The sequence below is a fragment of the Bacillus sp. A260 genome (assembly GCF_009861435.1).
GTDB lineage: Bacteria > Bacillota > Bacilli > Bacillales > Bacillaceae_G > Bacillus_A > Bacillus_A cereus.
Window position 1 is genome coordinate 1,882,209 of the sequence record NZ_CP046398.1, and the last position, 57,671, is coordinate 1,939,879.

The window sequence follows — 57,671 nt, forward strand, 5'->3', positions numbered from 1 at the left end:
TTGTACATATTCTATCACAAGGAGGAAACGCAAATGAACAAATGGGTTAAATCATTAACTGCTATGGCACTTGCAAGTTCTTTATTAATGGTAGGTTGTAGTAAAGGTGAGGACAAGAAGAAAGAAGACGACACAACAACACAACAAGAGGACAAAAAGGATAAAGAAACAAGCGGAACCGAGAAGTCTACTGATTCTAAAGAAAAGAAATAAAGTAATAATAAAGCTTCCTCTTATATATGAGGAAGCTTTTTTGTTGTAAATTGACTGAGATTATTGAAAAATAGAAAGAGAATGAAAGAGGGGGAAAACAAATGAAAGTATGTATATTGGGAGCAACAGGACGAGTAGGTTCAAACATAATTAATTTAGCATTAAAGGATTCAGCTGAAGTGACTGCATTAGCGCGTGATTTAAATAGAATAGAAATACAACATGAAAGGTTAAGAGTGATAGAAGGGAATGTATTGAACGAAAATGATATAAAGAAAGCGATAGAAGGAAGTGATATAGTAATTAGTGCACTTGGAACGGATCAAAATGGAACATTAGCGAAGAGTATGCCACAAATTATAAAGAAAATGGAAGAAGATGGGGTTCGTAGGATCATAACAATAGGAACAGCTGGTATTTTACAAGCAAGAACAGATCTAAATTTATATCGTTTTCAATCAACGGAATCAAAAAGGAAAACGACAACGGCAGCGGAAGATCATTTGGCTGCATATAAGGTACTAAGTAATAGTAATAATTTATGTTGGACAGTTGTTTGTCCGACACATTTAATAGATGGTGAGGCGACAGAGGTATATCGAACTGAAAAAGATATATTGCCAGAGGGTGGATCAAAAATTACAGTGGGTGATACAGCACACTTTGCATGGGATCTATGTAAGAAAAATATATATGAAAATAGTCGAGTAGGTATTGCATATTAAAAAACCATCCCGAAGTCGGGATGGTTAAAAGATGATATAACACAAGAAGATGATAATCATAATGATTTGGAGAATTGCTTTCGCTACTGTACTGCTTAAAAAACCAACTACAGTAGCGACTCCAACTAGAAAAGCATCTTTTGGCGATTTTTTATGTACTAGTTCTGTTATAAATACTGATAAGAACGGTATGATAATAAGTCCGAATGGTGGGAAGAAGAACGAGCCGACAATGATAGAAATCATTCCGACACGTTCACCCCATTTAGAACTACCGTATTTTTTTAAGAAATATCCATTTGCAATAAAATCAGCAACGAAAATGAAAAGAGTGAAAATGACTTGAATAATCCAAAAAGAAGTTGTTAATTCGCCTCCATTTATACCGAAATGGTAAATCAAATATCCAGCCCAGACAGCTAGTATGCCAGGGATAATTGGATAAATAAAGGCGAGAAATGAAACAACGAAACAGGCAATGATACAAATTGTTAATAAAACAGTCACTTTATAGCTCCTTTTTAATATCTAGTTTATGTACAGCAACTTTTTTGACTTGATGTCCATCAAGTTCTAATACTTTAAATTGAAAACCAGCATATTCAATGGAATAGCCAGCTTCAATATTTAAGTCAACTGCTTGAGAGAGAAGCCATCCTCCGATTGTATCTAAATCACTATCATCAATATGTAGGCCAAACATATCATTTACTTCAGAAATAAGCACCTTTCCATCTAAAACAGTAAGCTTAGGTGTACGCTTTTCAATCATAGGTGATTCATCAGCATCGAATTCATCTTGAATTTCTCCAATGATTTCTTCAAGAATATCTTCCATCGTTAAAAGTCCGGCAGTACCACCATATTCATCCATAACGATTGCCATCTGAACGCGATTTTTTTGAAGGTGGACTAACGTTTTACGAATTGGAACTGTTTCAAATACAGTTAGAACAGGATGTATATAAGATTCAAGTGGTTTATAAATACCTTTCGTTTGATCATGGAATACTTCTTTCGTATTGATCATCCCAATGATATCATCTTTATCTTTTTCAATGATTGGATAGCGTGTATATTTTTCAGTAGCGACGATATCCATATTTTCTTCTAACGTATTTTCAGTAGACAAGCAAATCATTTCGGTACGAGGAACCATAATTTCTTTCGCAACTCGATCATCAAATTCAAAAATGTTATTTACATATTTATATTCGGTTTGGTTTATTTCACCGCTTTTAAAACTTTCACCTAAAATGAGTCGCAATTCCTCTTCAGAATGAGCAAGTTCACTTTCCTTCGCAGGTTCTAATCCGAGTAGTTTTGTGAAAAATATAGCTGTACTATTGAGTAGCCAAATGAATGGATACATAATTTTATCAAATAAAATAAGCGGTCTTGCAAATTTGAGTGTGATTGCTTCTGCTTTTTGAATTGCGAAAGACTTTGGAACTAATTCACCTAATACAACGTGGAAAAATGTAATAACACTAAAAGCAATAACAAAAGATAAAGTGTTAGCCATTGTTCCAGTAATATTAATTTTTTCAAAGAGCGGTCGTAGTATATGTTCCACAGTCGGTTCACCAAGCCAACCAAGCCCTAAAGAAGTGATTGTAATTCCGAGCTGACAAGCTGATAAATAAACATCTAAATTAGATAGGACGCTTCTTGCAGCTAAAGCTTGTTTATTACCTTCATTTGCAAGTTGGTCAATTCGACTTTTTCGTACTTTTACAACAGCGAATTCTGATGCAACGAAAAAACCAGAAATAAGAATAAGTACAAAGATGAGAAAAATATTTAATATGTCCAAGCGTGTTCTCCATTCCAAGGTCTGGAATAAAGATGTCACCTCCTGCAATTATGTTATACTTTTATAATAAATCCAAATGAAAAGAATAGTCAAAGGAAAAGGGTAAATATTGGTATGTTTCTGTAATAGTTTTTGAATTTGCTGTTATTTTGTCCGCTATACAAAAGGAATAACCCCCTACTTTTAGATTATAGAGGGTTATTTTAAATTAAGGTTTTGGAACACTTCTCGTTAAAGTGTATGACTGTTGCTTGGAGTAGTTTGTGGTCCATAGTGTTTGAAGGAAAGAAAGTATGCTATATGGGATATAGAGTAGTAATAAGCCGATTGTAACAATTATAGGTGAATTTCCGCCAAATTGAACGATAAATTGTAACAGTCCATTTGCATGAAAAACGCATTCCATAAAAACGAATGAAAGAATAATGGAACCTAAAATTGATTTATGATTTGAAGTAAGCGCTAAAAACAATGTGTCTACAAGAAAAGAATCATGTTTTATTTCATATTCATTTGTGTTTTTTAAGAAAGGAATCCATTTTTTTACTGCTTGCATAACGATAATCATGGAAGTACTACATACGATGATAAATGATGAGTAGTAAGGAAGGTTTATAAATTGTGCGATGTATAGAAGTAGTAATAAGACTGAACATTGTAATACTACAGTGCAAAAAGAGTAAGGTATCCATTTCAATACAGTAGTAAACTTTTTAAACGAGTTAGGTACTTTGAAAAATAAATGGCCGATACCCAAACTTATGAAAAATCCGATCGCAAGGGTAAAAGTAAAACGAACAATCGATATAAAATATATTTCCCATATGTAAGGGAATAATGGTGTTGAATGATTAGAAGTATGTATCATTTGGTTTGCTGAGAAAAAGATAGATTCATGCATCCAATCAACCTTTGGAATTGATATAGAAGAAAGCTGTGCGAAGTTTTGAAAAATGCTAATAAATCCATTTTGATAGGAGTAATTGTGTGTAATAAAAAGAGCTGGAATAGGACTTATGGCAAAAATAAAAATAACACCAATTATAAATTTACATATATGTGAGCGTAATAAGGACATATAACCACCTACTCTTAGAATATTCAGAAAATTCTTATTCTTATTTTAGCTTTTTTTGAAAGAAGTTACAATATATTTTTCATTTAGTAATTCAGAGAGAAGATTTGATAGCAAAAATATACAAGTGAAGGATTCATGAATAAATTATGACAAGAAAATGAATAATTTTCAGAAAAATAAAATAAATCATTTATTTTTTTCTGAAAATATAATATAGTTATGGCACAGAAAGTATTTTAACATAAGGAGGCTTTTTATGAGGATTAAAGGGAATTACGTGCCGAAAAGGGAAGTTTTACTGTGCTCAAGTTCGATTACGATTGGGGAAGCGTTAGAGCATTTAAATAAAACGGGGTATCGTTGTGTACCAGTTTTAGATGAAAAAAAAGAGAAATTTTTAGGGAATATATATAAAGTAGATATTTTAGAATATAAAGGATCACTTGATGAGAGTGTAATACAATTATTAAACGATAAAGAAGGATTTGTGAGAGAAGATTCATCTTTCTTTAAAGTATTTTTTACAATAAAAAAATTGCCTTATTTATCAGTAGTTGATGAAAAAGGGGTTTTCCTTGGAATTTTAACGCATAAAAAAGTTTTTGAGTTATTAGAGGATGCATGGGGCGTTCACTCTAGTAAATACTCTGTCATGATTGGAACGCAAGACTATAATGGAGCAATCCAAAAATTATCGACAGTTTTAAAGAAATACACTGGTATTCAAAGTTTGATGACTTTTGATAATGATGCCTTATTAGTTCGTAGAATTATGTTTACATTAGGAGAAGAGTTTAACGACGGTGAATTAGAGACATTATTGAAAGATTTAGAAGATCACGGATTTAGAGTTGTGTATGTGGAAGAGATGAAAAATCCACGTGAAGTTGAAACCATAGAGTAACATACAAAAGCCATCTAATTATATATTAGATGGCTTTTGTATGTTACGTGTATAAAGTTATTTGAAAATAACAATCGAATAATAGGTGAGATTGTAACAATATTTGTGTAAGAGAATAAAAAATGTAGATAATTTCGATTTTCAAAAAAATCAATTTGAAAATATGTTTTTATTTTGCAACTAAATATGTTACTATATGTGTGATAAAAACAAAGAGGTCTGACATCTACACTCCACGTAATAACACTCTAATGATTTGAAAATTCAAAAAAATCAAAATTAAAAATAATAATTGTATTAATGATTAGAGTAAAAATAAGGGGAATGGAGAAATTATGGAGAAAGACACTGCTTTGTAAGGGGCATATTTTATCATCTTGAGCAGAGAGGAGGATGCATAGCATATTGTAAAATATAGAGATAAACAGTGAAAAAGTGCTATGCAAATGAAGAGCATGAAGGGACGTTTAAGGCCAGGTGATACGGTAGCAATTGGTTTAATGCTATTTGCATTATTTTTAGGAGCAGGAAATTTAATTTTTCCGCCAGTTTTAGGTCAACAAGCAGGAGAGAATGTTTGGATTGCTACAATAGGATTCCTTGTAACGGGAGTCGGATTACCCCTACTAGCTGTAACAGCTGTCGCGTTTGTAGAGGGGGACTTGAAAGCGCTATCTTCTAGAGTTCACCCTATATTTGCGTTTATTTTCCCATTGATTAGTTATTTAGCAATTGGACCATTTTTCGCGATTCCTCGTACTGGAGCTGTTTCGTTTGAAATGGGTATGAAGCCGTTTTTATCAGAGGCAATGGTTTCAGAGTGGTACATGCTATTTCTTTTCACGATAGTTTTCTTCGGAATAACGTGGTATTTATCATTAAATCCATCTAAATTAGTGGATTGGTTCGGAAAGTTTCTTACACCATTATTAGTATTAATTGTCGCTGTTATTGTCGGAAAGGCAATTATTGATCCAATTGGAGAGCCAGCTGCGCCGTTAGCTGCTTACAAAGAAAATGCTTTCTTTGGTGGATTTATTCAAGGATATTTAACGATGGATGCAATTAGCGCGCTCGTATTCGGAATTGTCGTTGTACAAGTTATCCGCTCTAAAGGGATAAAAGAGAGTAGTCAAATTGCAAAAATAACAGTAGTATCAGGTATTATTGCTGTACTTGGTTTAACGTTAATTTATTTATCACTTGCTTATCTTGGTTCAACAAGTACATCACTTGGTATCTCAGAAAACGGTGGCCTTATTTTAACGAATGTTGTAAATGAGCTATATGGGACGAGTGGTAAAATTTTATTAGGGCTTGTTATTATACTCGCTTGTTTAACAACTTCTGTTGGGTTAACATCTGCGTGTGCAGGTTTCTTTACAAACTTATTCCCAAAACTTTCGCATAAAACGATTGTAACAATGGTATGTGTATTTAGTTTAATTGTATCTAACCTAGGTTTAACACAATTAATCGCAGTAACATTACCTGTGTTAATGATCATTTATCCAGTTGCAATTGTATTAATCGTACTTTCGTATTTCCATAAGTGGATTGGGAAGCGTAATACAATTTATATTGGAGCTATTTTAGGTGCATTGTTAATTAGTTTCTTTAACGGTTTAGAAAGTGCGAAAATTAAAATTGACGCGATTTCTAATGTACTACAAATGTTACCGTTATATAACGAAGGAATCGGATGGTTAATTCCATCATGTATTGGCGGGATTCTTGGTTTCTTCTTCTATAAATCAAATGAATCAAGTGAATTACAAAAGAAAGGTGCTTAGGCACCTTTCTTTTTTTGAAGGGGATTTTTGTATTTTGTCTAAGTAATAATTGGGGGGAATGATAAATGGCTAATTTTGAAGATTTTTTAAATTTGGATTTGAGAATTGGAACTGTAATACATGCAGAGGAATTTAAAGAAGCGAGAGTACCAGCGATTAAACTAGCAATAGATTTTGGAGAAATCGGGATAAAGCAGTCAAGTGCTCAAATTACGAAAAGGTATATTCCAGAAGATTTAATCGGTCAACAAATCGTTGCTGTTGTAAACTTTCCACCAAAGCGTGTAGCTGGATTCAAATCAGAAGTGCTTGTGCTTGGTGGTGTTCCTGAAGCTGATGATGTTGTGTTACTTCAGCCTAATATGGAATTGCCAAATGGAACAAAAATTAGCTAGGGTGAAGGTAGGGGCTAATATGGATATCGGACGTGAATATTTGCAATGTGCGATTTCGAACTTTAAAGCAACAAAGAAACAAGGGGAACGGGCACTTTCTCAATTATCATATGAACAAATACAATGGTCTTCTCATGAAGAAACAAATAGTATAGCGATTATTATTAAGCATCTGCACGGTAATATGCGTTCTAGATGGACGGATTTTTTAACGTCTGATGGTGAAAAAACAGATCGTAATCGAGATGGTGAATTTGAAGGATGCTATCATTCAAAAGAAGAAACCCTTATAGCTTGGCAAGAAGGATGGAAATATGTTTTTAATACGATGAATACTTTAACGCCGGAACACTTATTGAAGACGGTATACATTCGCGGTGAAGCACATACTGTCATGCAAGCAATTGAAAGGCAAATTTCTCATTATGCATTGCATATTGGTCAGATTATTTACATTGGGAAGATGTTAAAAGAAAATGAGTGGGAATGTTTAAGTATTCCGAGAGGTCAGTCTGCGCGTTATGTAGAGAAAAAACGTTCAACATAATAATAAGAAAGAAACCGATAAAAAATAGGAAAAAAGAAAGTCAGCCAAATAATAGATGGTTCTGTAATCATAAGAATACTGCCAAAAATAAGTCCATATATAATAAGAAAGAAATTGAAAAGTGTATTCACAGGGAGAAATCGTGAGATAAACACTTGCTGTCGTTTAAAACAATCACTGTGAAATAAATAAAAGCGGAAGTACCATGTGGCTGTAATAAGGTCTTTCTTTCTCACAATTCTTTTTTTGCATGTATGACAGATAAATGGTGGTTGCATTTCATTACGCTCCATTTTTTATTTTCATAATAATGTGAGACAAAAGTAGGTACAAAGTGTATGTTCCTATATACGCTCCTGCAATAAGGAAAAATGGATTCAGTAAAATTCCATGAATGCTCGTCATGAAAACTAAATCTTGTATTAAAACATCGTATATATTAATGGAAATAATTGTACCAAGTACATATAGTGCCAAGTACGCAGAAATATGTAGCACAATAGAGATTTTTGGTTGCTTAGCGGACAAATAAAAAATGAATGATAGAGCGATTGGTAATATTCCTATTAATAGCTTCAATTCATTTCACCTCATTAACAATATAGCCGAAATTTTAACGGTCTATTCTCTAGGGCTTGTACATAACTTGAAATAGAGAGGTGATAGTATGAATCGGGGCTTTTTTTTTATGAAGTTTACAAATATGCGTAAGTTAGTTTTATTTGTTATTACTACAGTGCTAGCGACTTTTTTTCTTATTAGTCTGATGGTAACCTCTATGAAAGAGACAAAGTCAACGTATTTATATAATTGGTTAAATGAGTTATCGATGAATGGTTACATGTATGTACTTGGAAAAGAGAATCATTATTTTACACAGGAGTATCGAAATTTGAATCAAGATTTTTCAATTTCTTCTTTTCTCTTTTCTATGGCTACAAATATTCGCTTTAATGATGTACGCAGTTTTGTCGGGAAAGAGCTCCCGGGATTTGGTAAGTACGATACAGAAATTGTTATTGCGGGTGAGGGTACAAATTATTCTAACTTACCGATAGAGTCGAGTGTTCCTCTTGAAGAAGTAGTGAAGGAACGGACTAGTGGAACTGGACAAGCACCTAAACAAGATACGAATAAAGAGAAAAAACAGCCGTCCCAAACGACTGGGAAGAGACAAGTTGCGTTTATTTATCATACACATAGCTGGGAATCTTATTTACCTTTACTTAACTTAACGAATGACCCGAATCCGAATAAAGCAACGAGTTCTGTGTCGAATATTTCTATATTAGGAGATCGTTTCCGTGAACAACTAGAAGGTGAAGGGATTGGAGCTACTAACGATAAGAGTGATGTTGGTCAAAAGTTAATAAGTAAAGGTTTAAACAGTAATAGTTCGTATAAAATGTCACGAGAAATTGTGCAGCAAGCTATGGCTGGAAATAAAGATCTTCAATACTTTTTTGATTTGCATCGTGATAGTGCCCGAAAGAATGTAACGACAAAAACAATTGGAGATAAATCATATGCAAAGCTTGCATTTGTAGTAGGGAAAGGAAATAAAAACTATGAAAAAAACTTACAATTAGCGACAGCTTTACATGAGGCGATTAATAAGAAATATCCAGGAGTGAGCCGTGGGGTCATTCAAAAAGGGTTCCAGACAGGAAATGGAATCTATAATCAAGACCTATCAGGACAAGCGATATTAATAGAAGTTGGTGGTGTAGATAATACAGAGGAAGAATTGAATCGATCAATTGATGCACTTGCTAAAGCATTTGGTGAATATTTTTGGCAGGCAGAAAAAGTGAATGGATAAAGTGAAATTTAAATTGGTGAGAGACCTCACCTGATGAGGAGGAATTCACAGTATTTTTGAAAAAACGTAAGTGTAATGCTTGCGTTTTTTCTTTGTAATGATGAGACGTCACAGAATAGACATAATTTGTCGTTGTTATAGTAATATCGAAATTTGTCAATTTATAGCAGGAGATTTACAAAGGGATTTTCAGGAAAGTAGAGAAAATCTTTTTATAAGGAAAACTTTTTATTATGAAACTGGTAGGGTGATTGAAGTGATTAGGGAGATCGAAATAGAAGATGCATCATCATTTTTGCAATTAAGTAAGCAATTAGATGAAGAAACGAAGTTTATGTTATATGAACCAGGAGAAAGAAAAACTACAGCTGAGCAACAAGAAAAAATGATCCATCGCTTTATAGAAAATGAATATGCAACAATATTTGTAGCAGTTGAAGATGAGAGGATAGTAGGTTTTATATTAGTGAATGGAAATAACATTCAAAGAAAGAGGCATGTGGCAACCATTGTAATTGGTATTTTGCAAGAGTATAACGGGCGAGGTATTGGGACGAGATTGTTTAAAGAGGTTGAGAAGTGGGCAAAATTACATGATGTATGGCGTTTAGAATTAACAGTAATGGCCCACAATACAAGAGCTCAGGCACTATATAAAAAAGCTGGATTTGAGAAAGAAGGTGTCAAAAAAGCTGCTCTTATTATCGATGGAAAGGGCATCGATGAGTATGAAATGGCCAAATTATTAAAATAAGAGGTCGTTATATGAAAAAAAGATGGGCACTACTTGGTATTGTAGCTGCAATAATTATTATTGGAGTAGCAGGAATCAATTATAAAATGTATAAGGATAAGCAGGCGCGGGAAGTAAGTGTAAATAGCATATTTCCGAAAGCGAAAGAAACGATTGCTAATATGGATGGGGATATTGCGGTAATTAATAATCCGAATTCAATGCTTGTACTTGTAAATAAAAGTAGGCGTTTACCAGATGGGTATAGACCGCCAGATTTAGTTATTCCGAAAGTGCGCTACTCTAGTGAAGGTGATCACGAAAAGAAAAAGATGAGAAAAGAGGCAGCGAGGGCGCTTGAGGATATGTTTCAGCAGGCTGACAACGAGCGTATTTTTCTTTTTGCAGTTTCTGGATTTAGATCTTTTGATCGACAAAAAGCATTAAATACGATGTATAAAAAACAAGACGGGGAAGCAAAAACAGCAATGTCTAGCGCGGTTCCTGGCACAAGTGAGCATCAAACTGGACTAGCTATGGATATTACGTCTCAATCTGCTAAATTTCAGTTAGAGACAGTTTTTGGGGAAACGAAAGAAGGTCAGTGGCTTTCTGAAAATGCCCATAAATTTGGTTTTGTGGTTCGATACACAAAAGCGAAAGAAACGATTACGGGCTATCGGTATGAACCATGGCACGTAAGGTATGTGGGAAATCCACAAGCTACATATTTGTATGATAATCAACTGACGCTTGAAGAAGTAACAGAGTGAACAATTGAGGGGAGAGATGTACAATGACGATGTTATATAAGAAAAAAGTACATGCATATATTACAAGAGAACAAGAGGGGGTTATGCAATTACTTGTTTTTAAACATCGTGATATACATGAAGCTGGTATTCAAGTGCCAGGGGGAACGGTTGATGAAGGTGAAACGTTAGAAGCTGCTATATTGCGTGAAGTACAGGAAGAATCCGGATTGCGTCATTTATGCATAGAGCGGTTTTTAGCAGATTACATTATACATATGAAAGAAAAACAGGAGTATGAAAAACGCCACTTTTTCCATGTAACTTTACTAACAGATGTAAAGGATACTTGGGAACATATTGTAAGTGCTGGTGAGGAAGATAAAGGATTAGTATTTTGCTATGAATGGGTTGATATTGCAAAATGCCCTGAATTAGCTGGGAAACAAGGTGAGTTTTTACATTTATTAGATGAAGTATACGCACAGTAATGTAAGAGTCTGAAGCGAAGGTTAATCCGTTTCAGACTTTTTTTATTTTTCGGGAAATTAAAGGTGTTTAAATAAGAGTATTGAATTTCTTTAAAGGGATATTAATTTAGGATGTGTTGAGATGAAAAATTGAAAAAGTAAGGGGTATATGTTAAAAAAGTTCATATAAGGGAGAATATAAATGGAAATTCAGTTTAATTCAATCTTAAAAAAGGAATTAACAATTCAAGATATTCAAAATGAAATGGAATCTGGAAAGCTAACTTCAAAAGAGCTAGTGATGTATTATCTCTATAGAATCGCAAAGTATGATCAAGACGGGCCGAAAATCAATTCAATTTTAGAAATCAATCCAGATGCTATTTTTATTGCAGAAGCGTTAGATTATGAAAGAAAGACAAACGGCGTAAGGGGACCATTGCATGGAATACCTGTTTTGCTTAAGGATAATATTGAAACGAATGACTTCATGCATACAAGTGCAGGTACAATAGCTCTAGAACAAAATATAAGCAGTGAAGATGCATTTCTCGTTACTAAACTGCGAGAAGCAGGGGCAGTGATAATAGGAAAAACGAATATGACAGAATTAGCAAATGCAATGTCTTTTGAAATGTGGGCTGGATATAGTGCAAGAGGTGGTCAAACAATCAATCCATATGGAACGGGCAAGGATCATATGTTTGTTGGCGGATCTAGTACAGGATCTGCAATAGCAGTTGCTGCTAACTTTACAGTAGTATCTGTTGGGACAGAAACCGATGCTTCTATTTTGAGCCCTGCTGTTCAAAATTCTGTAGTAGGTATTAAACCGACTGTCGGTTTAATTAGTCGTAGAGGAATTATTCCATTTACTTATTCGCAAGATACAGCTGGACCATTTGCTAGAACGGTAACCGATGCTACTATTTTGCTAGGGAGTTTAACTGGAGTGGATGAGAAAGATGTAGTTACTCACAAAAGTGACGGTAGGGCATATCGGGATTATACATCTTACCTTGATGCAAATGGTTTAAATGGAGCGAAGATTGGTGTGTTTAACGATGCACCAAAAGATTATTACGAAAATGGTGAGTATGATGAAATCTTGTTTAAGGAAACGATCCAAGTATTACGTAATGAAGGAGCGACAGTAGTAGAAAATATTGATATTCCTTCTTTTCATAGAGAATGGAGCTGGGGAGTTCCGCTTTATGAGCTGAAGCATAGTTTAGATAACTATCTTTCTAAATTACCTTCTACTATCCCGGTACATTCTATTTCGGAGTTAATGGAGTTTAATAAAAACATAGCAGAAAGAGCTTTAAAATATGGACAAACTAAGTTAGAGGGAAGAAAAGATTTTCCTAATACGTTACGAAATCCAGAATATTTAAATGCGAGATTAGAAGATATATATTTTTCTCAAGAACAAGGCATTGATTTTGCATTGGAAAAATATAATCTTGATGCGATACTGTTTCCTTCCTATATAGGTTCTACTATATGTGCGAAAGCGGGTTATCCGTCTATAGCAATACCGGCAGGGTATATGGAAAGCGGGAGGCCTTTTGGAATTACCATTGCAAGCACTGCATTTAGTGAAGGGATATTAATTAAATTAGCTTATGCTTTTGAACAAGCGACAAAGCATAGAAAAATCCCCAACTTATCATGAATAGAATAAACAAAGAGGACAGGGATCCCTGTCCTCTTTGTTTTAGTGATTAAAGTGAAATATCGTTCTGCTCTGTCTTATGATATTTTAATAAACTAAAAGATAAACAAGCGGAACATAAAATAAGAATAGAAGCGATGATATAAATTGTACGAACACCGAACATATCAGTAATAATGCCAATGCTAAGCATAGATAGTCCAGAGGCTGTTGAAAGAAGTGCGCCATGTGCTGTATACATTTTTGATAATAAAGCAGGGGCAACACTTGATTGTAAAACAGTCGTTTGGGAAATATCTCTAATTTGATAACATGGTCCCATTAGAACACATAGAAAAAGCGCAATAAATCCACTGCTCGTCATACCATATAAAAATGTAAGAATGCTAAATATAAGAGAGCTAATCGACATAGATCGTATTAAATTGTTTTGAATATAGGAACTCATTTTCCATGCTAATAGACCACCGATTAACGTGCCAACATAATAACTTGTATTAATATATCCCCACCATTCTTCGCCCTTATGAAGGATAGTCGTAACGTATGCCATCGTAATAGCACCAATCCATATTGTCCCTGCGAAAGTTTCGATTAAGTCCATATATGTAACGGTACGGAGAGAAGGATTTTGAAATAGGAGTTTCCAACCTTCCAATAAAACAGTAATTTTGGAAGAGGGAGAATCTGCTATTCTTTCAGTATGTATGGAACGTAATGAAAAATGTAATGCAATGCATCCGAAAATCATTAAAATGTTATTAATCATGAGTGTAGAAGTAGCGCCAATGAGAAGAACGACAATACTCGTAAATGAATAAGCAACGGCTTGCACAATTTGTGTTGAAAAGGAAAAGATACTATTTACTTTTACTAATTTTTCTTTCGGTGTAAGGCGCGGAAGAATACCGTATAATAATGGAGCACTCCACCCGCTACATAATGAAATGACAAAAATAAAAGTTAATAGAGCTATAATGTTTGTGGATAAGACCGGGAACAAAATCATTAATAATAGTAAAAAGACTGTTTTCAACCATTGGAGCGTATATAACAGCGTATAAGATGGAAAACGATTTATCATAAGTGGTGCAGAGATGTTAGCAATTAGATTTGTGATAACTTGTAATAATGGAAAAAGAGCAGTAATAGTAGCTGATTTAGTTGCTATATAAATATGAGTTGTAATAATCATTACATATACGATGTCAGCGAGAGTAATGCATATTTTGGAACCTAAATAGTAGATTAGTGACAGGTTTCTCAATAAGAATATCACCTCTATAAAAAAAGTATTTAGTAATTGTAATAATTGTAATTTAAAAATTAAAATTTTTAAAGAATTTAATTTTTTGTCACTTTTTGAAAGGGATTTTCATGTATAATGAAGAATATATTGATATAGTATTATATTAATGATCATTGTAACAGTGAATATGTACAATAGCTTGTAGCAAACGCCCAAGTGTAAGAAAGGGCGGATAAACCATTCTTTTCTTCATATACATATAGAAAATGAGAAAGAAAGTGAGGGTTGCATATGGCTGCTTGGGTAATTTGGTTTATAATAGCTGGTATTTTATTTATCGCGGAAATGTTGTCGATTACATTTTACATGCTTTGGCTTGGAATTGGAGCTGTTGTCGGAGGTCTTATTGCTTTGTTTGCTCCTGATGCACTACTGTTACAAGTTACTGTTGGTGCAATTGTAAGTTTAACTTTGACATTCTTTACGAAAAGAATTTCAAAAAACTTTCGAGAAGCAAAAGGTTTTACTGATACAGTAGATATGCTTGTTGGTAAAAGAGGGATTGTTATGCAAGCGATTACAAATGAAGCGAATGGTATTGTGAAGGTGGATGGAGATACTTGGACAGCTATTGCAGATTCTTCAATTGATGCTGGAGAAAAAGTCGTTGTTATAAAGAGGCATAGTACTATATTACAAGTGAAAAAGGAGAGTGAATAAATATGGTAGCATTAACGTTAACGATTATATTCGCACTAATTGTAGTTACATTTATCGCATTAACAATTAAAATTATTCCTCAGCAAAAAGTTGGGGTTGTTGAAAGATTTGGTAAGTTTCAACGTATAATGCACCCAGGGTTAAATATTTTAATACCAATTGTAGATCGTGTTCGTGTATATCATGACTTACGCATTCAACAAACGAATGTACCACCGCAAAAGGTAATTACGAAAGATAATGTTCAAGTAGAAATTGATACAATTATTTTCTATCAAATTGTTGAACCAGAACTTGCGACATATGGTATTTCAAACTATGAATATGGTGTTCGTAATATTACGTCAGCAACGATGCGTCAAATCATCGGTAAAATGGAACTGGATGAAACGTTATCTGGTCGTGAAAAGATTTCAACAGAAATCCGCTTAGCGCTTGATGAAGCAACAGAAAAATGGGGCGTACGTATTGAACGTGTCGAAGTTGTTGATATTAACCCGCCAAAAGATGTGCAAGCATCAATGGAAAAACAAATGAAGGCTGAGCGTAATAAACGTGCGATTATTTTAGAAGCTGAAGCAGCAAAACAAGATAAAGTCCTTCGCGCTGAAGGAGAAAAGCAAAGTAAAATCTTGATGGCTGAAGGGGATAAAGAAGCGCGTATTCGCGAAGCTGAAGGTATAAAAGAAGCAAAAGAATTAGAAGCACAAGGGGAAGCACGAGCAATTGAAGAAATTGCAAAAGCAGAACAAAATCGTATTGAATTGCTTCGTGAAGCGAATTTGGATGAGCGTATACTTGCTTACAAATCATTTGAGTCATTAGCTGAAGTTGCAAAAGGACCAGCAAATAAAGTCTTTATTCCGTCTAATGCAATTGAAACACTTGGTACTCTTGGGGCAATTGGAGAAATATTTAAAGAAAAACAAGCGAAGAAACTACCTTCAAATGATACAGGAAAAGAACAATAAAAGTGAGGAAGAGAAATGGTATACCATTTCTCTTTTTTTGTGCGTATATTCTGAAAAGCTTGTACATATCCATGTATAAAGAAGGTGATGCAGTGAAAAAGTATGCAACTCGAATACATGGGAAGAAGCTGATTTCGTTACTCCTTTTATATGCGCTAATAGTAATTATGATAGCGTCGATTTTGACGTCATTTTTACATACAATGAAATCGAATTATGCAAATCAATGGTTTGGAAAAGTATCGATGCAAGGTTTTGTTCAAATGATAGAAAGTGAGAATCGCTATTACGGATTTGATTATTTTAAGAAGAATAAAAGAGAGTCAGTTGGGAATTTAATGTTCTCTATCGCGACAGATTTGAAAATTAAAGATTTAAGAACATTCGTCGGTAAAGAAGTACCTGGTATGTCAAAGTATTATTCTAATATTATCGTAGCTGGGGAAGGGACAAACTTGACAAATATCCCAAATGAATCTAGTGTACCGATTGAAGAAGTAACGAAAGAACGGGAAATAGCAAAAGATAAAGTTACAGAAGCGGAAAAGAATAATCCGGTTCAGAAAAAGAACGGAGCGAAAAAAGGTGAAAGTGCAGTATATATTTATCATACACATAGCTGGGAATCCTTCTTTCCATTATTACCAGGGGCAACTGATCCATCTAGCCCAGATGTAAATGTGTCTTTACTAGGAAAACGTATGAAAGAGCAACTTGAAGGACAAGGAATTCCGGTAGTTCATGATAAAACGAATATGGGTGATTTATTAGCGAGTAAAAAGTGGGTATGGTATCAGTCATATAAAGCGTCTCATGAATATGTAAAAGAAGCATTAGCACAAAATAATAAAATTGCGTTTCCGATTGATATACACCGTGACGATCAGCGTAAGAAAGTAACAACAAAAGTAATTAACGGAAAATCGTATGCAAGATTATATTTTATAATTGGGATGGAAAATGAAGGCCGTGCTGAAAATGAAAAAATTGCAAGAGCGATCAATAGTTATTTAGATGAAAACTATTACGGATTAAGTAGAGGGATTTTTCCAAAGTATAAAAAAGATGGAAATGGCGTTTATAACCAAGATTTATCGAAAAATGCGATGTTAATTGAAGTTGGTGGTGTTGATAATACGTTAGATGAATTATATAACACAATTGATGTGTTAACAGAAGCGTTTAGTAAATATTATTGGAATGATGCGGAAAAAGTGAATGGATGAGGGACGGGAGACCGTTCCTTTTTTATTTTGGAATCTTAAAATGTGATATAATGGAATTTTATGAATGTTAAATAAAGGGAGAGAGAAACATGCAAATACTACTAATACGCCACGGAGAATCAGAAGCTGATATTTTACATGTGCATGAAGGTCGAGCTGATTTTGAGTTAACTGACAAAGGGAGACAACAAGTACAAAGACTTGTACAGAAAGTGAAGAAAGATTTTGCACCAGATTTCATTTGGGCAAGCACATTAAAACGCGCTCGTGAAACGGGTGAAACATTAGCAGAAGCAATTGGTTGTCCAATTCAATTAGAAGAGGAATTAATGGAGTTTAATAATGGAGTGCAAGCAGGCTTATCATTTGAAGAAGCAAAGAAATATCCAGAGCCAAAGTTTCTTCATGATCGTTTTGAAAACGGGGAATCGTTTATTGAGTTTCGAATGAGAATAGAAGGAATCTTTTCTAAAATCTTGACAGAGAATACATATGACCGAATTGCAATTGTTGCCCATGGGGGCGTAATTAATAGTCTATTACGTGCATTTTTCAAAATGCCAATTTCAATGGACTACTATTTCAAAATGGGAGATACGGGAATAAGTTTAATTGAAATTGAGGGTGAACAAAAAACGGTGCATTTCATTAATGATACGAATCATTTGGACGGGATGTAAAGACTTATGTACAAAGTTGTATTTTTCGATGTTGACGGTACGTTATTAAGTGAGATTGATAGAAGCATGCACGAAAGTACAAAAGAAGCGGTACAAAGATTAATAGATAAAGGAATTCACGTAGTTGTTACAACTGGAAGACCATATAGTTTATGCTCACAATTTAAGGAACTAGGTATAAATACGTTTATTTCAGCAAATGGTGCACATATAAAATGTGGGAAAGAAGTTATACATAAATCAGTACTTTCAAGCGAAATCGTTCATGATATTTCAAATTTTGCTGAATTACATGGTCACAGTGTTTCTTACTTTACAGAAGAATTTGCAATGAATAATATTGCTTCCACAGATGAACGTGTCATGCGAGCGTTAAATGAAACCTTAAATTTAGAGCAGTATCCTGACAAAGTTAGAAACTTATCAGATGAGATTTATTGCATATGTCTGTATGCTGATGATACAGAAGCTCAAAAATTCATTGAAAGATATCCAGCACTTACGTTTGAGCGTTTTCATGGTTACGTTATAAATGTATTGGAAGATAGTAAAGTATCGAAGCTAACTGCAATTCAAAAAGTATTGGAACATTTAAACATTAGTAAATTAGAAGCCATTGCTTTTGGCGATGGTGGAAATGATATTGAGATGTTGCAGTATGTAGGATTAGGAGTTGCGATGGGAAATGGTGGAGAGGAGTTGAAGAGAAGGGCTGATTTCGTTACAACGAAGGCGAGTGAAGGCGGAATTTCTTATGCCTTAAAGAAGTTGCGCATTATTTAAAACTAATAGTTAGTGAGTGTGAAAAATCCTGTTTTAATAATAGGATTTTTTGTTTAACAATGTGCTTGCAATAAAAGGAAAAATATGAGTATAATGAGAAAGTGATTAGGTAAGCTAATTAATTAGTGGGAAAGGAGAGTGAAGATGAATGGATTCAAGAAAAGACTCTCTTCCTTTAGGGATTGAGCCGTACGCAGAGTTAATCAAAAAGACAGCATCAGCGGATACGGATCAAATTGCAGCAAAACTTGGTTTGTTAATGTTATGGACGTCTGATAATGTTCTTGATGCTGTTGACGTAGATTTAGCTCCGCTTGGTATTTCAGAGAGTAAATTAGATTTTTTACTATTGTTTATTTTGCGTGAAATGGAAGCGAATGGGGAAGAGGTGAACATGAGTCCTTCGGATATTGCGAGTCGATTAGGGATTACACGTGCTTCTGTCACTGGCTTATTAGATTGGATGGAGAAACGAGAGTTAATCGTAAGATTCCACCATTCTGAAGATCGAAGAAGATTAAAGGTGAAAATTACTCCGAAAGGAAAAGAACTAGTTACACATTCTTTACCAACTTTTTGGTTATCTTGCGCTTCGTTAGTTGATGGCTTTAATCAAGAAGAGCGTCAAGTTTTAGAAAAGCTATTAAATAAAATGCAAGCAACTATGCAGGTGAAATTAGGAGAAGGTAGGTAAATAAGTTGATTATGAAGATCAACTTATTTATTTGGACACATAATTAGTTTGCCTTATTATATGTTTAACTAACTTTATGTACGGTAATAATTTTTGCTATGTAATTAAAATAAGAGTTAAAGGAATGCTATTTTAGTGATTTAGAGATTTTAAACTAATAAAAACAAATCGTAATAAGGGAGAGAGTTTATGATGGAAATAGGAAAGGAAGTAAATAGTGAAAAGAATTATACAATAATGACAGCTGTATTATGTTGGTCCGGTATGGTAGTTATGTCTAGCCTATATGTAACAATACCTTTAATCGCTCTATTTTCAAACATTTTTAATACGTCATTAACACACTCGGCAGCTACAGGAAGTATATTTTCTGTTGGCTTTGCTATAGGGTGTTTGTTATTTGGGGCAATCTCTGATAAATATGGACGAAAAAAAGTGATTTTTATTGGATTGCTTGCACTGTCGATAGTTTCTTTTTGCTTAGGGTTTGTAGATAGTTTATTTTGGCTTGTTATTTTTAGAGGTATACAGGGGATAGCCGCAGCTACATTTTCTCCAGTAGCGTTAGCCTACGTTGTAGAAATGTTCCCAGTAGAAAAAAGGGTTACAACAATAGGGTTTGTTAGTACCGGTTTTTTAGTAGCTGGAATTGTAGGGCAGGTAATAAGTACTGCTGTTAGTCAGCATTTTGGATGGCATATGGTTTTCTTTCTTCTTAGCATTGTCTATATAAGTACTGCTATATGGATTTATTATTCTCTTCCGAAAGGAGAGACGTCTCAATCCTATACTGATATTTTGGGACCAATTAAACAGATGGGTAAAGTTTTTACAAATAAAAGCTTAGTATTAAGCTATATAATTGCATTCGTTTTATTAATGGCTTTTGTTAATATGTATACTGTTTTAGGGAATTATTTGAGCTCCCCTACTTACAATTTAACTGCAGAACAAATCCTTTATTTTCGCTTAGCAGGGCTGTTTGGTATGTTGCTGTCACCACTTGCAGGTCGTTTAACAAAGAGGTTTGAAGTAAGGAAAGTTCTTCAAGGAGGATTGTTGATTGCTATTTTTAGTCTAAGTTCAATGGGCTTTGTTTCGTATCTATCTCTACTTGTAATGATGAGTGTCTGTTTTGTAATAGGTATTGCTATATCCGTTCCGTCTTTAGTTTCTCTTGTAGGTCAATTAGGAGGGAGAGCAAGGGGAATAGCAGTATCTATTTATACTTTTATTTTATTTTTAGGTACTAGTATAGGACCTATCATTTCTATTTATCTTATGAAAATAGGAGGTTATGCTCAAACATTTATTTTATTAGGAATGATACTTTTTATTGGTTTTGTAGCTTCTCTATTTATAATTAATGAATGAGTGGAAAATCACTCAAATAAAGGAATGCGAGGATCTTTCATATGCTCGCATAATAAAATATAAATTTGTCCACGATGATGATAAAAGTGTGCAACGATTTCAAGTAACCATTCAAAGCGCGAATAAGAAATACCCCAATAGGCAGTCATAACGTCTGCTAATTCTATTTGGGAGTAGGAAAGAAATGTTTTAGAGAGAAGGTTGTAACCTTCAATCATCGTTTGTTGCATGTGAGCAACTGTTACGGGGGTACGTTCTATATAAAAGGTATGTAATTCTTTTTCTGGAATACCATTTAAAATGAGTAAATCAGCATGACAAATAAGAGAAAGATGTGCACACATTTCAAATAATGATCGTTTTGAGTGAATCGGTTGTATTTTTAAATTGTTTTCACTATATTGGTTAAGCATATCAATAGAAGTATCAATAGCAACTTTTAGTTGATGCAATGCAGATTGAACAAACATTGTAATTCTCCTCGTCTCCGTATATAATAGTTTCTTGAGGATATTATATCATACTCAAAATTCCGAAAATTCTAGTAGTTTGACTAGCATAATGAAAAGTATTATATTGTAAAAGGTCATATGAAACGTGAAATAGAATGGAATGCAATTATTGAGTTAGGAGTTAGACCAATGAGTTTGAAATATGGAAGAGATACAATTGTAGAAATTGACTTAAATGCTGTAAAACATAATGTAAAAGAATTTAAAAAACATGTAAATGATGAAGAAATTAAGATGATGGCTGCTGTAAAAGCGAATGGGTATGGCCATGGGGCAGTTGAAGTTGCCAAAGCTGCAATTGAAGCAGGAATACATCAACTTGCAGTTGCATTTGTAGATGAAGCAATAGAATTAAGAGAAGCAGGAATTACTGTGCCGATTTTAATTTTAGGATACACACCAGTAGCGGCTGTAGAAGATGTAATTCAATATGACGTTATGATGACTGTTTATAGAGTAGAAGATTTACATGGTATAAATGAAATTGCAAACCGTCTTCAAAAGAAAGTACAAATTCAAGTGAAAATTGATACAGGAATGAGTCGTATCGGTTTACAAGAAGAAGAAGTTAAACCATTTTTAGAAGAATTAAACCGTATGGAGTATGTAGAGGTAGTAGGGATATTTACGCATTACTCTACGGCAGATGAAATCGATAAATCATATACGAATATGCAAACAAGTTTATTTGAAAAAGCTGTTAATACAGCGAAAGAATTAGGAATTCAAATACCATATATTCATAGTTCAAATAGTGCGGGATCAATGGAATTAAGTAACACATTTCAAAATATGGTACGCGTTGGAATAGGAGTGTACGGTATGTATCCGTCAAAAGAAGTGGATCATTCAGTCGTTTCTTTACAGCCTGCGTTGTCGTTAAAATCAAAAGTAGCTCATATTAAACATGCGAAGAAGAATCGTGGTGTAAGTTATGGGAATACGTATGTAACAACTGGTGAAGAATGGATTGCGACTGTACCAATTGGTTATGCTGATGGTTATAATCGTCAATTATCTAATAAAGGCTATGCGTTAATTAACGGGGTTCGAGTACCTGTTATTGGCCGTGTTTGTATGGACCAGTTAATGTTGGATGTTTCAAAAGCGATGCCAGTACAAGTAGGAGACGAAGTAGTATTCTACGGTAAACAAGGTGAAGAAAATATCGCAGTAGAAGAAATAGCGGATATGTTAGGTACAATAAACTATGAAGTTACATGTATGCTAGATAGAAGAATTCCGCGTGTCTATAAAGAAAATGACGAAACAACTGCAGTTGTAAATATATTAAGAAAAAACTGAATCATTTCGATTCAGTTTTTTTATTCATATCAAATGCGAATATACCCTCGTTATGTAATACGGAGTAAACTTTGTGAAACACACTTTTTAGTTCATCTAAATTAAACTATCACCGGCAGAGATGACCAGTCCCGCAACAAAGATCTAATATACGAGAGTAGGGAAGAGCATCTTGTAAAACGAGGCTGGGTAGGAGGATTCAACAAAATGTCTCCAATGTTTATTATAGATGTTTGCTAAAATATCATAATTAGAATAAATTGTTTTTTTAACATATGTATTCACCTAAAAATTCATTAAATTATAATAGTCATGCCTCGTTTTAATTTCAAAACCACATTGTGTATATAGTTTTAAAGCGTGGATATTTTTCGTTTCGACGTCTAACTCAATTGTTGAAACTCCTTCTGTAATAAGGGTATGTACTATATTACAAAGAATATCTTTTCCGTATCCTTTACCTTGATAAGAAGGATGAACGGCGAATCCTGATAGTGTAGTAGATTGCTCTTGTTTAGAAACTGTAATTGTTCCTATCACTTTTTCAGCAATAAGGACACTGTAAACTTGATGGGAAGATGAATTCATCATTTTTTGTAACCATGTAGCCGTATTTTCTACTGAATCACCAAAAGCTTTACTAGAAATTTTAATAAGGTCAAGAAGTGATTCTGAAGGTGCAAGAGTAAGCTGTATATTATTATCTGTTGTTTTTTGAATTTCGTTTGTTTTGAACTCCATACTATATTCACTATATAAATATGGTAACTTCATATGTTTTACAAATTCATTCCCAGAAATAGAATCCCCATTAATAATAAGAAGAGCTTCATCTGTCTCTCTATTTTGTATTTCTTTCATTGCAGTTTGTAAAAGGATAGTTCCGAAACTTTGTTTTCTAAAATGAGGATGTACAAAGCCTATTAGTTCAAGCTTTGTTGGTCTTTCGAAATCATACATATTTAAAGCGCCAATTAATTGAGTACCGTTATAAAGAAGAAAATCGTTTATATAATCTTCATTTCGATTTTTTAAAAAGTTGATATGTAAATCTGAAGAGTAATCAAGGTTATCTTGTTGCCCGCAAATATAAGCCAAATCCTTCATTTGCTGTATTTCACTTTCTGTTACAGAACGCTTTTTCTGAATATCCATTGTATACTCCCTCTCATTCGTATTTAAAAATAGGATGGGTGACTTAACCATTTTTTAAATTCCACATTACCTTGCACAGATAACAGTCGGTATAAATAACGATAAGGCTGTCTATATTCTTCTAAGTGAGGAATAGACATAATTGTTTCGTAACCACTTTTAAAGGCATGTGCTTCTTTTTCTGTAAATTCCATAAATTCATTATATAACAGATGATGTGTTATGAGGATAAAGATAAAAAGATAGACAGCATACTTACATTTATAGTGAAAACTCATTAAAAATATTATATTTCTCTATTTTTGTATGAATTGTCTAAAAATAATAGTGGTAATACTTGAATGTAAGACTCGTATCTTTAAATTTATGAAGAGTAAAAGTAAGCATTCATTTATAAGATTGTGAATCACAATAATGTAGACTATAGAAAATATTTCTCAATAATAGAATGAAGAGAAAAGCATGAAGAAGTAGAATGCATTCATTTATAATAGACTTAAATTAATCAATATAATTAATTGTTAATTTTATTATATTAATTGGATAGGAGAGAATGTTATGGCAAATGTACTCGTAATAAATTTTCCTGGGGAAGGTCATATTAATCCGACTTTAGCTGTTGTAAGTGAGTTAATTCAGCGAGGGGAAACAGTTGTTTCTTATTGTATTGAAGATTATAGAAAGAAGGTTGAAGCAACAGGTGCGGAATTCCGAGTGTTTGAGAATTTTCTCTCTCAAATTAATATTATGGAACGAGTAAATGAAGGTGGGAGCCCTTTGACGATGCTATCTCATATGATTGAAGCATCAGAGCGTATTGTTACTCAAATTGTAGAAGAAACAAAAGAGGAAAAATATGATTATTTAATATATGATAATCATTTTCCAGTAGGACGTATTATAGCGAATATTTTACAATTACCAAGCGTTTCATCCTGTACAACGTTTGCTGTTAATCAGTACATTAATTTTCATGATGAGCAAGAATTGAGACAAGTAGATGAAATGGATCCATTATATCAATCTTGTTTAGCGGGAATGGAAAGATGGAATAAGCAGTATGGAATGAAATGTAATAGTATGTATGATATTATGAACCATCCTGGTGATATTACGATTGTATATACTTCAAAAAAATATCAGCCACGTTCAGAGGTATTTGATGAATCGTATAAATTTGTAGGTCCATCAATTGCTACTCGAAAAGAAGTGGGGAGTTTTCCTACCGAAGATTTAAAAAATGAAAAAGTGATTTTCATTTCTATGGGAACAGTTTTTAATGAACAACCTGCTTTGTATGAAAAATGTTTTGAAGCGTTTAAAGATGTAGATGCGACAGTCGTATTAGTCGTTGGCAAGAAGATAAATATAAGTCAATTTGAAAATATCCCGAAAAATTTTAAATTGTATAATTATGTCCCGCAATTAGAAGTTTTACAGCATGCTGATGTATTCGTGACACATGGTGGTATGAATAGTTCGAGTGAAGCGTTATATTACGGTGTTCCATTAGTTGTAATTCCGGTAACAGGAGATCAGCCATTCGTTGCAAAACGATTGACTGAAGTAGGGGCAGGCATAACACTTAATCGTAACGAGTTAACTTCTGAATTGTTACGTGAGACTGTAAAGAAAGTAATGGATGATGTGACGTTTAAGGAAAATAGTCGTAAAGTGGGAGAGTCGCTTAGAAATGCTGGTGGATATCAAAGGGCAGTTGAGGAAATATTCAAATTAAAAATGAAGCCGTACGTAAAGATTAAATAGATGTTAAAAACACACTTACTTTTAATTTGTAAGTGTGTTTTTAGTATTACGCGTTACATGTATTACATAAAAATAGCGATAAAGGTGAAACTTTTCTGTATATAAATCGATACCTTTGAATTAGTAGTAAAATTACGTTAAAATAATACTAAGAAAATATATAAGTTTTGGGGGTAATGAATGAAGAAAGTATTTGAATACGTATTATTAACAATTGGCTCAATTATAGTAGCAGGTTCATTAGAGCTTATTTTAGCACCTAATGGATTAGTAGATGGCGGGGTAACGGCTATTGCTATTATGGCAAATAAAGTCGCAGGATTGCCGCTTTATGGTGTGTTCTTAGGAATTAATATCCCAATTTTATTATTTACTGCAAAAGTAATGGGAAAGAAGTTTTTTATCCGTACATCTTATGCGAATGTAGTTACAACACTCGGATTAATTTATTTAAAACCATTTCCAGCAATTACGACTTCTGAGTTATTAATTGTACTTTATGGTGGAGTACTGTTTGGAATTGGTGTTGGGATTGTTGTTAAAATGGGTGGAGCAATTGACGGTTCGGAAATGTTGGCAGTTTGGATGAATAAACACTTTAATGTACCGATTAGTACATTTTTACTTGCAGTAAATGCAGTTATTTTCATTTTTGTTGCCATTTTATTTTCAATCGAACAAGCGATGTTCTCGTTAGCAATTTTCTATATTGTTACGAAGATGATTGATTTTATACTAGATGGTATTAATCAAGGTAAGAGCGTTATGATTATTTCTGGTAAGAATAAAGAAATAGGCGATTTACTTATGAAAGAATTGCAACTATCTGTTACGTATCTACATGGAGAAGGTGGTTTTTTAGGGGAGCATAAGAGAATCATTTATTGCATTACAAACCGATTCATTTATCCGAAAATGAAAGATCTCGTTCTCTCTGTAGATCCAACGGCTATAATTGAAGCTTCCTATTCAACAGAAACGACTGGTGTGAAACGTCCGGGAAGGAAAGCTAGGTCAGGTGAATAACTAGAAGAAGGCTGTCCAAAAAGTTATTTTGGAACAGCCTTCTTTTTTATTTTGTTGAATTGTTAACATGTTACAAGTTAAACCCACTGTTAACAAGTTTCCTTGCAACTAGGAAACCAAGCATCTTTCAATAATATAGCCAACGTTTCAATTTTATTTTCCGGAATACTACCAAAGCCGAGTAATACGTATGATTCCTTACGTAAATCATTCACGAAATCATATGGAGAAAGTGGGTATAATTTAACGCTTTGTTTTTTAGCGGATTCAATCAGTTCATTTTCATTCATACTGTTATTTACACATAAAACAATATGAAGTCCGGACTGTTCGCCAAGAATTTGAACATTAGCCCCCATTTCTTTCATAATGGATTTTACTAATGCATGATGTTTTCTTTTATAAAGTGTACGACTTCGATTAAGGTGACGTTCCCAATTCCCATTTTGTATAAAGTTAGCAAAAGCAAGTTGTTGTATTGTAGCGACTGTTTGTTTGAAAATTCCATGCAGTTCTTGGTATATCTTTAAAAGGTGTGGTGGTAAAACAACATATCCCATTCGTAAAGAAGGTAAAAAAGATTTTGAGAAAGTTCCCATATAAATAACGCGTTCATTTGAATCAAGACTTTGTAAAGAAGGAATCGGCTTACCAGCGTAGCGAAACTCTCCGTCATAGTCATCTTCAATAATGTATCCATTGCAATCATTAGCCCACTTTAACAATTCTAATCTTCTAGATAAAGGCATAATAATCCCGAGTGGAAATTGGTGTGATGGTGTAACGTATGCGACATTGGAATTTGTATTGTATAAACTAGAAATATCAATCCCTTTTTCATCCAATGGTATGGGATGAATTTGTCTATCACAGCTTTTAATAATTGCGTGTATACGGTGAAATCCAGGGTTTTCAATGCCGTATTCTTTTGTAGGGCCAAGCAGTTGAAGTAGTAGCCAGAGAAGTGGCTGTGTTCCGGCGCCGATCACAATTTGATCAGGTGAAGAATGTACACCGCGAGAATGATATAAATATGTTGATATATGCTCTCGAAGAGCGAATTCACCTTGAGGATCTTCTTTGGCAAATAGTGCATTTTCGTATGTAAGTATGGATTCTTGTAATGCTCGTTTCCAATTTGTAATCGGAAATGCATTTTGATCAATAAGCCCTTGGCTACAATCATATTCAAATTTTTCTTCTATCAAATTGTTCGTCTTCTTTGCTGCATTTCGTTTTTTATTTGGGATAATGTCAATATCGAAATTTGCTACAAAAATACCACGTTTCGGTTTACTTTCTGCATAACCTTCAGCTAATAACTGTTGATAAGCTGATTCAACAGTAATGCGGCTAATATTAAGTTGTGATGCTAAATTTCTGTGTGAGGGTAGACGTGTGCCAACAGAAATAGTCCCTTGTATAATTTCAGCTTTTATATATTCGTAAATTTGCAAGTAAATAGGTGTGTTACTTTGTAATTGCAATGGGATAGTAAAATCCATATAAAACTCTCCTTTAAAACTGGCCTTATAAAAAACACTTAAACTGCCGCTTAAGTAAAGGGCAGTTGCTTTCTATAATAATGATATAACATTTAGAAAATTATTTAAATAGTAAAGGGAGAGTTAAAAATGAATGTTAAAGAAGTAGTAACAGAAGAGCAATTACATGAAGTATTACCTGTTTTACAGCAATTAAGAACGAAACTTTCAAAAGAGGAAACAAGCTCTTTATTTCGAAATATGAAAGAAGAAAATTATAAACTATTTTCGCTGCGTAATGAGGATGATGAAGTTGTTAGCCTTGCAGGTGTAGCAATTTGTACGAACTTTTATAATAAGAAACACGTTTTCGTATATGACCTTGTAACAGCAGAAGCACATCGTTCAAAAAGACATGGGAAAGTATTACTTTCGTATATAGAGAACTGGGGAAAGGAAAACGAATGTGAGTCTATCGTCCTCACGTCAGCATTTTCAAGAATTGATGCTCATCGTTTTTATGAAAGAGAAGGGTATGATAAGGTGAGTTATTCTTTTCATAAAGAATTATAAAAAATAAGAAGAAGTTGTCCCGCAAAAGTTTGGAACAGCTTCTTCTTATTTTTTAAGTTATTATTAAACCGTAAATAGGTTGTAAGTTATGGTATATGTATTTGAAAAGGTTATATAGTGTATTTTGTCGAATTGTTTTAATTTAATAAAGAGAATGATTGGAGCGCTTATACTTGAAAAAAATAAAGAAACTATCAATCCCTAATGATGCTAGAGTTATCGTCATATCTGATATTCATGGAGAATTAAATCTTTTAAAAGAAGCACTACATAAAGTTAACTTTAAAGATGAAGATTATTTAATTATTAATGGAGATCCTTGCGAGAAAGGACGAGATAGCGTAGGCGTAGTAAACTACGTTATGAATCTTGTAAAGAACAATTCAAAGGTTCACGTTGTTGAAGGGAATTGTGAAGTTTTAGTTGATGCTCTTCTAAATGAAAATCCTGATCTTATTAATTATTTATGTATGAGAAAGCACTCGATTTTTAATGAATGGCTAGAGCAATTAGGTTTTTCAGTTCATGAGGGCACTTCAATTCGTGAAGTGAAAGAAGCATTGTTAAGTGAATTTTCACAAGAACTATATTGGCTAACAGACTTGCCAACAGCGATTGAAACAGAAGATTATATTATTGTGCATGCCGGTCTAGAAGATAGAGTAGATTGGAAAGAAACAGAGCGCAAAAATGCGATAGCAATGCCAGAGTTTTTTAATAAATCACATAAAGCAAATAAGTATGTAATAGTTGGTCATTGGCCTGTCGTGAACTATTCTGAAGAAGCACCGTCTAACAATCCAGTTATTGATAAGGAGAAAAAAATTATTGCAATTGATGGAGGAAATGCAATTAAAGAAGCAGGACAATTAAATGCATTTATTATTCAGAGGAAACAAACGGGCGATACGTTTTCTTATACATATGTAGACTATTTTCCAGAGTATGAAGTAATAGCGGATTTTAATGCGAATTCAGAAATGCAGGGCGGAGTGACATATCCGTATTATTACATAGAGCCTATCGAGAAGATGCAAGACTACACCGTATGTAAACAAAAGGAAACGAATAATTTACTCACTGTAAAAAATGAATATATAAAACAACTTGAGTCAGGTGAATATACAGTGAAAACCGATATTTCTTGTGCGCAAATAAGCGTTAGGAAGGGAGATATCGTTTCTCTCATTGATGGTAGCTGTTCAGGATATGATTTAATTAAAAAAGATGGCGTAGAGGGTTGGATAGAGAAAGGGATTTTAGTTGAGATAGAAAAAGTGGAAAATAAAACATTAAGCTGAAATAGGAGGGATATAACCTCCTATTTTTTTAAGGAGTATATTGCTTGCTGTCTTTAATAAGTAAATAAATCGTACTCGGCAGAATGATAAGCGTCATTCCTAAAAGAATTGCTAGTATAGCATAACCTCTATAGGGAGCAGAAACGATAAAAGGAAGTATCGCTAAAAAAATACCTGCTATCATCATTGAAATACTACTAATATTTGAAGCTCTTTTTTCAAGGTACTTATCATTCCATTCTAATGAAACGGTTGATTTAGTCGTATCAATTTTGGAACTGAAATAACCTATTAATATAAATAAAAGCCCTAATGCTAAAAATATGAAATGATCAAGAGGAAGTGAAAAGCCAAGAGCAATGAGGGCGATGACAATATCGACAAAAAATAAGAATAGTAACATTGTGTTGCCGATCCAATGGAGAAATTTCTGGTTATTCGCTGCTTTAGATAAAGCTAAAAATACAAAGAATAAGAAGGAACATATAATTATATTTACGATTACAAAAGTGCTTTTATCCATTGTTGATGTAGGCGTTCCATTGAAGTCCCATTTCGTAACAATATTTGATGGTAAGAAGAAATATAGAATAATATTTGTCGTAATAATAGTGAGAAATAAAGCAATACTAAATCGATTATTCACTAAATCACCAGCTTTCTAAATCAATAATTGGTATCTAATAACAAAATTATACAATATAATAAATGATATTAGTTTTGATTTTTCTGAAAAAACATTATAATTATATATGAAATGAAGAGGAATGCAGGAGGGAATTATGCAAAACGTTATATTAAAGGGGAAGAAAGTTACAATTCGTACAATAGAAGAATCAGATATAAAAACATTATGGAATATCGTATTTAAAGAAGAAAGCCCAGAATGGAAGAAATGGGATGCACCATATTTCCCGTTCTCAATGCAAGAATACTCTTCCTATAAAGAGAAGGTGCAAACTCGTTTGCAAGAAGAACCACTGTCAAATTTAATTATAGAAAATAACGGTCAAATTATAGGGAAGGTCGGATTTTATTGGGAGCATAAACCGACGCGTTGGCTGGAGATGGGAATTGTTATTTATAATCCAACTTACTGGAATGGTGGATACGGTACAGAAGCGTTAACGTTATATCGAGATTTATTATTTGAAAAGATGGAAATTGGTAGAGTAGGGCTCACGACTTGGTCTGGTAATGAACGAATGATGAAAGTAGCGGAGAAAATAGGAATGAGCTTAGAAGGTAGAATGCGAAAGTGTCGTTATTATAACGGAACATACTATGATTCTATTCGAATGGGCATGATTCGTGAAGAATGGGAAGCGCTATGTGTAACGAAGGGGTGAGAAAGATTGTACGCTATTATTGCTACATTTGATCGTGTGTTTACTCATAAAATTACAGAACTGCAAAATGAATTAACAAATGTAATTGGAACAAATCAATTAGCTGGAGTAGAACCTCATATAACGATTGCGGATTATAATGAGTTAGATGTTCATTTGTATACGGAGAAACTAGGGGAGTTTGTAGCCATTCAAGAAAATATAGACGCAGTAACTTTTCCTTCTGTTGGAATTTTTCCTACTAATGGAACGGTCTTTCTAGCGCCGACCGTTACCGATGAATTGTTAAAACTTCATTATTCTTATCATGATTATTTTAAAACTTTTCATGACAACCCAAATTCATATTACGTACCGGGAAAATGGGTTCCGCATTGTACAATTGCAAATAGATTACATACAAAGCAGTTTTTAAGTGTAATGGAATATATTTATGGAAAGTTTAATTTTGCAACAGCTTCAATTGAGAAATTAAAATTAATTAAGGTGAATTATGAAAATGGTTTTGCCGTTTCTTCTAGTATATTAGCAGAATATAATTTAAAGAGAATGGAGACATCGAGATGACATATATAATTAGAGAAATGAAGCAAGAAGACATTCACGCTGTACAATCAGTAGCAAAAATAGCTTGGCATGATACATATGAAGGCATTATTCCGAGAGAAATTCAAGATAGTTTTTTAGACGAGGCATATTCTGATGAAAAAATGAAATATCGTCTTAAAAATACGCATTTATTCGTTGCGGAAGAAGAGGGTGAAGTAATAGGGTTTGCGAACTTTTCACCTGTTAGACTACAAAACGAAGCGGAATTAGGTGCGATTTATTTGTTACCAGATCAGCAAGGAAAAGGGATCGGAAGTGCTTTATTACAAAAAGGAATTAAAGCATTAAATGGGATACGGAAATTGTACATACATGTAGAAGCAGCAAATGAAAAAGGAAAACGCTTTTATGAAGCGAAAGGTTTTGCTGAATTAGAGCAATTTGAAGAAGACTTTGAAGGACATATGATGCAGACAGTAAGGATGGTTTTATACGTATAAGGAGGACTAGTAATGAAAATTTTTGATTTTAGTGAAAAAGTAGGAAAGCACCTATCAGTATTTCAATCTAATTTCATCATGTCAAAAATATTAAACCATCAAGGAAATATACATATCGGTGCTATGCATTTACACGAGAATGGAATCATCGGTAATCATGAAGCAGTTGTATCTCAACTGCTTCTTATTGTGGAAGGAGCAGGATATGTATGTGGGGTAAATAAAGAAAAGATAAAGGTAGAGGCGGGACAAGCTGTGTTTTGGAAAAAGGGAGAGCTCCATGAAACAAGTACAGAACACGGATTAACAGCAATTGTTATGGAAGCGGAGAATCTTGAACAAGCGATAGTAATGCCTATTATTCAAGGGGAGTTGTGAAAAATGATTGTTAAGGCGAATCAAGAAGATACCAATGAAATATTAAAATATGCGGCCCAATCGCTTTTTGAGGGGACGAGAGGGAATTGTCAATTAAGTACCGAGAAAGCAATTGAGATTACAAAGCCGATTGTAGAAAAAGGAGCATACTATTTAATTGTTAAAGAAGAAAATAAAGTAATGGGATGGATATTAATAGGGGAAAATACAGACTATTTTTCTCGTGAAAAACTTGGATTTATATATGAATTGTACGTTTTCCCAGAATATCGCGGGAGAGGATTATCGCGAGAACTGATGGAAGCTAGTATTAAGGAATTAAAGGAGAAGTATTCAGAAATTCGGTTGAATGTATTTGCTGGGAATTTTGCAAAAGAGATGTACGAAGAGTTTGGGTTTGTTGAAAGGCAGGTAATTATGACTTTGAAGTGAGTATTATAGTCTGAATGGGAGGGAAATAATGATTTAGTGGCTACTTTCTCGCTGGGATTTAAAGTGAATAAGTCCTTATAAATATATAAAATAGATGGTTTGCCTTTATTTTATAGTAGATTTATAGAGTGTGCTTAAAAAACAAATAAATTAGTATTATACAATATATCGTTATTATAGTAAAAGAGAAATTTTGGAAAAATATCATTTTTTTGTTTAGAAATTTTTAAATTATTGATATAATCAATTTGTAGAATTGATTATTGGTTAATTTTACTATTTTTAAATTTTAAGGGGGATTTAATAATGGCAGGACAAATTCGTATGTCACCAGAGGAGCTTAAATCGAAAGCGACTCGATATGGACAAGGTGCAAATCAAATTGAGGACATTTTACGTCAACTACAAAACTTACAAAATGAATTAAGAGGAGAATGGGAAGGTCGTGCTTTCGAAGGTTTTGACCAACAGTTCAATCAATTAAAGCCAAAAGTACAAAACTTCGCACAGCTATTACAAGAAATCAATATGCAGCTTAATAAAACTGCAGAAGCTGTTGCTAGACATGACGAAGATCTTTCTCGTAATTTCGGTCTACAATAAGACAGATAAAAAGAAATATATAATTTAGCCATGCAACCATACGTTGTATGGCTAAATTACTTTAAAACTAGAGTAAGATACGAAGTCTTTCATTAGATAGACTCGCAGTCGCAGGAGTGATAAGTAGTGAAAAAGTTCAAATGGAGCATCTTGTTGTTTATTATTTTAGCTCTTGTACTATCAACAGGGGTCTCCTATTTAGCATTAAATCAAAATGTTAAGAAAGCTAATGAGAATACTACACCAAAAATGACAGTTGCGTTGGTAAATGAAGATCAGGGCACTGTATTTGAGGGCAATAAAATAGCGTTTGGAGATCAATTTGTTAAAAATGTAAATAAAAATACGAAACAAGAATGGTACGTAGTTAGCCGCGGGGTAGCGGAAAATGGATTGAAAAATAATAATTACAATATGATGATTGTTATTCCAAATGATTTTTCTAGGAAGGCAGTTGCGATTGATTCAGAGATTCCAGAGAAATTAACGTTAAACTACAAAGTAAATGCAACTGGGAATAAGGATTTGAAAGCTGAGGCAGAAAATACAGCTTCTGTTATTTTAGAAGATTTCAATAAGCAAATAATCGACGTTTATTTTGCGAGTATTATCGGTAAGCTACAAGGTGCACAAGATAATATAGGTAAAATAATTGAAAAAGGAAACGTTCAAACAACTATGTATAAAAAAGATATACATAGTCCGTTAGCAAATTACACAAATCAATTTAAAACAGTACAAGATTATACAGGTGTTTCTGTTAATAGTTTCAAAGGATTTCAGGATGTTTTAAAAGGTTTCGGTCAAGCGTTAGATGAAGGGAATAAATCTAACAGTACGTACTTAGATGGTTTTAATAACTTTCAAAAAATGCAAACTGATAACAATTTGTTAGCGAATAATTTCACAAATCAATTCAATCAATATATGAATGATATGAATACAGGCGATGCTTTAAAGCAATTAAGTGCATTGGAATCAGCTAATAAAAGTATTTCAAATCAATTTACGTTTTCAGAGAAAGAACCAAATATTTTAACTGATGCTTCAGCAATTCAAAAATATTTAGCAGATGTAAAAAAACAAGTGTCTGAATATGATACAGAACTTGCAGGGAAGTTAGAAAGTGATATTCAAGAGACGGTAATTAAGAAGTTAAAGCAATCTATGTCGAATGATGGAAAGCAAGAGATCTTCATAAATACATTAATGAAACAACCAGATGCTCGAATAAAGAAACAAATCGAGAATTTAATTGCGAAATTACCTAGTTTAAACATGGAAGAAATCGGTCAAAGTGATTTGCCAGATACAACGAAATTACAACTGCAAAATGTAATTCAATTTACAAAAAAATATAATAAAGAAAATAATTTTTATTATGATCCTGTAAATAAAATATCTTTAGGAAACGCAATTAAAGAAGTAAAGGATAGACTTTATACAGAGGGAATTACATTTAGTGATACTGCTAAAGTAATTAAAATGGAATCTCCGCAAATTTTGAAGATAAAGATTCCAGAAGAATTTAAACTAGATGGAAGTACAGGATTCTTACATATTGATGATGTGGATCGTACAAGTGACTTTCTTCAAAGCGAAGCAGGAGAAATTACAATAGCTCCTCGTAATGAAGGGGATATAAAGATTGATCTGCATGTGAAGTTAAAAGATCCAAACATCAATATAGATGTTTTCTCTCCTGTAATGTGGCAGTGGGAATTGAGTGGGACTCATACAAAAGAAACTAGTCCTGAAAAAGAAAAACCTAACAAAGAAGATAAAGGAACACAAACGGAAAATAGCAAGGTGGAAAATGTGGTTCATAAATCACAGTATGGCATAATGCCGTTAGTACACAATGCTAAAACGCCTATTATTCAAAAAACAGAACAGAGTAATAATGGTGACAGTGTAAAGCCTGATGCAGGAGGAAAACCTGATACAGGAGGGAATCCAGACACAGGAGGAAAACCTGATACGGGAGGAAAACCTGATGCAGGAGGAAAACCTGATGCAGGAGGAAAACCTGATGCAGGAGGAAAACCTGATACAGGAGGAAAACCTGATACAGGAGGAAAACCTGATACAGGAGGAAAACCTGATACAGGAGGAAAACCTGATACAGGAGGAAAACCTGATACAGGAGGAAATCCAGACACAGGAGGAAAACCTGATACAGGAGGAAATCCAGACACAGGAGGAAAACCTGATACAGGAGGAAATCCAGACACAGGAGGGAAACCTGATACAGGAGGAAATCCAGACACAGGAGGAAAACCTGATACAGGAGGAAATCCAGACACGGGAGGAAAACCTGACACAGGAGAGAAGCCAGACACTGGGACAGATAACGGTAGCAATTCAAAAACTATTGAAAGTACAACGAATCAAGTTATACATCAAAAAGCAGAAGTATTAACAAAAAATATATCTAGTTTATTAATTAAAGAAGCAGTAGATACAGTCGAAAGTTATCAAGGTTTAATGAGCCTTTACGAAATGTATTATGGGATTGATTTAAGAACGAAAGATGTAGGTCCTAAGTTAGAAGAGGGAAGTTTAGATGCAATTGCGACGGATCAATCTTTGTACTACGTATTAAATAAACAAAGCTTAATTGATTTAATTTCAAATCTTGTTTCATCAAGTATTACTACAGAAATAAAGCAAGATATGTCAGGTTTAAAACAAAAAATAAACTCTTATCAACAATCTATTACTAGTGCGGATCAAAATTCTATGCTACTAGCGGAGAAATTAAATGGAACGACGCAACAAGCAACTAGTATGAATGAAAATTTAGGAGAGTATGTAAAAGGTTTAGCGAAATGGCGTGAGAATAGCTTAAAGCTAGTTGAAGAGCAGCAAGTATTAACAACAAATCATGCTGGTGAGCAAACAGCTGTTTTATCGTTAGATTCTGGTATTAAATCATTAATGATGCAAAGTCAGTCATTGGTCGAAAGTTCGAAGCATAGTTTAGCAACTTCAGACGATGTATATAAAACATTTGATCAAATCAATGGACAAGCAAAAGAAATTCAAGACAGCGGAACGACAATTGTTTCAAAAGCTGATTTATTATTAAACGACTTTACGAAGAAAATGGAAGATGATAAATCATTCTCCAAAAACTTTACGAAAATTTTAGCGAATAGTCGTATTGGAGATCGTCAAAATGAAATGCTATATGACTTTTTAGCTAGTCCAGTTCAAAAGCAAAATGATGGAGTAATTGTAGCAGGTAATGCTTTTACACCGTACTTAATTGTATTAACTTGTTTCATTGTTGCATTATTTACAGCATACGCAATTGCGAATCAAGAAAAGAAACGAATGCAATCAGATCATTTTGAAGAGAAATTCTCATTAATTGATATGAATGTACCAACTACAGTAGTAGCTTTCGGTATATCAATTGTGGAAGGGATTAGTATAGGTATCATTTCTGGGCGTCTTTTAAAGTTTGGTCAGGATCAAAGTTTACTATGGATTGCGTTCATCACATTTATTATGATGGCGTTTGTATTGGTCTCAACTTACTTATTACGACAAATAAAAATGGTAGGTATGTTTATACTATTAGTATTTTTAAGCATGTACCTATTTTTAACTGAGGCAGTTGGAAGTAAAGTAGATCAAATGTCCTCTGTCGGAAAGATACGTCAATTCTCACCGCTTCAGTATATAGAAAGTTTTCTAAATGATTTTATTAGTGGTAAAGATACTGGGAAAGTTATTTTTGTCGTATTGTTTGTAATTGCCATTATTGGATTGGTTAGTAATCTATTTGTATGGCATAAGAAATGGGAGGAAAAAGAAGTAAATGATCAAACAATGGAGCATAGTGGTTAAGTTATCATTTCTCTCTATCCTTTTACTGTTTGTCGCGCTACCGATAAGGAGCGCGGCTGACAGTTATCTTGGTGATGATGGGAAGATTAAGTTTAAAGTGGATCGACTTGAAGAAAGCGACCAAGAAAAAAATAAAAAGGAACATAAAGAAACAGAATTAGATAAAGCATCGATTGAGTTATTTAACAAAGATATAGAGGAAGAAATTGAGAAAAAGAAAAAGAAAGAACAAAAAGATATGGAAGCTTTGCGAGATTCTCTTTTTACAAAACCAAAAGAGAATAATAGTGTTAAAGATACGAAAAATAGTTTATTTAGCAGTGAATACATTGTCAGAAAAAGTGCAGATGAAGTAGCGAGTAATGAAACAATGAATGAAGAGCCAATTAGTATAACAATAATATTATTATTTGGCGGCGGCATTCTACTTATTTGCATCGGTATTTATACGGTTCTTCGTAAAAGTTGGAGGTAAAGCGATGGCAATACAAACACATATCAATGTGACAGTAGATTTTAGTAAATGGAATGGAAATACATATGATTTGCGTATTCCGAATCATCAATCTATTAAATATTTATTAAAAAACTTATTAGATACGCTAAAGATTGATAATCATGAAGGTTCACATTTTGTAATTAAAGTGAAAAATAAGTCAATTGTTTTAACAGATAATGATCGTTTAATTGATCACCAAATAACAGATGGAGATATTTTGCAAGTTTTATAAAGAATATTTTTTACTTTTAGTTATTTGAAAATAAGTTATTACGGGTTATAAAGAAAAGGAGAAGAGGATAAACATGACGGAAAAAATAATTCAAATTGATGCAATGAACTATCAATTTCAAATAGAAAAAGAAAATTGGAAATTGGAGATGACCAAATCTCAAACACGTATAAAAGACTTCCGTCAATTCGATATAATTACGGGCGAATCATCTGAATTTGTACCATTAACAATAGAAGAAACGGATGATATGTTTACGTTTCTATATCAAGTAGATAAAAAATTATATAAGTGGGACGATCTTAGCCGTTTTGGAAGAAATGAGAAATTAAGACTACTTCGGAATGTTGCGCAGTTTCGTAAATATTTAAATAAACGAATCACGTTCTTTTTACATCCAGACAATATAGTTTTTAATGCTAATTTAATACCAAGTATTATACATAGAGGAATTCGAGATATTGTTCCGCCAACCCCGTTATTAGAAGAGCAATTTTTAACACAATATAAGTGTCTAATTATTGCTTTATTCTCCCAAAAACATAACTTTGATGATTTGTATGCTGGGTTACTAAAAGATGCAAAAGAAACAACATTTGAACAGACCGTTGCTCAAATGGAAAGCTTAGATGCATTACTGCAGTTTCTTGATGACAGCTTTGAGAAGGAACAAACAAAAACAGAAAAAAATATGCAGTTAGTACCTAAAAAAAGCTATAAATCATTTAAATACTTAGCTTTTTCCTTCATAGCGGCGACAGTTATTTTAGCTGCTCCTTTAATATATTTCACTTTTATAAAATTTCCTTATCAAAATAAATTGTTAGAAGCAAATGCAAGTTTCATAGCAACTGATTATGACAAAGTCATTACGCAATTGAATGAGGAGGAGTTTGAATCATTACCGATTGCATCTAAATATGAGTTAGCATTTGCATACATTACAGCTGAAAAACTAGGTGAAGCTCAAAAGAAATCGATTATGAAAAACATTAGTTTGAAAAGTGATGAAAAGTATTTGCTGTATTGGATGTATAACGGAAAAGGTAATTTTGATAAATCATTAGATTTAGCTAAGACACTTGATGATCCTCAGCTTATTATGTACGGCCTTGTTAAACAAATTGAATCACTGAAAAATAATCCAGATTTATCAGGGGAAGAACGTGATCAAAAGTTAAAAACATATGAGCAACAATTAGATGAATATAAAAAGAAATATGGCAATTCATCAAGCGATAAAAATTTGTCGGACACGGAGAAAAAAGAGTAAGCACTTGATGAGACAGTTGAAAAGGAGCAGTGAACACGGATGGAGCAACTATTAGTATTGACTTATGGAGACAAAATATATAAGTGCACATTACATCCAAATGAGCAATCAATAGTGTCGATTGGAAAAGAGTGGACAAACGATATTACGAATCCAAGTTTAGAACAAGAAGTAGAGTTAAAGTGGAATAATGAAGTAAATGCTTGGATGGTACAGGATCAATTAATAGAATTTAATAAGGAAATTGAGATTGGGAAAACAAGAGATGTGAGCTTGAAAATCTTTATATCTATTGTTGGCACAACTAAAGTGTTTGATATCGGAACGAAACATTCTCTTACAGTGAGTCAAAACGATTACGATGATATTTCTATTACCGGGACTAGTGTAGATTTAATGCTATCTCGCGAAACGTTGTACGATTCTTTTAAAGTGAACGTGTATGGCGGGGATGTATTTCATAATTATACGAAGTTAAAAGATAGCGTTATGTTGGAATCAGGAGACGTATTATATTTTGATGGTATTTTATTGGAGATTGGTAGTGAAGACATTCAAGTACTTTCTTCAGAAGATAAAGTGAAATCTGAGTTACCTATTTTAGTAGAATCAGAAACAAATTATCAAAGTGGTTATCCAGACTATCATCGTTCACCACGTATTATTTACCGTGAACCAGAAGAGAAAATGACAATTGCAAAGCCTTCAAGTATGCCATCAAAACCAACGGAGCATTTAGCAAGAATCATTGCACCTTCACTTGTCATGATTGTCGTAACTGTATTACTTGCTATTTTCATGAAATATGGAATGTTTATTATCGCATCGATTGCGATGACATTAGTAACAATCATTGTTTCTGTCACATCGTATATTAAAAATTTGAAGCAATATAAAGTCGATATTGTTGAACGAGATAAAAGCTATAGAGAGTATATAAAACAAAAAACGAAAGATTTACATGCAGAAAGTGAAAAACAGCGTCACGCATTACATTATCACAATCCAAATGTAGAAGTAATACGTAATATGGCAGTTCAAGTAAATCCTCGAATTTATGAAAAAACAATGTTACATCATGATTTCTTAACATTTAGCGTTGGAACAGGACAAGCTAATACGAGTTTTGAAATTCAATTTAATGAAGAAGAATTTAGTCAAACGAAAGATGAATTAATTGATATAGCACGTGAACTAAGACAGCGTTATCTATCGTTGGAAGATGTACCAGTTGTAACAGATTTAATGAATGGACCAGTCGGTTATATTGGTCAACGCTCTTTAGTGTTAGAGCAATTACAATTATTAGTTGCACAAACGGCTTTATTCCATAGTTATTATGACTTGCAGTTTATTACTATTTTTCCGGAAGAAGAAAAAGAAAAATGGGATTGGATGCGCTGGTTACCTCATGGAAGTGTTCGCGATATAAATGTACGTGGATTTGTATACCATGATCGTAGCCGTGATCAAGTGTTAAATAGTTTGTATCAAATATTGAAAGAACGAAAATTAAAACTAGATGAAAAAAGTTCTACTAATGAAAAAATGTACTTTGCACCGCACTATGTCGTTCTCATTACAGATGAAAAACTAATATTAGACCATGTTGTTATGGAATTCTTTAATGATGATCCGAGTCAATTAGGTGTATCACTTGTATTTGTACAAGATGTTATGCAAAGTTTACCGGAGCATGTGAAAACGGTAATAGACATAAGAGATGCAAAACAAGGGAACATCATCTTAGAGCAAGGAGAACTTGTTAACCGTCAATTTAAACTAAATCATGTGCCAAAAGGATTCAATTTAGAAGATATTTCGCGGGCATTAGCACCATTAAATCATTTGCAAAACTTAAAAAATAGTATTCCAGAAAGCGTAACATTTTTAGAAATGTACGGCGTTGAAAAAGTAAAAGAACTGAATATCACAAGTCGTTGGGAGAAAAATGCAGCGCATAAATCTTTAGCTGTACCACTTGGATTACGTGGGAAAGAAGATATCGTAAACTTAAACTTACACGAGAAAGCACACGGACCACACGGATTAATAGCAGGTACAACAGGTTCAGGTAAATCGGAAATTATACAATCGTATATATTATCTCTAGCAGTCAATTTCCACCCGTACGAAGTAGCCTTTTTACTAATTGACTATAAAGGCGGCGGAATGGCGAATTTATTCAAAAACTTACCGCATTTATTAGGAACAATTACGAACTTAGATGGAGCGCAAAGTATGAGAGCGCTCGCATCAATTAAAGCTGAATTACAGAAAAGACAACGATTATTTGGTGAAAATGATGTAAACCATATTAATCAGTATCAAAAACTGTATAAAGAAGGCTTAGTAAGTGAGCCGATGCCGCATCTATTTTTAATTAGTGATGAATTCGCGGAATTGAAGTCAGAACAACCAGAATTTATGAAAGAGTTAGTTTCAACAGCGCGTATCGGTCGTTCACTCGGGATCCATTTAATATTAGCTACGCAAAAACCGAGTGGTGTTGTAGATGATCAAATTTGGAGTAACTCGAAATTCAAACTAGCATTAAAAGTTCAAAATACGTCAGATAGTAATGAAATCTTAAAAACGCCAGATGCTGCTGAAATTACATTACCAGGACGTGCTTACTTACAAGTTGGGAATAATGAAATTTATGAACTATTCCAATCAGCTTGGAGCGGAGCAGACTATGTAGAAAACAAAGAGGATAAAGAACATTTAGACGCAACAATCTATGCAATAAATGATCTAGGACAATATGAAATATTAAGTGAAGATTTAAGTGGCCTTGGTAGCAGTAAAGAAGTAATAAGCGTACCATCTGAACTGGATGCTGTTATTGACTACATTCACGATTACGCAGAAATAAATGAAATTGAAGCGTTAGCTAGACCGTGGTTACCACCACTTCCAGAAAGCGTATATTTACAAGACTTACATGCAATTCAGTTCAAAGAAGCATGGACGAAAGAAAAGAAACCATTACAAGCAACAGTTGGTCTACTAGATCAGCCTGAATTACAATCACAAACACCATTAACATTAGATATTAGTAAAGACGGACACGTAGCGGTCTTCTCAAGCCCAGGCTACGGAAAATCAACATTCTTACAATCAGTCATTATGGATGTAGCTCGTCAGCATAGTCCGGAGCATTTGCATGTGTATTTAGTGGACCTTGGAACAAATGGTCTTCTACCTTTGAAAGGATTACCTCATGTAGCGGATACGATTACGATTGATGAATCTGAAAAATGTTTAAAGTTTGTTGAAAGATTAACTCAAGAAATGAAAAATCGTAAACGATTATTAAGTGAATATGACGTTGCAAATATTGAAATGTATGAAAAGGCAAGCGGGAAAGAAATACCACATATTATTATTGCAATCGACAATTATGATGCAGTAAAAGAAGCGAAGTTCTATGAAAGCTTTGAAATGCTAATTATGCAAATTGTCCGAGATGGTGCAAGTTTAGGAATTCATACCTTAATTAGTGCAGGGCGACAAAATGCACTTAGAATTCAATTGTACAATAATATTAAAATCCAAACTTGCCTATATATGATTGATCAAAGTGAAGTAGCTAGTATTGTAGGGAGATCTGATATAAAAGTGGAAGAAACAGCAGGAAGAGCGTTAATAAAACTAGAATCTCCTACATTATTCCAGGTTGCATTACCTACGAAAGCAGAAGATGAATTACAGCAAATTCAATTATTACAACAAGAAGCAAATGATATGGATCGAGAATGGGATGGAGAACGTCCGAAGGCAATTCCAATGATGCCAGAAGTGATTGATATTGCTACTTATCGTAAAAATAAAGACGTTACAAAAGCTCTACAAGCAGCAAGAATTCCAATGGGGCTTGATTTTGCAAACGTAGAAGTTGTAGCTCATGATATTGCAGTGAATGATCATTTAATGATTTATAGTGTAGATGATAGTATGAGAAAACAAATTGTATCTAGCATCCTATCTCAATTGAATAAAGATTATTTTGAAAGTGTGACGTTGGTGGATACAGCAGAGTATAGTTTCGTTCAATATAAAGACGATGTGACGCACTACATTGTAGACGAAAATGAAATCAATATGCATGCGAAGTATTGGATGGAAGTAATTCGTGAACGAGCTTTTGAATTAGCACAAGCAAGACAAGAAGGTAGAGAAATTCCTGCATTCACAAAACAACTCATTATCATGACAAATGTTGAAGAGTTTAGTAAATTTGTTTATTTAGAAATGGAGGATGCAGCGACTTTAATTGATTTATCTCGTACAGTAGGTATTTACTTTGTATTAGCAGGTCACCACGACTACATGGACCGAAATCGTGAAGCTCTACCTATGAAAATGAGAAGTAAACTAACAGCAGCAATTATCGCAATGCCATTAAATGATCAAAGTATCTTCAATATAAAATATATAAGCAACGAAGCACCATTAGGTAAAGATGAAGTGTATTACTATCAAAAAGGAAACATAATGAAACTAAAAATGCCTAGAGTAACTAACGAGGTGACAGTATGAAATTAAAGAAGAAAGCTAAGGTGATGATAGTCGTGTCAATAATGGCAAGTTTATTAAGTGGATGTGGTTTTGGGGAGACAAAGATAGAGTATGAGAGATTAGTAGAGGCATTGGATGAAGGGGACATGAAGACAGTTATGTCTGCGAGTGATGATGGGTATGCGTATGTGAAAGAAGAGGTTAGGGATAGCACTTTTATTGAGGATAATAATAAGCAAATAGGAGTAGTTTATCAAACAACGCAAGGTATTTATAGTATTAAAGATAATATTCTTTTTGGTGAGGCACAAAAGAAAGTCAATACTCCAGTTGAGGATGAAAAACATAGTGACAACCCACAATATAAAGAAGAAGTTGTATTCAAGTCAGATATAAGATACGAAAATGGACAGCTAGAAGCTTCAAATCGAGGGGGAGATATGTCTAATATAAAATTAATGCTCAATAGAGTGCAAGGAATAAAAGAATTGAAACCAAATGTGAATAAAAAAAGCTTCAGCCAACCAGCTACGATAAGCTATAATTTATCAGAAACTCAATTTAAAGAGCTATTTAATGGGAATTTAGGATTAGAGTATGAGAAGTTTAGTTATGCAACACTACTAATTGAATTTAATTCTGCTAAGGATACAAAGGAAAATCCGATGGAAATAACAGAGATAACAATTTCGATAGGCTATAAACAAAGAAATGAAGAAAATAATATGATTAGGCATGATCAAGAAATAACAACATATTTACATAATAAAGAAGAAAATAATCGGAAATCAAAAAAAGATTACTTACAATATGAAAAGAAATTTAAAGAAAGCCATTAATATATAAAGGGGAGAATATGGTGAATGAGGAAGATTATAAATTAAGTAGTGATGTAGGAAAATTAAGATTATCGGCAAAAGATATTTATGATTATAATGCACAAGAAAAAAAATATAATAATTCTGATCCAATAATAAATAAACAGAAGTTACAAGACAACTTTAATGCTAATATTATAGCTTCTGATGATATTCATTCAGTAACTGGATTTGGGGCGTATGCTTTAGAGGATAGAAACACGCATGAAATTTTCATTGTATACGTTGGAACCCAACCGAGCCAAATAGGTGATTTAGCAACCGATGGAGCAATTGGACTGCATAATTTAACTAATTCACCTATATTGGGGTCATTAGCAGAATTTCAGTATAGTCAAGCAGAAAAATTTTATGAAAAAGTCAAGGCGGGGAATAAAGGAAAGAAGATAACTTTACTAGGGCACTCCTTAGGTGGCGGAGCAGCGAATACAGTTGCATTAAGACATCAAGAAGATAATATAAACGTATTAGCTTTAAATCCTGCGCCTGTTTTAAATAAAGATGTGGTTAAGTACGGATACGGGACCAATATGAAAAATTGCCGCAGTCTTATAAATGAATATGATCCTTTGTATGGCGCCATTAAGGCCGCAGATTTTGTAATACCTGGACAGGTTTATAAAATGGAAAATGGGGAAGGGCATTCTTTTTTATATGATCCAAAGTTTTATTCTAGGAATGGGAATGTAGCAATAGATAAATTGAAAAAGGTTAGCGAAACAGGATTTGATTGGAAATTTGGTTTTTTAGAAATATCAGAATCTGCTGGGGACCTATATAAAGGAATCACTGGAAAAAAAACATTAAGTACAACAGAAGAAGTTGTAGTGGATTTAATGGTAAATGGAACCCCAGTCAGTGCAATTCTAGTTGCAATAACAGTAGTGGGAGATACTAGTGCTCTAGCAACAAAAATAGCAAGTATAGGTGTAGAAACAGGAAAAAAAGCTTTGAAATTTAGTAAGGAAGTTATACAAGAAGTTAGAAATCAGGTGAATGCGGCTGTGGATTGGATAGAGAATAAATTAGCAAAATGTAAGGAAAAGGTACTTGAAGTGTTAGAATCAGTATTTAACGCAGCTGTAGATTTTTTAGTAGGATGCATTATTCTTTATTTATCCCGTGATGAAATTATAGCAATTGCAAAAGAAGTAGCATCTTCTCTTGTTCAAGATATTTTAGATGTATTTAAAGGTGACTTTGAAATTGATACAAATATTGCTTCAATTGCTGGAGATTATGTAAGAAGCCATCGCCAATCATTATTAAACTATTTTATGAATGATGGTAGTAGAGGATTAAATCGTTCATTATTAGTAGAGATTTCCAGAGATGTGAACGAACTTTCAAATGATTTAAAAGAGTTAAGTCAAGATGTAACAGATGCGGTAATTTCTATGATAGCAAAAGATGAAGAGTTAGCTTCGGTTTCCTATTATTGATAAATGTTAAGGAAGGGGGTATGAGGATGGATTTACATATGATAATGTCGAGGGTTCATAGTACATTTCCGGACAGTGGTGGGCGAGATCAAATTATTAACGTTGTTATGCAACTTGAAAAAGCAGCTGTATCTTTGACAGGAGATATTAGAAGATTAGAAAGTAGTATTGATAATAGTTTGCAAGGTAAAACACGTGATGCTTTTATTGATCGTATTCGCCAATTAGAAAAAAGGCGACAAAAAATAGAAGAGAAAATTATCGTATTAAAAGGATCGGTGAATTAATATGAAAGATTATATGGAGAAAGTTTTGCCTTTAGGAAGTGTAGTGAGGTTGAGTACTGAGGAAGAAAAAGATGTAGAGTATGTAATTACTACAAGAGGAATACTTCTCGATGAAGACACTTTCTATGATTATGGTGGGGTATTACACCCAGTAGGTTTGACGGCAGAGACATATAAATTATTCAATGACTTTGATATTTTAGAAGTGAAATTTGAAGGGTATAAAAATTCTATTGAAGGAAAATTTGCTCATAATTTTAAAATATGGCGAAATGAATTTGTAAAAACGATAAAGAACAAGGCTGAAAATAATAAGTAACAATTATTAATAAAACAAGGGCTATAATATATTTAGAAATAAATAGACTTTCCTCTTCCAACATGGAAAGAGGAAAGTCTATTTTTGATTGAATAAGAATCTAAATATCTAGTATTACGTGGGAACAACATGAAAAGGAACGCCACGAATTTATAGCAAATAGAAAAAGAATAAGAGAGAAAGAACAAAAGCGAAACAAAAACTGAAATGAAAGTTGTAAATGATAATTGTAAACTTATATAGAATAAATGCATTATTCATAAGTTAACTAGTAAAGGGAGGGATGTAATATCTTGAATAAAGATCCCAAAACTGTAAAAACAGAAAAAGGTTTATTTGAAAGTGTAATAGTACCTATTATTGTCGGGATCATGTTTATCTTTTAATTCTATATAAAGTAGCACAGTTTCTGGGGAAGTGGATTGTTATCTTTGGAATAATATTTTTTATTGGTAGTATATTTCTTTGCATATATCTAGAAGAATATGGGGGGGATTGGGCGGTAGGATAGGGTTAATATCAATGTTACTGTTGTATTTTATGTTTATTAGAAAAAGTAAAAAAGCTAGTTTAATATGGAATACCAAAAACATGTATTAACTCTCAGTTTGTCTACAAAAATAGAGTTAATACATGTTTTTAGAAAAGGTGGTGTCATTATATGTGGAACATAAAAGAAAAAGATTTAGATGCATTTAAAATAACATGTAGAAACCGTTTAAGTCCTGAAGCTGCTGTAGGTTTTATGCTAGGCTCAATCATATACACCTCATTAATCATGTTAGGTGTAATTTATGGTTTGGTGAAATTTGGTTGGTCAGTATATCCTAGTTTACTAGAGGAAACAATTATTAAAATAGAGTTATGTTTGTATAGCTTACAAATCATTTTTCTTATTGTATATTTATTTCCCAAAGCCCGTTTTAAATTTCAAAAGTTACAAGCTATAGTTATATTGCTATATGCACTTCAACTTGCGACTATAGGATTTGTAACAGTAGTTGTTTCGAGTATTTTCGGTTATTCAAATGATCATGTTACATTGACTTATGTAGCCTTATTATTGTTAGGAGCTTTTATTATTCATATTTTTACAACAATTAATACCTTTAAGCAAGCTAGCGAAGGCGCATTTAGTAAGTGGGAAAATTCAGTTTCATTTTTTAGTAAGACAAAAGATTTATTAATGATTGCCTCTATACTATATGTATTAACTCTCTTAATCTTAATTTATATTAATAATGATTATACGATGGGGCAAATAGGTTGGTATGCCGTATTGACCCTTATACTATATTCAGTAGCCATAGGTGCAGCAGAGTTCCAATTATTAGCCTATTGTAGATTTAAATTTCCGATATTTTACATTTCATGGGAGGAACATGAAAGGGAACGTCAGGAATTCTTAAAGCGTTATAAAGAGAGAGAGGAAAAGAAAGCAAAATAAGTTTTGGTTTCTGAAAATTCGAACAGAATATATAAACAATTAAGGATTGTATAAAAATCGATGCTATTAAAAATTAAAGTATCTTCAACATAATCTGTATGAGTTAATAAATACCGGTAAGTAAAGGTGAACTATATTACTATCAAAATGGGAATGTAATGAACCTAAAAATGCCTAGAGAAATCAACGGGGTGTCAGTATGAAGTTAAAGAAGAAAGCTAGGATGATGATAGTTCTGTTAATAGTATCAAGTTTATTAAGTGGATGTGGTTTTGGGGAGACGAAGATAGAGTATGAGCCATTTGTCAAAGCTTTGGATGAAGGTGACATGAAAAAGGGTATGTCTGCGAGTGATGATGGGTATGCTTTTGTGGAACAAAGAGGCATATATAGTACATATGAACAAAAAGAAGATGGAGAACATAGAAATACAATCTATCAAACTTCGGAAGGAATATATAATACGAAAGATAAAAGTTTATATGGAAACACAACACAAGAAGTTACTTCAGCAGTAGACAGCAAAGATAATAAAGAAGAAGTTGTTTATCGTACCAATATTATGTATAAAAATGGGCAGGTACAAAGTACGGATTCAAGTCTGGATGTTTCATACGTGAACTTAATTGTAGATCGTTTAAAAGGGATAGGGAAACTAAAGATGAAGCCAGGAGGTGATATAAAAAAGTTTGGTCAGCCTAGTACTGTTGGATATACACTAACTGAATCAGAGTTTCAAAATATTATTAATGATAAGTTGAAAATACAATATGATGAATATGGTGGTGGATCAATCGCATTGCATATTGATTCTAAAAATGGTTCAAAGCAGATATTGGAAGTAAGTATTGTAATAAATTATAAGAAAAGAAATGATGAAGGCAAGTTAGTAAAATACATATCACAAATACATACATCTTTTGATAGTCACCAAGGCAATAACCAAGATGCGAAACAGGAATATATTGATTTTAAAGCACAGTATAATAAGAAGCAGTAATATTAAGAAGGGCATTTGCACGTAAAGATAATAGCGACATAGGTGTGATAAATGTTTCATAAATATAGTGGAAAGAATTTGAGGATAAACGCCCCAATTGCTGGAGTAGATGCAACAATTGGGGCGTTTATCTATCTAAAATTAGCTTGAATACATGAAATGTTTTAGTTAGGGGCATGGCTTTACAAGGAGTTTCTTCATAATAACGGTGTGGGGTTTTTGTGTAATCAGCTTTTATTGCTAAGTTACAACTATTTTCGTTTATAGAGTATCTCTTATTATCGATACATCGTCCACATTCCAATGTCTTTAAATCCTAGTCGTTTATAAATTCGTCCAGCAGCTGGATTGTTATAAAATAAACAAAGTGTTCGGTCTTCTTTCGTAAAGTCTTGGATCATTTTTTGTAATATGAGTGAAGCGTAACCATTTCCGCGATAATTCGGGTGTGTACATACACCAACTACCATAGCGGATAATGAATTTTCAGCGGAAGTAGAGGCGGATGTTAAGCCTGATGAGGTTTTATCTATGAGTGACCACTCTTTTAGTTATTCGTTTAGGAAAATTATAGAGGTTACAGACTTGTGAGTCAATAACTATCAGAGGTAAATTATTCAGGGGACACTTGTGAGGTAGTGTAACTTAGGGGAGAACTGGAAAATATCTTCTGTTGAGTTAGGTTATGTTATAATAGAAAGATATATAAATGAAAGGAGGAGGTTAAGATAAATACTGATCCACAAACGACTAGACGAAAATCACTACTTGAACTTAGAAAGAAAAATTTAAATCGCTTGATTGTTGATAGGAAGAACAGTAATAGATTTTACTTTTTTATGGGGATTGTAGGTATCTGCCTAGTTACTGTCTTATTATATCGATTTGAAGATTTCAGCAAAGAAAATGCTTTGGGAGTATTCACAGAACCGTTTTTGCTCTTCGTAGCACTGATATGTATATACATGGTTTGGGATTTTTTAACACGTTCTTTAAAGAGGCCTTCAAACGAGTATATAACTGAACTTCAGGAGATAGAGAATGAGTTGGACTTATTAAGTATTTCTTATTCATCATTGGAAGAGAGATCGGAAAAGCTTTTTAAGCATCATCATCTTGAATTAAAGAGATACTATGATGAGAACTTAAAACAAAGCTCGTGGATATTTGTTGTTGGTATAGCATGTATATTAATTGGTTTTATAATAATTGGAACAACTTTGTACTTCTTAATGATTAACAGCTCCAATGAGCTAGAAAATAAGATAATAGTAGCCTCGGTAGGTGCGATAGGAGCTATACTTTCTAACTTTATTGCTGTAATTTACTTAAAGATGCATTCTGAGGCTGTCAAATCACTAACAGAGTTTCATAATCGATTTGTAAACACTCATCATTTCTACTTTAGTAACTTCTTAGTATCTAAAATACAGAATGAGGACAAGAGAGAAGATGCAATTGTTGAGCTAGCCTTAAAGATTAATGGTATTTCTCCAAAGGCTCCAGCTCAGGGGGAAGAAAATAAATAGGTATTACCTAAACACTGTTTGAATCTAAGCGGTGTTTTTTTTCTATGAAGTTAGTACCTCGGTAAGTGGTTGATACCTTGTTGATAGGCTGGGGAAGCAGGACTCTAAGTTTATTTATTGGAACAAATTAACACTATTTTAATGGATTATATTGTATGCTAAATATATCAGGTAGATTCTGATAAATACATTTTAGAAAGTTGGTCATAGTATGTCACATAGAAAGTACAGTACTAATCCTGAACGTATTGGAAAGGCTGAGGAAGTTATCTACGATACTCACAAAGTAAGCTTACATTATTTTAGTACACCTAACTCTGTAGGTAGTAACTATTTGGTAGAAGTAGTTATTAAGAATAACGGTGAAAGTAAAATTTACAATAAAAGGTTCCCATTTACCGAATCGGGTTATATGGAAGCTTTTACAGAATTCTTAAATCAAAATCATGAACCAAATGTAGAAGGATTTACTGAGTACAAGAAGGGATAAGGTAATCCTTCTTTTTAAGTATAAATAAAGATTTTACGAGATACATTTGATTAGTATAATCTATAGTTGTAAGTACTCGGTTAACCGAGGGAAAGAGGAGATGGAGAGAAAGTGATCAAAGAAAAAATTACACAAATTAAAACATTTTTAAAAGAGCTTCCCAAGAATCAACAAGTTGCTGAGGATTTAGACTTTTATACTTTTTTAGCTACATTAATTCCTGTTCCTGGATACCAACAAGCTGCTCTATTAGTTAACAAATTAGTTGCAAATCATAATTTAAACCTATTAATTACAGAATTACGAGATGGTATATATCAAACTAATAACAAGTTATCTACGCTTGAAAGTGATGTAGAAAAAATCAAATCAATGGCTAATATTGTTTCTGTTGTCTCAGACTTAGATGATAAAGTTAATTTAATTATGGAACAAGCCCAGCAAGAATTACCTTCTGAATTTATTGTTGAAACAGAAGGTTGGAGTACGCAAACTATAATTAATCAAATTATTAATGCAGACTTTACATCTGTTTCAGCTACTAATAATAGTCACAACCGTTTGGAAAATGTGGATATCAATTCAAATCGAACTCATTTACGTGCTACAAATCATTCGTCTAATTATTTAAAGGGAACAAAATTTAATGATTCCTCAGGTACCGTTGGTATGAATGGTATTACCCAACAAGGCAATATACAAGTTACAGGCAACTCGGTGGGGTTTGGAGAAGGTGGAGCATTAATATTTGGTAATCGGAATGAAGTAAGAGGAAACTGCCCTAGATGTAATAATGAGGTTATTGCTGACAAATTTGAATTACAACGTTATACAAAGATTCAGTGTTCGAAATGTTTGGGGATTTTCAATATTAGATGGAATTAAAAGAAAACTTAATAGAATTTGAGCATAATAAAAGCAGACCTATGTTTTAAACAAGAAAAACTAATTAATATGACTTTTGAGCCACTAAACAGGTGATCAGTTAGTTTAATTAGTTTTTCTTGTTTCTTATTTGCTTTATACACTGTAGCTTTGTTTATATGTGTAATCTCGTGAGCTTGCTAACTAAGTTCATTCCTACTTATACATTTCTAGCAAGTTTGTCTTGTTCACAATAAGTATCACCTGTATAGGTTACATGCTCATAAGAGAGGAATCTGTATAGGTAACCCCCACCTCGATGCGGTACCTGTTGGGATATCCAAGTTAGGAACTATAAGGTCATATGAAGCTGAAAGTAATCACCCTTGAGTCAGCCTACTAGTACCCCTCCAGAGTATGCCTCCTCACACTACTCACAGAGTACAGCTACAGAGGTGAAGTCCACAGGGAATTGCATAATCCACAGAGCCAGCAATCTTATAGCCATGCTGGTTAGCGCCACCTCATGGTGAATAGGACTGAGTAGATATACATTAGGTGAATATCTGTAGAGACCGCTACCTCATACAGTAATTTATTCAAAGGACTAATGAAAGTACAATTAGTGTAGATATACCAAGGAGGCAGATACCCTAGAGTATACCTACGGAGCTGTATTACTAGTTTACATAATTAACCTTATAGGTAGTAACTATTTGAGTTACAATTATATGAAAGTGAGGTAGCTGAACTCTATAGAGTGAACTCATGAGCCTGCTTCTGTGCATACTTACAGAGAGGGGATGCTTAACGACTACTATGTATAGGGGTGCGCCTCTGTATGAGCTCTAGACGCCTTGAACGGTACTCTGTGCACAGTGTGTACTGTTGAGGTGGATATGCGTCCTACCTGCAGAGTGCACCTTGTGTAACCCTGCTGCTGTGTGTACCACTATTAGCTGTGCGTATACCTGTGAGTACACTTGTGTGTATGTCCTGTGTGTTAGGTCTAGTGAGGCAGGCATAGAGTGTATACTGTTTAGTCCTCGTCCTCATATAGACCTTTGATTAATGAATGAAAGTACGAGGGCTAATGGAGGTAGCTAACTAGACTGAGCTCTTAGCCTTGCTGAACGTATAGTAACGGTAGCCGAACTCTTAGGGTAGATCCACCTAGCTTACTTCACCAGTACAACTTACAGTGGTACTCATACAGACATACCTGTTAAACACTTCAGATTGACCTGTATGAGACGGTAGCTATATGAGTAGCGTGTTATCATCTCTCCAGTGTAGCAACAGAGGGCGAACCTCAATAGATGCCAACTCCTAATAATCTTGAATCAACCAATGAAAGTAAAGCACTATCCTATGCAGTCCACTATCACTACGATTTACTACCACGAAAGTACACCGCCTCACTGGACACACCCCTCCGAAAGTAAAGCACCTCTGAAAGTAAGACACCTCCGAAAGTGAAAGTGCTATGAGACAGCAAGAGAGGAGATCCACCTCACTTATAGATACAGTATAACACTGCCTCCTCAGTGTATAGCTGCAGTGCTGCTACCTCGTCAGTGTATGCCTACAGTGTATGTACTGGCCTTGCCTACTAGAATACCCACGAGACAGTATACGTTGTTATGTATTGTAGCTAAGAGGGAGCCTTATGTCTTTGTTGTTGCTACTAGTGCCTTGCCTCCTCAGTGTGAGCCTGCTTGGTGTGTCTAAGGGTGTGCGCCTCCACAGTGTGGACTAAGAAGTAGTACTATGAGCCAGCCAGCTTAGTAGACACCGTTCTCATCAGCCACGCCTACCAAGGGTCCCCCTACTTTCCGGAAGCGTAGGGGGGTGTGTACGTACGCATGTAGCCCTACAGAGAAAATATATATACAGAAAATCGGCTCCCAGTTAGTTACCAGTGAGCCAGATCCTCTAGAGTTTTACCTATCACATTATGTACCAATCAGTTTTTCTAAAAGTGTTCTCCCAACATCGAGCCTTCTCCCTAGTTCACCATCTAAGAGGGGTACCTGTAAGAATGTAATAAAGGAGTAGACCTCCTCAGTCTAACTCCTTATATCTAACTATCTATAAAGTAATTATTCTTTATCGTGTTTGTTCCACATGTCCAACTTGCCATCTTCGAATCTCAGCATAGCAAAATCTATATTGCCTTCACCTTTGTAGATTATGGTTTCTATATAGCCCTCCTTTTTGTAGAGTTCACCTACACCGCCAATCAACTGGGCTACTTCCTCATGAGTCATATCATCTTCAAGAGCTTCGAACTCTCCCTCGTTTATGTATCCCTGAGATGGCTTGTAGTCCTCAAATGGTACCTTCGTGGTAACTTCTTCTTCCTGTGAGCAGGCAGCTAATAAGCCGATACTTATAAATAAGGCTCCTAATCTAAAGTGTTTAACCATATAACATCCCCCTTGGTTCATTCTATTCGTTCCCATAGTTGTCCTATCAATATCACTTGTTAGACGTACTCTACAAGTTCCTTACAAGTACCAGCTCTAACAGTGAAGCTCAACGATCTCCCTTTAAAATAATTCCAACAAATTACTCGTACAGTGCTCTCTATTAGTTTGCCATCTCATGAGAGTGATATTGCTAATAAACTAATGAGTTTAGCTTTTGGGATATATCTGATAGTTAACTAGTCGGAGTAACTTCTAGAGAAAGAAATAAAAGAACTCTATAGGTTAACCTAATTAGAATACCTATTAGTAATTCTAATCCGTTCCCATCTCTATAAGTATTTAGTTATTTAAAGAATTAAAAACAAAGGACTATATGAGATAGCCTAGTTAGTAATACCTTAGAGTATTCTAATTAGATCCTTCTCTATAGTCCTTTAATTATTTAAGAAATTAAAACAAGAACTATATGAGCTGGGAACTAATTAGGTAATTCTCTAGAGTAAGGTCTATAAAGATTTACCTTCTCGTTACAGAGATAGACAAGCCTTTATAGATTATTCTCTAGAGTATCTACCTCTAGTAGTCCTTTTAAATATTTAAATCTTTACTAACAGGTATTCTAATTAGTTTTCTCTATATAGCTTTACCTCTCTAGGTACTTCTCTCTAGGTTAGTCTCTATAGTATGTGTGCATAGAGCTAGTTGAACTAGTCTGATTCCTAGGTAAACCTAGTTATACCAAGTGATGAAGCTGTTTAGAGCAAGCGGAAATATCACCAGAGTGACAGAAAAGGTACAACTTTCGGGAAGGTTTCTGAGGAGTGGATAAGGGAAATGTTGTTATATAAGGATAGTAACTATCGAGGTAATCGACAACAAAATAGAGCGTGACAGCTTGGTAGAACGAGTGGAAGTTCTGGAGAAGGTGAAAGATTTATTGTTATTACCCGAGTTGGAAATGGCTACTACTCAGCAGGTTGCGGACTTCTATGGTGTAAGCCTAGATACAATCAAATGGGTTGTAAAAAGAAATAGAGATGAATTAGTAACTGATGGATACAATACATTAACTGGAAAAGAATCATCGAATCTCTATGGTGACAAATTGTCACTAAAGAAAATTGAAGCTCAAAAAGGAAAATACGTTGTAACCTTAAGAAATAATGTTGAGGTATCATTCTCAAACAGGAGTAATGGGTTCTTCCCCAAGAGAGCAATCCTCCGAGTAGGAATGCTACTACGTGACTCGGAAGTAGCCAAGGAAGTCCGTACTCAGTTGTTGAATATAGAAGAACATACGGCTGCTGAGGTTAAGACTTATGAGATCGACTATGAGCAGGAAGTTCTAGGTAGAAGCTTTAAAGTTTATGGAAATGTAGAGGAGCCATTATTCCTAGCATCAGATGTAGCTGAATGGATTGACCACAGTAATCCAACTATGATGTTAAAATCTGTGGACGAAGACGAGAAACGACTAAACTTTGTTTATACGTCTACTGGAAATAAAGATGCTTGGTTCCTCACAGAAGACGGGATCTACGAGTTACTAATGCTTTCTCGTACGCCGATTGCCAAACAGTGGAAAAAGGAAGTTGAGTTACCTGAGGAGGGTAGCTCTTTTGTTCGTTCTTTACAGATATATCTTGTGTCTTATTTTGAAACGTAATTCAATAGGGGGGTTAACTTTTTGAGATGAGATATAGTCCCCAATATACTACTTTATATATGAAGCAATTAATGAGAGAGCTGTCTCGAGAGGATATATACGGTAGGACTACTATATAAGTGACAGGCTAAGAGAGGTTGCAGCTTCCTTACTATATATGTAGGAACAAATAAGACAGGACTACCAGTCGCCTACTATATTAATAGAACACGATAAGGGTCACGCATTCCTTACTATATATATGAAGGAATTAAACAAGGGTGCTTGCTTGGTGGTTATCTCTTTCCCCCTTTAGAGGTAGCTAGCGAGGAAGCGCACTTACACCTCCTATGTAGGACTTCCGTAGAATGATACGGGGAAACATCCATTTAGGTCATTTTCATCTCTCCAGATGATTGATATCCCAGCTTGGTTTAACCACTGAGCTGGCTCCTTTTTGGATGAACTGCCAATATGCTTATACATTAAACTTTGACAATATAGATTAAAACTAATGAGGAGGACGCCAATATGACAGTCATGTTCTACATTGATTTAGATGAACTATGTAAGCAACGAAATAAGACACTAACATTGTTAGCCGAGGAGTCAGGAGTCACAAGAGCCACGCTATCTCGGGTAAAGGCTACAGGGTCAGGAACGTTAGAGACGATCAGCAAAATAGCTACAGCGCTAAAGATTGATGAGCCAGCCAAGTTAATCAAAGTTATGAAAGGTTAAGTATCAAGGAGCCAGCTGCACAACTAAACCAATGGAGATGGTGATAATGAGAGAGACATTTGAGATGAAAATACTTAAGAGACAAAGTGAGTTAGAGCTAAAACTAATGAGGGTGGAAGCTGAACATAACATCCAAGTGAGACGGGCTAGGATGGAGAAGCACTTTGAATCAATGAAACAACTAATGGAGGTGAAGAGCTAATGAAGAAAACTTACTTGCATTACACTGTGAGATGGCGCTTCAAGAATACTGACAGCATCCTCATGGGCCATCACATTGCGGCTTGCGGAGTCGATAAACAAGATGAGCATATCCGGCTCATAAAGGATACTTACAGACAAGTATATGACTCAGGTATTACTTACCTAATTAGTATCGACTGTAAAGAAATAAGTGAGGGAGAGTACACTCTACTCAAACAAAAACATATGGAGGTGATCTAATGGACAAGCAATGGAGCGACTACCTAGACTGGCGTACAGAGAACGGCTACACAGGGTTAAGTTCAGATGAGCAATATAATGAATACTTAGCTAAGACAGGAGAGTCTACAGAGGATGAAAAGCTATCAAGAATCGAAGCTAAGGAGCTTGAGGAACTGTTTGAGGACGTAACTGTCAAGGAGAACATACAAGTGACATTTGATGCTATCA

The 57,671-nt window shown here is 33.9% G+C and carries 57 protein-coding genes and 6 pseudogenes (1 of these 63 only partly in view); 49 read left to right on the forward strand and 14 right to left on the reverse strand.

Features of this window, described 5'->3' with window-relative positions:
* The first annotated feature begins 33 nt into the window (after positions 1-33).
* Complete coding sequence (locus tag GD442_RS09640) at positions 34-213, forward strand: hypothetical protein (protein ID WP_001045960.1); 180 nt, start codon at positions 34-36, stop codon at positions 211-213.
* A 101-nt stretch (positions 214-314) separates the two neighbouring features.
* Positions 315-938, forward strand: coding sequence for an NAD(P)-dependent oxidoreductase (locus GD442_RS09645; protein ID WP_000861645.1), 624 nt, complete (start codon positions 315-317; stop codon positions 936-938).
* 24 nt (positions 939-962) lie between these two features.
* Here the strand turns inward: GD442_RS09645 and GD442_RS09650 are convergent, their stop codons facing one another.
* The 3 genes from GD442_RS09650 to GD442_RS09660 form a co-directional block, all read right to left on the reverse strand.
* Positions 963-1,445 carry a DUF456 domain-containing protein gene (locus tag GD442_RS09650; RefSeq protein WP_000217339.1) on the reverse strand — a complete coding sequence of 161 codons (483 nt, stop codon included), beginning with the start codon at positions 1,443-1,445 and terminating at the stop codon, positions 963-965.
* 1 nt (position 1,446) lies between these two features.
* Positions 1,447-2,754 (reverse strand): hemolysin family protein, encoded by a 1,308-nt coding sequence (locus tag GD442_RS09655; RefSeq protein ID WP_000353738.1) that lies wholly within the window; start codon positions 2,752-2,754, stop codon positions 1,447-1,449.
* 208 nt (positions 2,755-2,962) lie between these two features.
* Complete coding sequence (locus GD442_RS09660) at positions 2,963-3,832, reverse strand: hypothetical protein (RefSeq protein WP_000055265.1); 870 nt, start codon at positions 3,830-3,832, stop codon at positions 2,963-2,965.
* A 256-nt stretch (positions 3,833-4,088) separates the two neighbouring features.
* Here GD442_RS09660 and cbpA point away from each other — a divergent pair, with 256 nt between their 5' ends.
* The 4 genes from cbpA (at position 4,089) to GD442_RS09680 (ending at position 7,471) form a co-directional block, all read left to right on the forward strand.
* A complete protein-coding gene (gene cbpA / locus GD442_RS09665) occupies positions 4,089-4,736 on the forward strand; it encodes a cyclic di-AMP binding protein CbpA (RefSeq protein ID WP_001220526.1) in 648 nt (215 codons plus the stop codon).
* 455 nt (positions 4,737-5,191) lie between these two features.
* A complete protein-coding gene (brnQ4, locus tag GD442_RS09670; protein ID WP_011110049.1) occupies positions 5,192-6,529 on the forward strand; it encodes a branched-chain amino acid transport system II carrier protein BrnQ4 in 1,338 nt (445 codons plus the stop codon).
* 65 nt (positions 6,530-6,594) lie between these two features.
* Positions 6,595-6,924 carry a chaperone CsaA gene (gene csaA / locus GD442_RS09675; protein ID WP_001263013.1) on the forward strand — a complete coding sequence of 110 codons (330 nt, stop codon included), beginning with the start codon at positions 6,595-6,597 and terminating at the stop codon, positions 6,922-6,924.
* Positions 6,905-7,471, forward strand: coding sequence for a DUF1572 domain-containing protein (locus GD442_RS09680; protein ID WP_000435830.1), 567 nt, complete (start codon positions 6,905-6,907; stop codon positions 7,469-7,471). Before csaA ends, GD442_RS09680 begins: the two co-directional genes overlap by 20 nt.
* Here GD442_RS09680 and GD442_RS09685 read toward each other — a convergent pair.
* Complete coding sequence (locus GD442_RS09685; protein WP_002164560.1) at positions 7,444-7,749, reverse strand: hypothetical protein; 306 nt, start codon at positions 7,747-7,749, stop codon at positions 7,444-7,446. The two genes, GD442_RS09680 and GD442_RS09685, sit on opposite strands and share 28 nt — an antisense overlap.
* A 4-nt stretch (positions 7,750-7,753) precedes the next feature.
* Positions 7,754-8,050, reverse strand: coding sequence for a hypothetical protein (locus tag GD442_RS09690; RefSeq protein ID WP_000770738.1), 297 nt, complete (start codon positions 8,048-8,050; stop codon positions 7,754-7,756).
* A gap of 88 nt (positions 8,051-8,138) precedes the next feature.
* Between GD442_RS09690 and spoIIP (GD442_RS09695) the strand changes: the two genes are divergently transcribed.
* The 5 genes from spoIIP (GD442_RS09695) to GD442_RS09715 all read left to right on the forward strand — a co-directional run bounded on the left by spoIIP (GD442_RS09695) (position 8,139) and on the right by GD442_RS09715 (position 12,926).
* A complete protein-coding gene (gene spoIIP / locus GD442_RS09695; protein ID WP_001079278.1) occupies positions 8,139-9,293 on the forward strand; it encodes a stage II sporulation protein P in 1,155 nt (384 codons plus the stop codon).
* A 256-nt stretch (positions 9,294-9,549) separates the two neighbouring features.
* Positions 9,550-10,047 (forward strand): GNAT family N-acetyltransferase, encoded by a 498-nt coding sequence (locus GD442_RS09700; RefSeq protein ID WP_000617576.1) that lies wholly within the window; start codon positions 9,550-9,552, stop codon positions 10,045-10,047.
* Positions 10,048-10,058: 11 nt separating this feature from the next.
* On the forward strand, positions 10,059-10,799 hold the full coding sequence (locus GD442_RS09705; protein WP_000747645.1) for a M15 family metallopeptidase: 741 nt from the start codon (positions 10,059-10,061) through the stop codon (positions 10,797-10,799).
* Positions 10,800-10,822: 23 nt separating this feature from the next.
* Positions 10,823-11,269: an NUDIX hydrolase gene (locus tag GD442_RS09710; RefSeq protein WP_000178293.1), complete on the forward strand. Its 447-nt coding sequence runs from the start codon at positions 10,823-10,825 to the stop codon at positions 11,267-11,269.
* A 181-nt stretch (positions 11,270-11,450) separates the two neighbouring features.
* Positions 11,451-12,926: an amidase family protein gene (locus tag GD442_RS09715; RefSeq protein WP_000405417.1), complete on the forward strand. Its 1,476-nt coding sequence runs from the start codon at positions 11,451-11,453 to the stop codon at positions 12,924-12,926.
* A gap of 49 nt (positions 12,927-12,975) precedes the next feature.
* Here the strand turns inward: GD442_RS09715 and GD442_RS09720 are convergent, their stop codons facing one another.
* Positions 12,976-14,193 (reverse strand): MFS transporter, encoded by a 1,218-nt coding sequence (locus GD442_RS09720; RefSeq protein WP_001245232.1) that lies wholly within the window; start codon positions 14,191-14,193, stop codon positions 12,976-12,978.
* A 273-nt stretch (positions 14,194-14,466) separates the two neighbouring features.
* Between GD442_RS09720 and GD442_RS09725 the strand changes: the two genes are divergently transcribed.
* The 7 genes from GD442_RS09725 (at position 14,467) to GD442_RS09755 (ending at position 20,623) form a co-directional block, all read left to right on the forward strand.
* The gene (locus tag GD442_RS09725; protein WP_000741976.1) at positions 14,467-14,895 is read left to right on the forward strand and encodes an NfeD family protein; all 429 of its coding nucleotides are present in this window, start codon (positions 14,467-14,469) and stop codon (positions 14,893-14,895) included.
* Positions 14,896-14,897: 2 nt separating this feature from the next.
* Positions 14,898-15,866, forward strand: coding sequence for an SPFH domain-containing protein (locus GD442_RS09730; protein WP_000226252.1), 969 nt, complete (start codon positions 14,898-14,900; stop codon positions 15,864-15,866).
* A gap of 20 nt (positions 15,867-15,886) precedes the next feature.
* Complete coding sequence (gene spoIIP / locus GD442_RS09735; RefSeq protein ID WP_306426789.1) at positions 15,887-17,092, forward strand: stage II sporulation protein P; 1,206 nt, start codon at positions 15,887-15,889, stop codon at positions 17,090-17,092.
* Between the two features lie 89 nt (positions 17,093-17,181).
* On the forward strand, positions 17,182-17,772 hold the full coding sequence (locus GD442_RS09740) for a histidine phosphatase family protein (protein ID WP_001166435.1): 591 nt from the start codon (positions 17,182-17,184) through the stop codon (positions 17,770-17,772).
* A gap of 6 nt (positions 17,773-17,778) precedes the next feature.
* A complete protein-coding gene (locus GD442_RS09745) occupies positions 17,779-18,555 on the forward strand; it encodes a Cof-type HAD-IIB family hydrolase (RefSeq protein ID WP_000278978.1) in 777 nt (258 codons plus the stop codon).
* Positions 18,556-18,703: 148 nt separating this feature from the next.
* Positions 18,704-19,249: a MarR family winged helix-turn-helix transcriptional regulator gene (locus GD442_RS09750; protein ID WP_000378332.1), complete on the forward strand. Its 546-nt coding sequence runs from the start codon at positions 18,704-18,706 to the stop codon at positions 19,247-19,249.
* A 192-nt stretch (positions 19,250-19,441) separates the two neighbouring features.
* Complete coding sequence (locus GD442_RS09755; protein WP_002041020.1) at positions 19,442-20,623, forward strand: MFS transporter; 1,182 nt, start codon at positions 19,442-19,444, stop codon at positions 20,621-20,623.
* Positions 20,624-20,631: 8 nt separating this feature from the next.
* On the opposite strand, the gene GD442_RS09760 is transcribed toward GD442_RS09755, so the two are convergent.
* Positions 20,632-21,093: a DinB family protein gene (locus tag GD442_RS09760; RefSeq protein ID WP_000497994.1), complete on the reverse strand. Its 462-nt coding sequence runs from the start codon at positions 21,091-21,093 to the stop codon at positions 20,632-20,634.
* A 171-nt stretch (positions 21,094-21,264) separates the two neighbouring features.
* Between GD442_RS09760 and alr the strand changes: the two genes are divergently transcribed.
* Complete coding sequence (alr, locus tag GD442_RS09765; RefSeq protein ID WP_002182683.1) at positions 21,265-22,440, forward strand: alanine racemase; 1,176 nt, start codon at positions 21,265-21,267, stop codon at positions 22,438-22,440.
* Between the two features lie 22 nt (positions 22,441-22,462).
* Here alr and GD442_RS27700 read toward each other — a convergent pair.
* From GD442_RS27700 to GD442_RS27705, 3 genes and pseudogenes are all read right to left on the reverse strand, one after another.
* Positions 22,463-22,725: pseudogene (locus GD442_RS27700) on the reverse strand (class I SAM-dependent methyltransferase); the annotation flags it as partial.
* Positions 22,726-23,595, reverse strand: coding sequence for a GNAT family N-acetyltransferase (locus GD442_RS09770; protein ID WP_000354427.1), 870 nt, complete (start codon positions 23,593-23,595; stop codon positions 22,726-22,728).
* Positions 23,596-23,618: 23 nt separating this feature from the next.
* Positions 23,619-23,780 (reverse strand): annotated as a pseudogene (locus tag GD442_RS27705) (nitrate reductase); the annotation flags it as partial.
* 373 nt (positions 23,781-24,153) lie between these two features.
* On the opposite strand from GD442_RS27705, the gene GD442_RS09775 reads away from it, so the two are divergent.
* Both GD442_RS09775 and GD442_RS09780 read left to right on the forward strand, forming a co-directional pair.
* On the forward strand, positions 24,154-25,362 hold the full coding sequence (locus GD442_RS09775; protein WP_000024488.1) for a macrolide family glycosyltransferase: 1,209 nt from the start codon (positions 24,154-24,156) through the stop codon (positions 25,360-25,362).
* A gap of 180 nt (positions 25,363-25,542) precedes the next feature.
* Positions 25,543-26,388 carry a YitT family protein gene (locus tag GD442_RS09780; protein WP_000755126.1) on the forward strand — a complete coding sequence of 282 codons (846 nt, stop codon included), beginning with the start codon at positions 25,543-25,545 and terminating at the stop codon, positions 26,386-26,388.
* A gap of 89 nt (positions 26,389-26,477) precedes the next feature.
* Here the strand turns inward: GD442_RS09780 and pdxR are convergent, their stop codons facing one another.
* Complete coding sequence (pdxR, locus tag GD442_RS09785) at positions 26,478-27,893, reverse strand: MocR-like pyridoxine biosynthesis transcription factor PdxR (RefSeq protein ID WP_000348028.1); 1,416 nt, start codon at positions 27,891-27,893, stop codon at positions 26,478-26,480.
* Between the two features lie 129 nt (positions 27,894-28,022).
* On the opposite strand from pdxR, the gene GD442_RS09790 reads away from it, so the two are divergent.
* Entirely contained in the window at positions 28,023-28,445 is a 423-nt protein-coding gene (locus GD442_RS09790; RefSeq protein WP_001101116.1) for a GNAT family N-acetyltransferase, read from the forward strand.
* 173 nt (positions 28,446-28,618) lie between these two features.
* Complete coding sequence (locus tag GD442_RS09795; RefSeq protein WP_000721393.1) at positions 28,619-29,746, forward strand: metallophosphoesterase; 1,128 nt, start codon at positions 28,619-28,621, stop codon at positions 29,744-29,746.
* 28 nt (positions 29,747-29,774) lie between these two features.
* Here the strand turns inward: GD442_RS09795 and GD442_RS09800 are convergent, their stop codons facing one another.
* On the reverse strand, positions 29,775-30,392 hold the full coding sequence (locus GD442_RS09800) for a DUF1648 domain-containing protein (RefSeq protein WP_001065170.1): 618 nt from the start codon (positions 30,390-30,392) through the stop codon (positions 29,775-29,777).
* 136 nt (positions 30,393-30,528) lie between these two features.
* Between GD442_RS09800 and GD442_RS09805 the strand changes: the two genes are divergently transcribed.
* The 19 genes and pseudogenes from GD442_RS09805 to GD442_RS09885 all read left to right on the forward strand — a co-directional run bounded on the left by GD442_RS09805 (position 30,529) and on the right by GD442_RS09885 (position 49,316).
* Positions 30,529-31,095 carry a GNAT family N-acetyltransferase gene (locus GD442_RS09805; protein WP_001181783.1) on the forward strand — a complete coding sequence of 189 codons (567 nt, stop codon included), beginning with the start codon at positions 30,529-30,531 and terminating at the stop codon, positions 31,093-31,095.
* A gap of 6 nt (positions 31,096-31,101) precedes the next feature.
* Positions 31,102-31,662, forward strand: a complete 561-nt coding sequence (locus GD442_RS09810; protein ID WP_000270858.1) for a 2'-5' RNA ligase family protein — start codon at positions 31,102-31,104, stop codon at positions 31,660-31,662.
* Complete coding sequence (locus tag GD442_RS09815; protein ID WP_000221048.1) at positions 31,659-32,144, forward strand: GNAT family N-acetyltransferase; 486 nt, start codon at positions 31,659-31,661, stop codon at positions 32,142-32,144. Before GD442_RS09810 ends, GD442_RS09815 begins: the two co-directional genes overlap by 4 nt.
* A 12-nt stretch (positions 32,145-32,156) precedes the next feature.
* Positions 32,157-32,522 carry a cupin gene (locus GD442_RS09820; protein WP_000688073.1) on the forward strand — a complete coding sequence of 122 codons (366 nt, stop codon included), beginning with the start codon at positions 32,157-32,159 and terminating at the stop codon, positions 32,520-32,522.
* A gap of 3 nt (positions 32,523-32,525) precedes the next feature.
* Positions 32,526-32,954, forward strand: coding sequence for a GNAT family N-acetyltransferase (locus tag GD442_RS09825; protein WP_000635647.1), 429 nt, complete (start codon positions 32,526-32,528; stop codon positions 32,952-32,954).
* A 306-nt stretch (positions 32,955-33,260) separates the two neighbouring features.
* Positions 33,261-33,557: a WXG100 family type VII secretion target gene (locus GD442_RS09830; protein ID WP_000918601.1), complete on the forward strand. Its 297-nt coding sequence runs from the start codon at positions 33,261-33,263 to the stop codon at positions 33,555-33,557.
* 126 nt (positions 33,558-33,683) lie between these two features.
* Positions 33,684-37,415 (forward strand): type VII secretion protein EsaA, encoded by a 3,732-nt coding sequence (gene esaA, locus GD442_RS09835; RefSeq protein ID WP_236582426.1) that lies wholly within the window; start codon positions 33,684-33,686, stop codon positions 37,413-37,415.
* Positions 37,387-37,890 carry a type VII secretion protein EssA gene (gene essA / locus GD442_RS09840; protein ID WP_000595667.1) on the forward strand — a complete coding sequence of 168 codons (504 nt, stop codon included), beginning with the start codon at positions 37,387-37,389 and terminating at the stop codon, positions 37,888-37,890. The genes esaA and essA overlap by 29 nt, the downstream gene beginning before the upstream one ends.
* Positions 37,891-37,894: 4 nt before the next feature.
* Complete coding sequence (locus GD442_RS09845) at positions 37,895-38,146, forward strand: EsaB/YukD family protein (RefSeq protein WP_001007571.1); 252 nt, start codon at positions 37,895-37,897, stop codon at positions 38,144-38,146.
* A 73-nt stretch (positions 38,147-38,219) separates the two neighbouring features.
* Positions 38,220-39,419: a type VII secretion protein EssB gene (gene essB / locus GD442_RS09850; protein WP_000136612.1), complete on the forward strand. Its 1,200-nt coding sequence runs from the start codon at positions 38,220-38,222 to the stop codon at positions 39,417-39,419.
* 39 nt (positions 39,420-39,458) lie between these two features.
* Positions 39,459-39,740 (forward strand): annotated as a pseudogene (locus GD442_RS28500) (FtsK/SpoIIIE N-terminal domain-containing protein); the annotation flags it as partial.
* Positions 39,735-43,964 (forward strand): annotated as a pseudogene (gene essC, locus GD442_RS09855) (type VII secretion protein EssC); the annotation flags it as partial. The pseudogenes GD442_RS28500 and essC, both read left to right, overlap by 6 nt.
* Positions 43,961-44,782, forward strand: a complete 822-nt coding sequence (locus GD442_RS09860; RefSeq protein ID WP_000768469.1) for a DUF3952 domain-containing protein — start codon at positions 43,961-43,963, stop codon at positions 44,780-44,782. The pseudogene essC and the gene GD442_RS09860, both read left to right, overlap by 4 nt.
* A gap of 17 nt (positions 44,783-44,799) precedes the next feature.
* Positions 44,800-46,263 (forward strand): alpha/beta hydrolase family protein, encoded by a 1,464-nt coding sequence (locus GD442_RS09865; protein ID WP_000245872.1) that lies wholly within the window; start codon positions 44,800-44,802, stop codon positions 46,261-46,263.
* A gap of 26 nt (positions 46,264-46,289) precedes the next feature.
* On the forward strand, positions 46,290-46,550 hold the full coding sequence (locus tag GD442_RS09870) for a hypothetical protein (protein WP_000363091.1): 261 nt from the start codon (positions 46,290-46,292) through the stop codon (positions 46,548-46,550).
* Between the two features lies 1 nt (position 46,551).
* On the forward strand, positions 46,552-46,869 hold the full coding sequence (locus GD442_RS09875; protein WP_000656387.1) for a DUF4176 domain-containing protein: 318 nt from the start codon (positions 46,552-46,554) through the stop codon (positions 46,867-46,869).
* Between the two features lie 293 nt (positions 46,870-47,162).
* Positions 47,163-47,469: pseudogene (locus GD442_RS28370) on the forward strand (hypothetical protein).
* Positions 47,470-47,530: 61 nt separating this feature from the next.
* Complete coding sequence (locus GD442_RS09880; RefSeq protein WP_000267167.1) at positions 47,531-48,316, forward strand: hypothetical protein; 786 nt, start codon at positions 47,531-47,533, stop codon at positions 48,314-48,316.
* A 199-nt stretch (positions 48,317-48,515) separates the two neighbouring features.
* Positions 48,516-49,316, forward strand: a complete 801-nt coding sequence (locus GD442_RS09885; RefSeq protein ID WP_000768480.1) for a DUF3952 domain-containing protein — start codon at positions 48,516-48,518, stop codon at positions 49,314-49,316.
* A gap of 278 nt (positions 49,317-49,594) precedes the next feature.
* Here GD442_RS09885 and GD442_RS09890 read toward each other — a convergent pair.
* Positions 49,595-49,822: pseudogene (locus tag GD442_RS09890) on the reverse strand (GNAT family N-acetyltransferase); the annotation flags it as partial.
* Between the two features lie 333 nt (positions 49,823-50,155).
* On the opposite strand from GD442_RS09890, the gene GD442_RS09895 reads away from it, so the two are divergent.
* The 3 genes from GD442_RS09895 (at position 50,156) to GD442_RS09905 (ending at position 52,220) form a co-directional block, all read left to right on the forward strand.
* The gene (locus GD442_RS09895; protein WP_236582427.1) at positions 50,156-50,845 is read left to right on the forward strand and encodes a TRADD-N-associated membrane domain-containing protein; all 690 of its coding nucleotides are present in this window, start codon (positions 50,156-50,158) and stop codon (positions 50,843-50,845) included.
* Positions 50,846-51,056: 211 nt separating this feature from the next.
* Positions 51,057-51,335: a hypothetical protein gene (locus GD442_RS28045; protein WP_221826436.1), complete on the forward strand. Its 279-nt coding sequence runs from the start codon at positions 51,057-51,059 to the stop codon at positions 51,333-51,335.
* Between the two features lie 111 nt (positions 51,336-51,446).
* Positions 51,447-52,220, forward strand: coding sequence for a hypothetical protein (locus tag GD442_RS09905; RefSeq protein ID WP_159365085.1), 774 nt, complete (start codon positions 51,447-51,449; stop codon positions 52,218-52,220).
* Between the two features lie 2,081 nt (positions 52,221-54,301).
* Here GD442_RS09905 and GD442_RS09910 read toward each other — a convergent pair.
* Positions 54,302-54,628: a hypothetical protein gene (locus GD442_RS09910; protein WP_236582428.1), complete on the reverse strand. Its 327-nt coding sequence runs from the start codon at positions 54,626-54,628 to the stop codon at positions 54,302-54,304.
* An 898-nt stretch (positions 54,629-55,526) separates the two neighbouring features.
* On the opposite strand from GD442_RS09910, the gene GD442_RS28050 reads away from it, so the two are divergent.
* The 4 genes from GD442_RS28050 to GD442_RS09925 all read left to right on the forward strand — a co-directional run.
* Positions 55,527-56,297, forward strand: coding sequence for a BRO family protein (locus GD442_RS28050; RefSeq protein ID WP_236582429.1), 771 nt, complete (start codon positions 55,527-55,529; stop codon positions 56,295-56,297).
* A 510-nt stretch (positions 56,298-56,807) separates the two neighbouring features.
* On the forward strand, positions 56,808-57,017 hold the full coding sequence (locus GD442_RS09920) for a helix-turn-helix domain-containing protein (RefSeq protein WP_089607405.1): 210 nt from the start codon (positions 56,808-56,810) through the stop codon (positions 57,015-57,017).
* Between the two features lie 46 nt (positions 57,018-57,063).
* Positions 57,064-57,219, forward strand: a complete 156-nt coding sequence (locus GD442_RS27710) for a hypothetical protein (protein ID WP_168410321.1) — start codon at positions 57,064-57,066, stop codon at positions 57,217-57,219.
* Positions 57,220-57,460: 241 nt separating this feature from the next.
* Positions 57,461-57,671 carry the beginning of a helix-turn-helix domain-containing protein gene (locus GD442_RS09925; protein WP_159365087.1) on the forward strand. It continues 362 nt past the right edge of the window, so 211 of the gene's 573 nt are visible here — the first part of the coding sequence; it begins with the start codon at positions 57,461-57,463; the stop codon falls past the right edge of the window.

Bases quoted from the DNA above. Each gene is read 5' to 3' on its own strand.
- GD442_RS09640 (WP_001045960.1), top strand. From the start codon at position 34: ATGAACAAATGGGTTAAATCATTAACTGCTATGGCACTTGCAAGTTCT.
- GD442_RS09645 (WP_000861645.1), top strand. From the start codon at position 315: ATGAAAGTATGTATATTGGGAGCAACAGGACGAGTAGGTTCAAACATA.
- GD442_RS09660 (WP_000055265.1), bottom strand. From the start codon at position 3,832: ATGTCCTTATTACGCTCACATATATGTAAATTTATAATTGGTGTTATT.
- cbpA (WP_001220526.1), top strand. From the start codon at position 4,089: ATGAGGATTAAAGGGAATTACGTGCCGAAAAGGGAAGTTTTACTGTGC.
- brnQ4 (WP_011110049.1), top strand. From the start codon at position 5,192: ATGAAGGGACGTTTAAGGCCAGGTGATACGGTAGCAATTGGTTTAATG.
- csaA (WP_001263013.1), top strand. From the start codon at position 6,595: ATGGCTAATTTTGAAGATTTTTTAAATTTGGATTTGAGAATTGGAACT.
- GD442_RS09680 (WP_000435830.1), top strand. From the start codon at position 6,905: ATGGAACAAAAATTAGCTAGGGTGAAGGTAGGGGCTAATATGGATATC.
- GD442_RS09685 (WP_002164560.1), bottom strand. From the start codon at position 7,749: ATGCAACCACCATTTATCTGTCATACATGCAAAAAAAGAATTGTGAGA.
- spoIIP (WP_001079278.1), top strand. From the start codon at position 8,139: ATGAATCGGGGCTTTTTTTTTATGAAGTTTACAAATATGCGTAAGTTA.
- GD442_RS09705 (WP_000747645.1), top strand. From the start codon at position 10,059: ATGAAAAAAAGATGGGCACTACTTGGTATTGTAGCTGCAATAATTATT.
- GD442_RS09710 (WP_000178293.1), top strand. From the start codon at position 10,823: ATGACGATGTTATATAAGAAAAAAGTACATGCATATATTACAAGAGAA.
- GD442_RS09715 (WP_000405417.1), top strand. From the start codon at position 11,451: ATGGAAATTCAGTTTAATTCAATCTTAAAAAAGGAATTAACAATTCAA.
- GD442_RS09725 (WP_000741976.1), top strand. From the start codon at position 14,467: ATGGCTGCTTGGGTAATTTGGTTTATAATAGCTGGTATTTTATTTATC.
- GD442_RS09730 (WP_000226252.1), top strand. From the start codon at position 14,898: ATGGTAGCATTAACGTTAACGATTATATTCGCACTAATTGTAGTTACA.
- GD442_RS09740 (WP_001166435.1), top strand. From the start codon at position 17,182: ATGCAAATACTACTAATACGCCACGGAGAATCAGAAGCTGATATTTTA.
- GD442_RS09745 (WP_000278978.1), top strand. From the start codon at position 17,779: ATGTACAAAGTTGTATTTTTCGATGTTGACGGTACGTTATTAAGTGAG.
- GD442_RS09750 (WP_000378332.1), top strand. From the start codon at position 18,704: ATGGATTCAAGAAAAGACTCTCTTCCTTTAGGGATTGAGCCGTACGCA.
- GD442_RS09755 (WP_002041020.1), top strand. From the start codon at position 19,442: ATGGAAATAGGAAAGGAAGTAAATAGTGAAAAGAATTATACAATAATG.
- GD442_RS09760 (WP_000497994.1), bottom strand. From the start codon at position 21,093: ATGTTTGTTCAATCTGCATTGCATCAACTAAAAGTTGCTATTGATACT.
- alr (WP_002182683.1), top strand. From the start codon at position 21,265: ATGAGTTTGAAATATGGAAGAGATACAATTGTAGAAATTGACTTAAAT.
- GD442_RS09770 (WP_000354427.1), bottom strand. From the start codon at position 23,595: ATGGATATTCAGAAAAAGCGTTCTGTAACAGAAAGTGAAATACAGCAA.
- GD442_RS09775 (WP_000024488.1), top strand. From the start codon at position 24,154: ATGGCAAATGTACTCGTAATAAATTTTCCTGGGGAAGGTCATATTAAT.
- GD442_RS09780 (WP_000755126.1), top strand. From the start codon at position 25,543: ATGAAGAAAGTATTTGAATACGTATTATTAACAATTGGCTCAATTATA.
- pdxR (WP_000348028.1), bottom strand. From the start codon at position 27,893: ATGGATTTTACTATCCCATTGCAATTACAAAGTAACACACCTATTTAC.
- GD442_RS09790 (WP_001101116.1), top strand. From the start codon at position 28,023: ATGAATGTTAAAGAAGTAGTAACAGAAGAGCAATTACATGAAGTATTA.
- GD442_RS09805 (WP_001181783.1), top strand. From the start codon at position 30,529: ATGCAAAACGTTATATTAAAGGGGAAGAAAGTTACAATTCGTACAATA.
- GD442_RS09815 (WP_000221048.1), top strand. From the start codon at position 31,659: ATGACATATATAATTAGAGAAATGAAGCAAGAAGACATTCACGCTGTA.
- GD442_RS09820 (WP_000688073.1), top strand. From the start codon at position 32,157: ATGAAAATTTTTGATTTTAGTGAAAAAGTAGGAAAGCACCTATCAGTA.
- GD442_RS09825 (WP_000635647.1), top strand. From the start codon at position 32,526: ATGATTGTTAAGGCGAATCAAGAAGATACCAATGAAATATTAAAATAT.
- GD442_RS09830 (WP_000918601.1), top strand. From the start codon at position 33,261: ATGGCAGGACAAATTCGTATGTCACCAGAGGAGCTTAAATCGAAAGCG.
- essA (WP_000595667.1), top strand. From the start codon at position 37,387: ATGATCAAACAATGGAGCATAGTGGTTAAGTTATCATTTCTCTCTATC.
- GD442_RS09845 (WP_001007571.1), top strand. From the start codon at position 37,895: ATGGCAATACAAACACATATCAATGTGACAGTAGATTTTAGTAAATGG.
- essB (WP_000136612.1), top strand. From the start codon at position 38,220: ATGACGGAAAAAATAATTCAAATTGATGCAATGAACTATCAATTTCAA.
- GD442_RS09860 (WP_000768469.1), top strand. From the start codon at position 43,961: ATGAAATTAAAGAAGAAAGCTAAGGTGATGATAGTCGTGTCAATAATG.
- GD442_RS09865 (WP_000245872.1), top strand. From the start codon at position 44,800: ATGGTGAATGAGGAAGATTATAAATTAAGTAGTGATGTAGGAAAATTA.
- GD442_RS09870 (WP_000363091.1), top strand. From the start codon at position 46,290: ATGGATTTACATATGATAATGTCGAGGGTTCATAGTACATTTCCGGAC.
- GD442_RS09875 (WP_000656387.1), top strand. From the start codon at position 46,552: ATGAAAGATTATATGGAGAAAGTTTTGCCTTTAGGAAGTGTAGTGAGG.
- GD442_RS09880 (WP_000267167.1), top strand. From the start codon at position 47,531: ATGTGGAACATAAAAGAAAAAGATTTAGATGCATTTAAAATAACATGT.
- GD442_RS09885 (WP_000768480.1), top strand. From the start codon at position 48,516: ATGAAGTTAAAGAAGAAAGCTAGGATGATGATAGTTCTGTTAATAGTA.
- GD442_RS09895 (WP_236582427.1), top strand. From the start codon at position 50,156: ATGGGGATTGTAGGTATCTGCCTAGTTACTGTCTTATTATATCGATTT.
- GD442_RS28045 (WP_221826436.1), top strand. From the start codon at position 51,057: ATGTCACATAGAAAGTACAGTACTAATCCTGAACGTATTGGAAAGGCT.
- GD442_RS09910 (WP_236582428.1), bottom strand. From the start codon at position 54,628: ATGGTTAAACACTTTAGATTAGGAGCCTTATTTATAAGTATCGGCTTA.
- GD442_RS09920 (WP_089607405.1), top strand. From the start codon at position 56,808: ATGACAGTCATGTTCTACATTGATTTAGATGAACTATGTAAGCAACGA.
- GD442_RS27710 (WP_168410321.1), top strand. From the start codon at position 57,064: ATGAGAGAGACATTTGAGATGAAAATACTTAAGAGACAAAGTGAGTTA.